50 protein-coding genes and 1 tRNA gene (2 of these 51 cut by a window edge) are annotated in these 57671 nt (G+C 53.7%); 21 read left to right on the top strand and 30 right to left on the bottom strand.

Going from position 1 to position 57671, the window contains the following annotated elements; all coding sequences use genetic code 11:
• Positions 1-500 carry the 3' portion of a diguanylate cyclase gene (locus HY913_02085; GenBank protein ID MBI4962043.1) on the top strand. It extends 445 nt beyond the left edge of the window, so the window shows 500 of its 945 coding nt (coding positions 446-945); its start codon lies beyond the left edge, outside the window; it ends in the stop codon at positions 498-500.
• Between the two features lie 85 nt (positions 501-585).
• Here the strand turns inward: HY913_02085 and HY913_02090 are convergent, their stop codons facing one another.
• The 10 genes from HY913_02090 to HY913_02135 all read right to left on the bottom strand — a co-directional run bounded on the left by HY913_02090 (position 586) and on the right by HY913_02135 (position 11853).
• Positions 586-1119, bottom strand: coding sequence for a response regulator (locus HY913_02090; GenBank protein ID MBI4962044.1), 534 nt, complete (start codon positions 1117-1119; stop codon positions 586-588).
• A gap of 26 nt (positions 1120-1145) precedes the next feature.
• Positions 1146-1889: a response regulator gene (locus HY913_02095; GenBank protein ID MBI4962045.1), complete on the bottom strand. Its 744-nt coding sequence runs from the start codon at positions 1887-1889 to the stop codon at positions 1146-1148.
• 22 nt (positions 1890-1911) lie between these two features.
• Entirely contained in the window at positions 1912-4704 is a 2793-nt protein-coding gene (locus HY913_02100) for an ATP-binding protein (GenBank protein ID MBI4962046.1), read from the bottom strand.
• 9 nt (positions 4705-4713) lie between these two features.
• Positions 4714-4947, bottom strand: a complete 234-nt coding sequence (locus HY913_02105; protein MBI4962047.1) for a hypothetical protein — start codon at positions 4945-4947, stop codon at positions 4714-4716.
• 369 nt (positions 4948-5316) lie between these two features.
• On the bottom strand, positions 5317-5775 hold the full coding sequence (locus HY913_02110; GenBank protein MBI4962048.1) for a hypothetical protein: 459 nt from the start codon (positions 5773-5775) through the stop codon (positions 5317-5319).
• A gap of 134 nt (positions 5776-5909) precedes the next feature.
• Entirely contained in the window at positions 5910-7592 is a 1683-nt protein-coding gene (locus tag HY913_02115) for a hypothetical protein (GenBank protein ID MBI4962049.1), read from the bottom strand.
• 320 nt (positions 7593-7912) lie between these two features.
• On the bottom strand, positions 7913-9340 hold the full coding sequence (locus HY913_02120; GenBank protein MBI4962050.1) for a hypothetical protein: 1428 nt from the start codon (positions 9338-9340) through the stop codon (positions 7913-7915).
• A gap of 11 nt (positions 9341-9351) precedes the next feature.
• The gene (locus tag HY913_02125) at positions 9352-10359 is read right to left on the bottom strand and encodes an MCE family protein (protein ID MBI4962051.1); all 1008 of its coding nucleotides are present in this window, start codon (positions 10357-10359) and stop codon (positions 9352-9354) included.
• Between the two features lie 19 nt (positions 10360-10378).
• Positions 10379-11125 carry an ABC transporter ATP-binding protein gene (locus HY913_02130; protein MBI4962052.1) on the bottom strand — a complete coding sequence of 249 codons (747 nt, stop codon included), beginning with the start codon at positions 11123-11125 and terminating at the stop codon, positions 10379-10381.
• Between the two features lie 29 nt (positions 11126-11154).
• Positions 11155-11853 carry an ABC transporter permease gene (locus tag HY913_02135; GenBank protein ID MBI4962053.1) on the bottom strand — a complete coding sequence of 233 codons (699 nt, stop codon included), beginning with the start codon at positions 11851-11853 and terminating at the stop codon, positions 11155-11157.
• 618 nt (positions 11854-12471) lie between these two features.
• On the opposite strand from HY913_02135, the gene dnaE reads away from it, so the two are divergent.
• Complete coding sequence (gene dnaE, locus HY913_02140) at positions 12472-15939, top strand: DNA polymerase III subunit alpha (protein ID MBI4962054.1); 3468 nt, start codon at positions 12472-12474, stop codon at positions 15937-15939.
• A gap of 66 nt (positions 15940-16005) precedes the next feature.
• On the opposite strand, the gene HY913_02145 is transcribed toward dnaE, so the two are convergent.
• The 9 genes from HY913_02145 to glgP all read right to left on the bottom strand — a co-directional run bounded on the left by HY913_02145 (position 16006) and on the right by glgP (position 26364).
• Positions 16006-16260, bottom strand: a complete 255-nt coding sequence (locus tag HY913_02145) for a hypothetical protein (GenBank protein ID MBI4962055.1) — start codon at positions 16258-16260, stop codon at positions 16006-16008.
• A 697-nt stretch (positions 16261-16957) separates the two neighbouring features.
• Entirely contained in the window at positions 16958-18577 is a 1620-nt protein-coding gene (locus tag HY913_02150) for a cytochrome b/b6 domain-containing protein (protein MBI4962056.1), read from the bottom strand.
• 195 nt (positions 18578-18772) lie between these two features.
• Positions 18773-19213, bottom strand: coding sequence for a cytochrome c3 family protein (locus HY913_02155; GenBank protein ID MBI4962057.1), 441 nt, complete (start codon positions 19211-19213; stop codon positions 18773-18775).
• A 102-nt stretch (positions 19214-19315) separates the two neighbouring features.
• The gene (locus tag HY913_02160; protein MBI4962058.1) at positions 19316-19816 is read right to left on the bottom strand and encodes a HyaD/HybD family hydrogenase maturation endopeptidase; all 501 of its coding nucleotides are present in this window, start codon (positions 19814-19816) and stop codon (positions 19316-19318) included.
• A 298-nt stretch (positions 19817-20114) separates the two neighbouring features.
• Positions 20115-21212: a molecular chaperone DnaJ gene (gene dnaJ, locus HY913_02165; GenBank protein ID MBI4962059.1), complete on the bottom strand. Its 1098-nt coding sequence runs from the start codon at positions 21210-21212 to the stop codon at positions 20115-20117.
• Positions 21213-21619: 407 nt separating this feature from the next.
• A complete protein-coding gene (locus HY913_02170) occupies positions 21620-22339 on the bottom strand; it encodes an N-acyl homoserine lactonase family protein (GenBank protein MBI4962060.1) in 720 nt (239 codons plus the stop codon).
• Positions 22340-22587: 248 nt separating this feature from the next.
• Positions 22588-22881: a hypothetical protein gene (locus tag HY913_02175; GenBank protein MBI4962061.1), complete on the bottom strand. Its 294-nt coding sequence runs from the start codon at positions 22879-22881 to the stop codon at positions 22588-22590.
• A 185-nt stretch (positions 22882-23066) separates the two neighbouring features.
• Positions 23067-23807 carry a hypothetical protein gene (locus HY913_02180; protein ID MBI4962062.1) on the bottom strand — a complete coding sequence of 247 codons (741 nt, stop codon included), beginning with the start codon at positions 23805-23807 and terminating at the stop codon, positions 23067-23069.
• A 1-nt stretch (position 23808) separates the two neighbouring features.
• Positions 23809-26364: an alpha-glucan family phosphorylase gene (gene glgP, locus HY913_02185; protein ID MBI4962063.1), complete on the bottom strand. Its 2556-nt coding sequence runs from the start codon at positions 26362-26364 to the stop codon at positions 23809-23811.
• 215 nt (positions 26365-26579) lie between these two features.
• Here glgP and HY913_02190 point away from each other — a divergent pair, with 215 nt between their 5' ends.
• A complete protein-coding gene (locus HY913_02190) occupies positions 26580-26915 on the top strand; it encodes a hypothetical protein (GenBank protein ID MBI4962064.1) in 336 nt (111 codons plus the stop codon).
• Positions 26916-27023: 108 nt separating this feature from the next.
• On the opposite strand, the gene HY913_02195 is transcribed toward HY913_02190, so the two are convergent.
• Positions 27024-27521 (bottom strand): hypothetical protein, encoded by a 498-nt coding sequence (locus tag HY913_02195; protein ID MBI4962065.1) that lies wholly within the window; start codon positions 27519-27521, stop codon positions 27024-27026.
• Between the two features lie 228 nt (positions 27522-27749).
• Between HY913_02195 and HY913_02200 the strand changes: the two genes are divergently transcribed.
• Positions 27750-29408 carry a tetratricopeptide repeat protein gene (locus HY913_02200; protein MBI4962066.1) on the top strand — a complete coding sequence of 553 codons (1659 nt, stop codon included), beginning with the start codon at positions 27750-27752 and terminating at the stop codon, positions 29406-29408.
• A 396-nt stretch (positions 29409-29804) separates the two neighbouring features.
• Here HY913_02200 and HY913_02205 read toward each other — a convergent pair whose 3' ends face one another.
• Positions 29805-31103 (bottom strand): phenylacetate--CoA ligase, encoded by a 1299-nt coding sequence (locus tag HY913_02205; protein ID MBI4962067.1) that lies wholly within the window; start codon positions 31101-31103, stop codon positions 29805-29807.
• 498 nt (positions 31104-31601) lie between these two features.
• Here HY913_02205 and HY913_02210 point away from each other — a divergent pair, with 498 nt between their 5' ends.
• The 4 genes from HY913_02210 (at position 31602) to HY913_02225 (ending at position 35988) form a co-directional block, all read left to right on the top strand.
• Positions 31602-32453 carry a 3-hydroxybutyryl-CoA dehydrogenase gene (locus HY913_02210; GenBank protein MBI4962068.1) on the top strand — a complete coding sequence of 284 codons (852 nt, stop codon included), beginning with the start codon at positions 31602-31604 and terminating at the stop codon, positions 32451-32453.
• A gap of 230 nt (positions 32454-32683) precedes the next feature.
• Positions 32684-33853, top strand: coding sequence for an acyl-CoA dehydrogenase family protein (locus tag HY913_02215; protein ID MBI4962069.1), 1170 nt, complete (start codon positions 32684-32686; stop codon positions 33851-33853).
• A gap of 99 nt (positions 33854-33952) precedes the next feature.
• Positions 33953-34621, top strand: coding sequence for a phosphate signaling complex protein PhoU (gene phoU / locus HY913_02220; GenBank protein ID MBI4962070.1), 669 nt, complete (start codon positions 33953-33955; stop codon positions 34619-34621).
• 155 nt (positions 34622-34776) lie between these two features.
• Entirely contained in the window at positions 34777-35988 is a 1212-nt protein-coding gene (locus tag HY913_02225) for a radical SAM protein (GenBank protein ID MBI4962071.1), read from the top strand.
• A gap of 514 nt (positions 35989-36502) precedes the next feature.
• Here the strand turns inward: HY913_02225 and HY913_02230 are convergent.
• Entirely contained in the window at positions 36503-37015 is a 513-nt protein-coding gene (locus tag HY913_02230; protein MBI4962072.1) for a Gx transporter family protein, read from the bottom strand.
• The gene (locus tag HY913_02235) at positions 37012-37377 is read right to left on the bottom strand and encodes a NusG domain II-containing protein (protein ID MBI4962073.1); all 366 of its coding nucleotides are present in this window, start codon (positions 37375-37377) and stop codon (positions 37012-37014) included. The genes HY913_02230 and HY913_02235 overlap by 4 nt, the downstream gene beginning before the upstream one ends.
• 241 nt (positions 37378-37618) lie before the next feature.
• Here HY913_02235 and nrdR point away from each other — a divergent pair, with 241 nt between their 5' ends.
• The 3 genes from nrdR to HY913_02250 are packed head-to-tail and all read left to right on the top strand — an operon-like array spanning position 37619 to position 39898.
• A complete protein-coding gene (gene nrdR, locus HY913_02240; protein ID MBI4962074.1) occupies positions 37619-38143 on the top strand; it encodes a transcriptional repressor NrdR in 525 nt (174 codons plus the stop codon).
• On the top strand, positions 38112-39254 hold the full coding sequence (gene ribD / locus HY913_02245) for a bifunctional diaminohydroxyphosphoribosylaminopyrimidine deaminase/5-amino-6-(5-phosphoribosylamino)uracil reductase RibD (protein MBI4962075.1): 1143 nt from the start codon (positions 38112-38114) through the stop codon (positions 39252-39254). The genes nrdR and ribD overlap by 32 nt, the downstream gene beginning before the upstream one ends.
• 35 nt (positions 39255-39289) lie before the next feature.
• Positions 39290-39898 (top strand): threonylcarbamoyl-AMP synthase, encoded by a 609-nt coding sequence (locus HY913_02250; protein ID MBI4962076.1) that lies wholly within the window; start codon positions 39290-39292, stop codon positions 39896-39898.
• Here HY913_02250 and HY913_02255 read toward each other — a convergent pair.
• The gene (locus HY913_02255; protein ID MBI4962077.1) at positions 39891-41195 is read right to left on the bottom strand and encodes a 3-deoxy-D-manno-octulosonic acid transferase; all 1305 of its coding nucleotides are present in this window, start codon (positions 41193-41195) and stop codon (positions 39891-39893) included. The two genes, HY913_02250 and HY913_02255, sit on opposite strands and share 8 nt — an antisense overlap.
• Positions 41196-41363: 168 nt before the next feature.
• Positions 41364-42128, bottom strand: coding sequence for a hypothetical protein (locus HY913_02260; protein ID MBI4962078.1), 765 nt, complete (start codon positions 42126-42128; stop codon positions 41364-41366).
• A 488-nt stretch (positions 42129-42616) separates the two neighbouring features.
• Between HY913_02260 and asnS the strand changes: the two genes are divergently transcribed.
• Positions 42617-43909, top strand: a complete 1293-nt coding sequence (gene asnS / locus HY913_02265; protein MBI4962079.1) for an asparagine--tRNA ligase — start codon at positions 42617-42619, stop codon at positions 43907-43909.
• Positions 43910-43934: 25 nt separating this feature from the next.
• On the opposite strand, the gene HY913_02270 is transcribed toward asnS, so the two are convergent.
• From HY913_02270 to HY913_02290, 5 genes are all read right to left on the bottom strand, one after another.
• Entirely contained in the window at positions 43935-44318 is a 384-nt protein-coding gene (locus tag HY913_02270) for a PilZ domain-containing protein (protein MBI4962080.1), read from the bottom strand.
• A gap of 218 nt (positions 44319-44536) precedes the next feature.
• Positions 44537-45073, bottom strand: coding sequence for a translation initiation factor IF-3 (locus HY913_02275; GenBank protein MBI4962081.1), 537 nt, complete (start codon positions 45071-45073; stop codon positions 44537-44539).
• A 52-nt stretch (positions 45074-45125) separates the two neighbouring features.
• Entirely contained in the window at positions 45126-47036 is a 1911-nt protein-coding gene (thrS, locus tag HY913_02280) for a threonine--tRNA ligase (GenBank protein ID MBI4962082.1), read from the bottom strand.
• A gap of 120 nt (positions 47037-47156) precedes the next feature.
• Positions 47157-47231 (bottom strand) — tRNA-Val (locus tag HY913_02285).
• A gap of 102 nt (positions 47232-47333) precedes the next feature.
• Positions 47334-47993 (bottom strand): TlpA family protein disulfide reductase, encoded by a 660-nt coding sequence (locus tag HY913_02290; protein MBI4962083.1) that lies wholly within the window; start codon positions 47991-47993, stop codon positions 47334-47336.
• Positions 47994-48130: 137 nt separating this feature from the next.
• On the opposite strand from HY913_02290, the gene HY913_02295 reads away from it, so the two are divergent.
• The 9 genes from HY913_02295 to HY913_02335 all read left to right on the top strand — a co-directional run.
• Positions 48131-48601, top strand: coding sequence for a hypothetical protein (locus HY913_02295; GenBank protein ID MBI4962084.1), 471 nt, complete (start codon positions 48131-48133; stop codon positions 48599-48601).
• 5 nt (positions 48602-48606) lie between these two features.
• Complete coding sequence (gene rapZ, locus HY913_02300) at positions 48607-49467, top strand: RNase adapter RapZ (GenBank protein MBI4962085.1); 861 nt, start codon at positions 48607-48609, stop codon at positions 49465-49467.
• 43 nt (positions 49468-49510) lie between these two features.
• Positions 49511-49948: a PTS sugar transporter subunit IIA gene (locus HY913_02305; protein MBI4962086.1), complete on the top strand. Its 438-nt coding sequence runs from the start codon at positions 49511-49513 to the stop codon at positions 49946-49948.
• A 204-nt stretch (positions 49949-50152) separates the two neighbouring features.
• Entirely contained in the window at positions 50153-50620 is a 468-nt protein-coding gene (rimI, locus tag HY913_02310) for a ribosomal protein S18-alanine N-acetyltransferase (GenBank protein ID MBI4962087.1), read from the top strand.
• 140 nt (positions 50621-50760) lie between these two features.
• On the top strand, positions 50761-51387 hold the full coding sequence (locus HY913_02315) for a protein-L-isoaspartate(D-aspartate) O-methyltransferase (GenBank protein ID MBI4962088.1): 627 nt from the start codon (positions 50761-50763) through the stop codon (positions 51385-51387).
• Positions 51384-54002, top strand: coding sequence for a hypothetical protein (locus HY913_02320; GenBank protein ID MBI4962089.1), 2619 nt, complete (start codon positions 51384-51386; stop codon positions 54000-54002). The genes HY913_02315 and HY913_02320 overlap by 4 nt, the downstream gene beginning before the upstream one ends.
• Before the next feature lie 190 nt (positions 54003-54192).
• A complete protein-coding gene (locus HY913_02325) occupies positions 54193-54441 on the top strand; it encodes a hypothetical protein (GenBank protein ID MBI4962090.1) in 249 nt (82 codons plus the stop codon).
• Positions 54442-54813: 372 nt separating this feature from the next.
• Complete coding sequence (gene lexA, locus HY913_02330; protein MBI4962091.1) at positions 54814-55494, top strand: transcriptional repressor LexA; 681 nt, start codon at positions 54814-54816, stop codon at positions 55492-55494.
• A 543-nt stretch (positions 55495-56037) separates the two neighbouring features.
• Positions 56038-57671: the 5' portion of a DNA polymerase III subunit alpha gene (locus HY913_02335; protein ID MBI4962092.1), read on the top strand. Its footprint extends 991 nt past the window's final position; only the first 1634 of its 2625 coding nucleotides appear in the window; the start codon lies at positions 56038-56040; its stop codon lies beyond the right edge, outside the window.

The raw sequence follows: 57671 nt of genomic DNA on the forward strand, positions 1-57671 counted from the left end.
ATGTTGATTCCCTTACGGGCATTCACAATCGTCGCTATTTCGATGAGGCCCTGGTAGCGGAAGTCATAAAGGCGAAACGCTTCGGCACAGGTCTTGTCCTGCTTCTGATCGATATAGACGATTTCAAAATCTATAATGACTGCAATGGCCACCAAAGAGGTGATGAAGCGCTGGCGAAAATGGGGGAGATTCTCAAAGCCGCCTGCCGTGGGTATGACATAGTTACCAGGTATGGCGGGGAGGAATTTGCCATCCTATTCCCAGGAGCCACGACGAAAAACGCCTATGAGCTGGCAAGCCGAATCGTGAATGAAGTGAGACAAACCCACTTTGAAGGGCAGCATCGGCTCCCTTCCGGAACATTGACCATCTCCATGGGGGTGGCATGCTACCCGGAAGATGCGACGGACGCTATCGATCTCGTCAGTCGTGCAGACGAAGCATTATATGAGGCAAAGAACAGAGGGAAGAATAGAATCACAATGCGGGGAAGCATGTGACACTAGATTCGTGCCGCGGAGCAGGCGGCATGGTCGCGTGATACCTTCTTATACCGGGCCCAAGGCCTGTGAACGCGCAGGTTGGTCAGGGTCGGACGTTCTGATCGATTATTTTTCTGAGCCGTTCCACTATTTCTTCTAATTCCTTGTTCCTCTGGCGCAACTCGTCCTCACCCTTTCTTTTTTCTTCCTTAAGGCGAATAGTTTCGAACGCCAGGTCAACCAGTTCGATCAGTTCCTCCGGGCGCACGGGTTTTTGCAGGTAATAAAACGCACCTTTCTCCAGCGCTTGCACCGCGGAATCGACGTCTGCGTACGCGGTCATCAATATGCAAACGCACTCGGGTTTTATGCTTTTCAGATCCGACAGGAGCCCCGTACCCGATCCGTCCGGCAGTTTCAGGTCCACGAGGGCCAGCCAGGGGGAGCGCTCTCGCGCCACTCTTGAAGCCTCAGTCTTTGAGGTGGCTGTGAAGACCTCGTAGCCTTCTCCCTCCAGGATATCCTTCAGATTGTCGCAAAGGCCTACGTCATCGTCCACCACGAGGATGGACCGAATCCTTTCATCCGGTTGTTGCCTGGTTCGGAAAATTTTTCGGAAGATGTTCTTGGCGTTCATGTGGCCTGACTCCAGATCTAATCGCTTCAAAGACGTTTTGCGGCACAAATACTGCCCACGAGGTCAAGCAACTGTGTTTCATCCAAAGGTTTGGTAAGACTTATCAATCCATGCTGCTTCTTCAGCTCTTGCTGAACCGACGCGTCGACGTCTAATGCGGAATCCATGATAATCGTGGCCAGCATGGCCGGTTGCCTGGTGGAAACGAGGCGATGTAACTCCAGTCCGTTGACGAACGGCAATCCCATTTCCAACAGCATGATGTCGAACGACTGGCCCTCGGCTAATCTCATGGCTTCCCGACCGTCGTGAGCTATACGAACGTGATGGCCGGCTGAGCCAAGAACTCCGCCCAGACGTGTACACAATTCTTTGTCATGGTCAGCCAGCAAAATCAACCCGCTTTTCACGTCGTGTTGCGAACTCTCGATCGTGCGCATCAAAACATCCATCTCGAACGGTTTATTCAAGACCGCGTAAGCACCTTCCTCGAGGGCCTGACGTATCAGCCCGTTCACAATGTATGCAGTGCACATGATCACCCTGATGCCCGGGCTCCGCTTCTTGAGTTCGATCAAGCTTTCCACTCCGTTCAAGCCGGGCATTTTTATGTCCATGAGCACAACATCGAAAGCTTGTTTCTCCACTTTTCGAATCGCTTCTTCGCCGCTCGAGGCTGTCACCACTTGGAAGCCTTCGTCCTCCAGGACGTCCTTGGTGCTGTCGAGAAAGTCTTCGTTGTCATCCACCAGAAGGATTCGTGGCTTCACACGGACTCCTTTGCCATTTGTACTAGTTTTCCGCTGGTTTTTGTCCCGATCGCGGCTCACCTGGTATGACCACGGTGACCATCGTCCCGACGTTAGGCAAACTTCTCAGGGAGACTGATCCGGAATGTTCTTCGACGATTTTTCTGACTATGGCAAGGCCCAATCCCGTCCCTCGCGCGCGAGTCGTGAAAAGTGGCTCAAAAGCGCGGTCCGCGGTTTCGGAATCCATGCCGATGCCGTTGTCTTCCACTTCGATCCGGACCCCGTGGCCGGCAATAGAAGTGGTAACGGTCACCTGCGGCCAATAGGCGCGCTTTTGTTCGGTCTCAGCGGCTTGTCGAGTGACCACAGCTTGAACAGCGTTCTCAACGAGATTCACCACCACGCGACGCATCTTCTCCCGGTCAAAGTGCACCGGCGGAAGTATTGGAGAGAGTTTGCGCAATAGCCTCATTCCGTCCGGCGGAGTCATCTGATCCAATATCTCTTCAAGCCAAGGATTGATTTCTCCATGCGCGACAGTGGACCGTCTTCCCCTGGTGTATTCCAGCAGTTCCCCTATGATGGCGTCGCATAGCCCTACCTGCTGCTCGATTCGCTCAAGATGCTTCTTGACCTTGTCCTCTGAATTACCGAACTTCCGCGCCAGGTAGTAACCGGAAGAACGGATCACTCCCAGGGGATTGCGCAATTCATGGCTTACTATTGCTGTGAGTTGCCCAAGGACGGAGAGCTTCTCGCGTTTGATCAGTTCAGCTTGCGCGGCCTGAAGGTCCCGGGTGCGCTCTTTGACTTTCTCCTCCAATTCGGCCGCGTGCTGGGTGAGCAAGGCTTCTCGTTCCTGATAGTAGTCTATTTTTCGCTCCAATTCCCCGGGGGTCACCCTCAAGCTTGCGAGGATCTCTGCGAACACTTCCGAGAGTTCCCTTGCTTCGTTGGCGGTAAAGATCTTGGCCTCTCTGAGTGCCTTGTGGGCCGCAGCGGCCCCTATGGAACCCGCCAGGGATTTTTCCACCTCACTATGAAGACCGGCCAGTTCCACAATCGAAATCCGGCTCGTTCCTTTGATCCCCGCGGCCTGAAGACATTTTTCCGTCATTGAAGCCGCTTCCGTTTCGCCAAAGTATTGGCCGAGCAGCCTGGCTATCAACTTGCTTTTGTCTTCCGCATCAATGTACGACTCTCGGTGGCTGGAACGACTCAGAGCCGCGCTCGTGGTGAGCGCGCCCACAAAATCCTCAGCGACGCTTTGTTCTTCCTCGCTCTGCTTGAAGTAGAGAGACCCCAGGACATAGAGGCCGATATTGAAGAACATAGACCAAAACACCGCCTGCGAGAGGTTATCCAGAGGCAAAACACCAAAGAGTTGTTCCGGGCTCAGAAGCCCTATGCCCCAGGGACCATTGCGTAACAGACCGTCAGATATCCAGCCGCTTCTCACAAATGCCGGCAGCAACAAGGTATAAAACCATATGACGAACCCCGCGCTCAAACCCATCAACGCGCCTGCCTTGTTGCCTCGGCGCCAGAAAATCCCTCCCAAAATTACAGGAGCAAACTGAAGAGAAGCCGCGAACGCGATCATGCCGATGTTGACCAGCATGTAGGATTCGCCGACTTGTCGTTCAAACCAGTACCCGATAACAATTATTCCCGCGACGGAGACCCACCGGCATTTCAGCAGGTGCCGCCTAAGGAAGCCCAGCCATTTGATCCACCCTACGATCGGCAACAACAAGTGGTTGGTTATCATGGTCGATACGGTGATGGAGCTGATCATAATCATTCCTGTGGCTGCGGAAGCACCACCGATGAAAACCGAAACGGACAGCCATTTTTGGCCTGCATGCAACGGCAGATCCAGAACAAAGGTGTCGGCCTCGGTTGCCGGATACCCCTGGAGCAGCCCCCCCATGGCAATGGGAAACACGAAGATGTTGATCAAAAGCATGTACAGGGGGAAAAGCCACATTGCCGTGCGAATGTGGTTTTCGTCGAAGTTTTCCACCACGCCCACATGGAATTGCCGGGGTAGAAATATGATCGCGGACATGGATAGTATCAAATAAGTGGCCCACGTGACCGGAGAGGCGTGGTCAGTTGACCAGATCTTCACCTGAGCGGTTGGAACGCTCTCGGATAGCCTCCCGAAAATGTCACCGAAGCCGTCGAACATGAAATACGTGACGAAAATGCCTGCCGCGAGAAAAGCCACCAGCTTCACCACGCATTCCACCGCCACCGCCATGATGAGGCCCGGGTGCCTCTCGGTGGGGTCCAGCCGCCTGATGCCCAGGATAATGGTAAACACGATCATTAGGGCCACTACCACAGGGCCCAGATGCATTCCGATCCATGAAGTCGTTTCCGGAGAGGTAATGATGGCAAACGTGGAGATGACGGCTTTGAACTGGAGTGCGATGTACGGCATCGTGCCGACGAGAGCTATCACAGTGGCAAGCGCGGCCACAGTCTCCGATTTGTTGTAACGGGCTGAAATAAAATCCGCGATGCTCGTTATGTGATGCACGGTCTTGATCCGGACGAGTTTGCGCAAGACGGTCCACCAAAGGACAATGGCAATAGTGGGACCGAGATATATGGGCAGAAAGAGCAGTCCCGACGTTGCAGCCTTACCGACACTGCCATAGTACGTCCACGCGGTGCAGTAGACCGCCAGCGATAGGCTGTAGACAAGGGAATTGTTGACGAGACTCCTTCCGGCCGCTGACCTCCGTTCCACCCATAGCGCGGTAAGGAAGAGCAACATCATGTAAAGGCAAAACACTGTGATGACAGTCAAGGAGTCAAGCATGGGAATCCTCTATTTGCTCCCACTCTCGGTGTCATCAGATCCGTTCCCCGCGTCAAGGCTTCTGCTTACCAAAAACAGGAGGAGGACAATCGCGGCCCAGGCCAAGAAAAGATACACGAACATCGTTTGCAGCCGATTTACATCCGAAAAGGAGACTAGCGGCCAACTAAGCAGAACCAGACTGCCGCAGAACAGCAACGCGTGAAACTCTCTCTGGCGGAACAGAATTCTGAGCCTTTCCATATGCTTACCTCCTGGGCCGATAGGACATGCATTGGAACGAGGCTTCCGCCTCCGGCAACAGACTTCAAAGTTATCCCCGGAGGAGGTTTCCGGACACTTTTTACGTTGCCTCAGGCGGCGGTCGTCTTTTGGTCTATTCTCAGCTTCCTATGCGGCCTAGAGTGCAGACTACGTCGTTCAGGCCTATATAAAAGAACGAGAAAGTGGTGTCTTGGAGGGTAATAATTTTATCTCGGACCCCTTACCACAAGGTTCGAGTCTTCGCTGTCATTATTGTAGAATTATGAACGGCCTGTCGTCAAGGCAAGAAAGCGCAATGGAGACACAACTGGTGGGGTGGCATTAAATCCACTGCAATCCTCGAAAGGACTAAGGGCAATCCTTCAATGAAGATTCTTGCCGTGGCCGATTTTTTTTTGGCTCGGGTTTAGGAGTTCCATTAGTTGCCGGATTCTGCAGCTGTATTCTCAGGTTCTTCAATTCCTGGCGCAAGGCATTAATCTCTTTTGTGAGGTCTGTCACCGCTTTCTGGTCGATCGGCGGTTGCGTGGGAGGTGCGAGCCTCTTCGAAGCGGGCGTGGGGGAAGGGGTTATTTCAGGGACTATGTAAATATGTTTTTCAACACCTGCGGGCGTGGGGGTAGGGGTGGCCCTGGGCTTGTTGGTGTCCAACGACTGGATACGACGATCCTCCAACGCCTCCGGCCTTAGCTGGGCCAGGGCGTCCCCGGCAAAGAGACCTGAAAAGATGAACCACGCGCACACTACAAGTGTTGCGGCAATCAAGGGAACGAATCTCAATCGTCTGAGCTTGTTGAATCCGGCCATAAGCTGACACTCCCAGTAAAAAGACGAAGGTTCGGATTGAGTCAGCACCTAAAGATATTTTAGGTCAACAGTACGCAAGCCGCAAGTTTAGGAAATCGGCCATTATGCCAAACAACCTCAAGAGGAAAAGCCGTCTAAAACGCCCCGTCAATCTGAAGGTTTACCGTAACGACCGGATCAATAGTTCGGTCCGGCTTAATGCCAAACATATTCGCGGAAGTAGGGACCTCCCAATTCGGCACAGACTTGTCAACACACCCGAAGTTGAACCATCTTCCCGGTTTCCAATAGTTTACCCCTAATCCTATAGACCAGCGCGAAAGAAGCTCCCATGCGAAACCGACACCCATCTCCCATCCCAGGTTATCGTCGGGTGCGGCAGGTGAAGGGTCCGTGAAACTACCGCGAACGGCATAATTCACCGCGCCGAATTTGGTTGGGTCAGTTTCCGGCCTAACGTATCCCCAGCCATAGTTGCCCGACACCCTCCGGGCGGTAAGAACGCGAAACCATAGATCCAGATTTGCGGCCAAAGAGTAGTTGAGCTTGGCTGCAAACGTGGATGCGCCGGGAATATCGCTAAATCCGTTGACGCCCCCGGCGTAAGTGCCGGCCACTATGGCACTATGGTTGGAAAAAAAAGATGACCCGCTTTGTTCCCTTTCCTGGATAAAAGGTTGCCGGTCTATCAATATTCCGTGACGTCGATCCGGCCCTGCCATACGAGAATATATCATGGAGAGGATCGCAGGCCCGCGGGCCGCGGTGATCTTGGTCCCCCAACGCCACGATTCGATGTACCTAGGTGCGAACAAGCTGCCGCTTCCATCCGTATTGTCAGGGATTCCCAAAAAGGTGCCATCGGCCGATCTCTGGAATCGAATGGTCCGATAATACCAGTCCAACTCCGAGGCTACACTAAGCCAGCCATTCCGCCACATGAAGTAAATCCACCCTTCACTTGTAGAGGTTTCTGAAGGCGGGAAGCTGTCACGTGCCTTGGGATTCTGGGGGGTTCGTCTTGCAATTTGCTGGGATTCCGGTCCTTCTCGGAAGCTCCAATAGATTGTTCCGGCTTGGAACTCGCAATATGTCGAGAAATAAGTCATGTACGCCGTAAAATTCATGCTTCTGACGCTGTTAAGATCCGAGGGGTCCCAATATGCCGTGCTCCCTCTTCTCAACGGGTAAATGCCCAAACCCACAGTGAGATCCGGAGAACGCGTGGCACCCCAAGCCATTTGCCAGGCCCAGGATTCCCGCGGGCTGTCTTCAAATTCATAGTCTGTCGGCGGGCCGAAGATGTTGGTTTCCAGGCCTATGAATTCTTCTGTCCTGGTTGCCCCAAACTGAAGATACAATCCGTAGCCGAATCGTCTCTTGCCATAGTAAATGAGCCCCCAGGGCGTGTCGGCGTCAATGGTCCACCACAACCAATTACCTGTGGAAATGGGGGTAAATAAGCGGGGCTGTGTCGCAACATCGTAAGGGCCGATCTGATAAGCCGCGCTTACACGGACCGCTTCAGTGAATTTGATTGTGGGCTTTATGATGGTAGTAAGAGTGGCTGTTGCGGCGCTAGCCCCGGAGAGGATTTTCTGCCCAAGCCATCCGTTTAGCGGAGCAAAATTACCGGTGGCGCTATTGTCTATATTAAACGGGCCAAAGAACCCATTATCCCCCAGCTGGGAAGCATAGTTATAATCTAGGAATGTATCCGCTTTGTGCGAAAATCGAGTCTCCCACAGCCCCCCGCGGACGGCTCCCGGCAACAACAGGGTCGCGGCCAAAAGGAACCCGATAAGCCTATGGCGCATACCCACCCCTCTTTAAATTCAACCCAACCGAAATGATCTTAAGTCTGCACGGGCCCACGACGGATTCCACCGAGATCTACCGTTTGAAGGGGCAGTCAATGATCGGGATAAAAGGTTTCTAATTAGACGAGAAATGCGAGAGATTGAGCCATTTTCTATGCATACGCTATGACGTGACACGGTGTCAAGAAAGAAATACGACTCCCGAATCTCGGGCGTCTTTCGTTAAAGCTGTGTTATTGAGCCACTCGTTTCATTGAGGATGGAGGAGAGTTTTTGATCCGGGATCTTGATTTAGAAATGAAAGGCTGTCGGCCGGGCTATCTTTTTCCGAAGGAACCGGCAATCAATTCCTGCCAGTTGTCTTCGCCGGGCCTGGGTGGGCGGGAGATGTGGGGATGATTCTTGATTTCGGTCCTGTGGCTTAATCCGAACACGAGGCTCAGCTCGCGACTAATAGGGCTCTCGCGATAATCGACGAACCGGAGCAGCCTTCCCATGTTCAGGTCCCACCAGTCATTTTTGACAGGGATGATTTCAGGGAACTTCAGGTGGGTCCCTTTCTCCAGATCCCAGATATATTCCGCAAAGGGCCAGAAGGTGTACTGTGAGTAGACGAGCAAACCTTTCCTGAAGCGCTTCTTGATCTTGCTGAGGTAGAGAAATTTCTTCTCCGTGGCCACCTCGTCGTCTGTCACCGATATATATCCATCGCCGCTGGACGAGGTCCCCCGTCTTCGATCCTTCTTGGAGTAGTAGAAATAGAAAAGACTCAACTCCTCTATCCCGCCCCCGGTCCCATAGGTAAACAGAGGCCTGAAGGAATACCGGCGGTGGCCGCTCTTATAGTGTTGATAGTAACTGAATAACGGCCAGAGGAGGTTGGTGGTAGAAGAATACCGATCGTCTTGCCGTGAATACACAGGAAAGAGCAGTGCGCGGTACGATGATGCCTGATCGGTTCCCGGGTACTTGTCCGTGGATTGAAACAACGGCCATAAGAAGTACGTGGAATGATACTCGTTGCGAACGGTATCTTTCCCGAAAAGCGGCCACACTTTGATGGCGGATCTCCCTGGACTGTTCGCGTAAGTGACGATCGGCCAGAGCATGCGAATGGTCCGTGCATCGTCGTCGGTGTTTTCGTAATAGAGCGGGAAAAGAAAAAAGAAGTTCTTGTCAACGCCGTATCTGCGGTACGTATAGCCGTAAAAGGGAAAGAAGCCCCAGTAATTCTGTCCCAGATCCGAACGTCCATGATACAGGGTCAAGCACCTGGAATATCCGTCAAAGGGCGGCAGCTTGGCCCACCGGCTCTGAAAGAAGGGGGTGAAGCGGAGCTTGCTCTGGAAGGTCGATTCTTCACGCGCGCCCAATGGGTAGAAAAAATCCACCCTGTCGTACGTGCCGGGTACCCTCGAGTGGAAGAACAACGGAGGAAGCCCCCATCCTTCTCCAAATGTCCAGATCTTATCTGACGCTCGAGGATTCATGGAACGAATGGTCAGGTCCGGGTCCACTGCAAACAGGGTACCGGGGGTCGTCACGCGCAAGAAATCATACGCGGAACCCGGCGCAGACGAGGGCTGCGCGAGAACCAGGATGGAAACAAACAGGGCCGCAACCGAAAGAAATCTGATTCCACTCGTGGGACAGGACCGGGCCAAACATCGGCAACGGGACATCGCGCTTGGCCGGCAGCCGCGATGCTGATTGGCGGCCATAATCACTATGGTTGCCGTTTTCATCACGGTTTTTCCTACTTCAAGAAAGCGCCCAGAATGACGGCCAGAGTACTTATGGGGGTGGCTTCGCCAACGTCTTCCGCTGTCTTATTCATGTTGCGGATAGCGCGACGAGCCTCGTAATACATCTCGGGATCGTTAATCAACCGCCCCATGACTCCCGGTCCGTACTGAATCCGATTGGAGAGATTTCGCACATCTTTGACAAGGCCCTGGGCATCCCGGTACAGGGATTCGTCGTTTATGAGTCTTCCAAGCGTGCCTCTTCCCTCGCGAATGTCCTTGGTGATGCCATCCAGATCCGATGCGACCTTGGAGAACTTGTTACCGGTTTTTTCCATGTCATCCATTGTGCGGTTAAGTTTGTCCCGGTTGCGCATCACAATTTCATTTAGACCTTTAGTGAGGTTATCAGTATTATCCACAGTCTGGTTTATCTTGGTCTTGTTACGGCCGAGTATTTCCTTCAAATCCTTCGTGGCGGCATCCGTGTTGTCGAGAATATTGCCGACCTTCTCGCTTCCTTTGTCGTCGACCATCTGCTTTCGCGCTTCTCGGGTCAAAGCCTGCAAATCCTGCGTGATTACCCCTAAGCTCTCAAAGACCTTTTCCGGTTCCGTCGGCTCGTACACCAGAGTTAATTCCTCGCCGGCCTTGAGCTTGCGAACATTGGGCTTCCCGGGCTCAATGACCACGTATTTGTCGCCCAGCAATCCTTTGGTTCTCAGGGCCACACGTGAATCAGCCGGAATCGTATTTTTGTACGCGTCGTTGATTTCCAAGACAGCCAGGGCCTTGCCGGTCTCCGGGTCAAACAGAACATCCTTCACCGCGCCCACTTTTATGCCGGCAATTTGAACCTGGGCTCCCTGGACCAATCCTTCCGCAGATTTGAGTCGGGTCTTGAGGATGAACCCTTCCTTTAGGCCAATGTCGAGAACCTTCACCCAGACGTAGCCGAAGATGGCCAGGGCTGCCAGAAAGAAAATCCCGACTTTAGCTTCCAGGGTGAACCGATTCATACGGGTTTGCCCTTCCTGCTCACTCAATCGCCATGGGGCCTTCCGGGGAGCCGGTCAAGAACTGGCGAACCGCCGGGTCCGCGCTGTTCCGAATCTCCTCCGGTGTGCCCTTGGCGGCAATTCTGCCGTCGAACAGCAACATTACCTCATCGGACACATCCAACACGCCCTGGATGTCGTGGCTGACCAGGACATAGGTTATGGAACTCCTGGCGTGCGTATCCTTGATGAGGCGGTAAATAACGCCCTTGGTAATCGGGTCCAGCCCGCTGGTCGGCTCGTCGAAGAACACCAGTTCCGGGTCCAAGGCCAGGGCCCTGGCCAGTCCGACGCGCTTGCGCATGCCTCCTGACAATGCCGCGGGATATTTGGCTTCGTGACCTGACATGCCTACGACTGCGAGCTTTTCGTGAACGATGTCCGCAACCTGTTTCTCCGAAAGCCGCAAGTGCTCCCTAAGGGGAAAGGCCACATTGTCCTTCACGGAAAGGGAATCAAAGAGCGCCCCGTCCTGAAACAGCACGCCCAAACGTCTCCGAATCTTGTTCAATTCTCTTGCGCCCATGCCCACGATGTCGTTGTTGTCGATAAAAATCTTGCCACTATCCGGTTGTTCCAGCCCTATCAGGTGCCTCAAGAGAACCGATTTGCCCGCACCCGACCGTCCCATAATGGTACTGACGCTGCCGGCCATGATTTCAAAGCTCACGCCGTCCAACACTTTCTGCTGACCATATCGTTTGTGGACTTCCTCCAGTCGGATCATTGAAAATCCCAAAGTGTGCTCACGCGGACCTAAAACATCAGCACAGTCATAATGTAGTCCGAAACAAGCACCATCACAGATGAGGCAACGACCGCCTTGGTCGTCGCAATGCCTACGCCACGGGCTCCTCCCGTCGCGTAGAAACCCTTGTAACAGGCTATCAACGACAATATGAGACCGAAGACCAGGGCCTTGATCAGCCCGTGCACTATGTCGTCCGCCTCTACGTAGTAACGAACCGCGGCCATAAAGGTCCCGCCGTCAATCCCGAGAAAATAGATCGAGAGCACGTAGCATCCGACCATTCCCGAGAAACTGAAAATCCCTGCCAGCGGAGGCAGCACCACTGTGGCTGCAAAAACCCGGGGCACAACGAGATAGTGAACCGGATCCACCGCCATGCTGGCAAGAGCGTCAATCTGCTGGGTGTTCCTCATGCTGCCCAATTCCGCGGTCATGGCGGAACCCACCCTGCCAACGACCATCAGCGCGGCGATCACGGGACCCAATTCACGAGCCATAGCCAGCGCCACTGTTGCGCCAACCATGGATTCTGCCCCATAGCGATGCAGGCCGTTGTAACCTTGCAAAGCCATGACCATACCGGTAAACGCCCCGGTCAAGGCAATCAGCAGCACGGATTGAGATCCGACAAAGTCCATCTGCCTGACAAATTCAAAACCCCGGAATGGGGGCCTGAAAAGCCAGACCAGGCTCCTGCAAAACATGGTCAAGATTTGTCCGACCTCTTCGACAAAGACGCGCACCAAGTCCACCAGGCCAAGCGCCAGTGATCCGAAGAATGCAAGAAGCCTCAATTGTGCCTTCCTTGGAAGATCTCAAATGCAAAGCCGGCACTTGCCGGCCCAACCCAAAACGCAATCACCAATTGTGCCGTTCCTTCCAGGGCAGAACACTGGAGCCCTCATCGAAATCAATACCCCGAATATGGGGCGCTTCTCTCGTTGTTCCTTCCCGGAACCTTTGAGAGAAACTGGACTAGACCTGGCAAGGCACAGCCAAAGGTTTGGGTTATTCTAATCCAAAGTTTTAAAAAATGTCAATATCTTTGTGATAAAGGAAATACATTCAGGACGCACATTTGAAATCGCTACCAACAACCTGACAACATTTCGGATATGAATCGCATTACACCGGCTATCCTTTTAGTGCCGTCAAAGCGTCTCGATGGTTCGGTTGCCGGGGAGGCCTATCGCTCCTGTCCAAAAAAGGATTGGATGCTTCCACGGCCCTGCACAATGCCATTGAAGTTGGATCATGCGAGTGATATGGTGATTCTCTGATTAGAATAAAGTTATGTTATTTCAGGGACATAAGGAGCAAGCATGCCTTCGGCCGACTTTGTTCACCTGCATCTTCATACTCAATACTCTCTTTTGGATGGAGCCATCCGCATCCCGGATCTTATTGCCCGGGCCAAGGATTACAAGATGCCGGCTTGCGCGGTAACAGACCACGGCAATCTTTTCGGAGCCATGGAATTCTACTCTCAAGTTAAGGCCGGAGGCATCAAGCCCATTATCGGATGCGAAGTGTATGTTGCGCCCGGGTCTCGCTTCGAGCAGTCCGCGAGGGCAGGGGAGAGCGCCTATCATCACCTGATCCTTTTGTGCGAGAGCGAGAAAGGTTACCGGAATCTTTGCCGGCTGGTGAGCCTGGGCTACCAGGAAGGCTTTTACTATAAGCCTAGAGTGGATCACGAAATATTGGAGAAGTTTAACGAGGGATTGATTTGCTTGAGCGGTTGTCTGTCAGGTGAAATACCCGCCTCCATCCTCGCCGGTGATGAGAAGCGAGCCGAAGAACAAGCCACCTGGTATCGCGATGTCTTCGATAAGGGCCGATTTTACCTCGAATTGCAGGAGAACGGGCTTCCCGAGCAGAGCAAGGCCAACGCGGGATTGATCGCCCTGGGCAAGAAGCTCGAAATAGGCGTCGTGGCGACCAATGATTGTCATTACCTCGATCGATCGGACCACAGGGCCCATGAAATCCTTCTCTGCATCCAGACCGGAAAACAATTGGACGATCCGGGTAGAATGAGCTTCGCTTCCGACCAGTTTTATTTCAAGTCTCCGGAGGAAATGGCTCATGACTTTCGTTCCATTCCCGAGGCATTGAAAGCCACTCGCCAGATAGCCGAGAAATGCTCCCTGCTCCTTGACTTTGACCGAGTGCACATGCCGCGCTTCGACCTGGGCACCGGCGAGACTTTGAGAGAGCGATTCGACAAGGACGCCCACGCCGGTTTTGAGCGACGCGTAACCAGACTAATCGAACGGGGCGAATTGAACTCGGACCTGGAAGGACAATACAGAGAGAGACTGGACCGCGAGATCCGACTGATTCAGGAGAAGGGGTTTTCAGGCTATTTTCTCATCGTTGCAGACTTCATACGATTCGCGAAGGAACACGGCATTCCGGTGGGACCCGGTCGAGGGTCGGCAGCGGGCTCCTTAGCGGCTTACTCCCTGGGAATAACGGACATTGACCCGATTCGATACAAGCTCCTCTTTGAGCGATTCCTCAACCCGGAACGCAAGAGCATGCCGGATATTGACGTTGATTTCTGCATGCAGGGTCGCGATCAGGTGATCGAGTACGTTTCTCAAAAGTACGGAAAGGATAAAGTTGCCCAAATAATCACCTTTGGAAGAATGCAGGCTAAGGCAGTGATTCGCGATGTGGCCAGAGTTATGGGATTTCCTTACGCGGAGGCGGATACGATTGCAAAGCTCATTCCGGATGCTCTTAAAATGACTCTGGACAAGGCTATTAAAGAGGAACCCAGACTGAAAGCCAAGATGCAAGAGGACAGGGGAGTGGCAGATCTCATGGACACTGCTCGTGCGCTGGAAGGGCTGACTCGCCACGCCTCGACCCATGCCGCAGGAATCGTAATTTCCGACAAACCGCTCGTGGAACACCTTCCCCTGTACGTAGGCCAAAACAAGGAGACCATCACACAGTTCGATATGACCTGGGTCGAAAGGATAGGGCTGGTAAAGTTCGATTTCCTGGGCCTCAAAACGCTGACCGTTATCGATCAGGCTGTACGCCTGATTGAGAAGTCCAGGGGAGAGAAATTGGACATGGGTTCCATACCTCTGGATGACAAGGAGACGTTTGAGCTTCTCTCCAAAGGTACGACTCTCGGGATTTTCCAGCTTGAATCTTCAGGCATGAGGGACGTGCTGACCAAATTCAAACCTTCGGTTTTCGAGGATCTTATAGCGATTTTGGCCTTGTACCGTCCCGGACCGCTGGAATCGGGAATGGTGGAGGATTTCATCAACCGCAAACATGGCAGAACCGCCATCGAATACCCATTGGCTGAACTCGAGCCCATACTCAAGGAAACCTACGGTGTCATAGTGTACCAGGAACAGGTGATGAGTATCGCGACCCTGTTGGCGAGCTATTCCTTGGGCGAAGCCGATTTGTTGCGCCGCGCCATGGGCAAGAAGAAAGCCCAGGAGATGGCAGAGCAAAAGAGTCGATTTGAAAAAGGGGCCGCGAAAAACCGTATCGATCCTGAGAGAGCCGCTTACATCTTCGACCTCATGGAAAAGTTCGCCGGTTACGGGTTCAACAAGTCTCACTCCGCTGCCTACGCGATGGTGACTTATCAGACAGCGTATCTCAAAACCCACTATCCAGCTGAGTTTATGGCCGCCCAGTTGAGCTGTGAAGCCGGAAATACGGACAAGATCACACTGTACATTTCCGAATGTCGCGACATGGGAATAGAAATACTGCCGCCCCATGTGAACGAGTCTTTTCAGGATTTCCACGTGGCCGGAGAAAAAATCATTTTTGGATTGGGCGCAGTAAAGAACGTTGGAGAAACAGCAGTGAACTCCGTCCTGGAGTCAAGGACGGAAATTGGGCCGTTCTGCACTATTCAGGATTTTGCAAGGCGGGTAGACTTGCGCAAAGTGAACAAAAAAGTCATCGAAAGTCTGATCAAATGCGGCGCCTTCGACGGACTGGGACCTTCACGGCGAGCCATGATGGAAGCCCTGGACAAGGTGTTGGAACATGCCAACAATTTCCAGAAAGAGAAGATAGAGGGCCAATTCAATCTTTTTTCAGTGGAATGCGCTCCCGGCGAACCGGAGTCTTTCATGGACGACCCCATCCCTGAACTGCCCGAATGGGACGACCAGCTCAAATTGTCTCACGAGAAGGAGTTGATGGGGTTCTACGTCACGGGGCATCCTTTGACGAAATATGAAGATGTGATCAAGAAGTACGTGAACGCCTCTTCCGGCACCCTTGGCGAAATCCCATCGGGTTCGGCGGTCAGGTTAGCCGGCCTCGTGAAGAAAACCAAAGAGATAACAACTAGGAAAGGAGAACGTATGGCCTTTGTGGCCTTGGAGGACCTTGCAGGAGTGGTGGAGATCACGGTCTTTTCGGACCTCTATCGAACCGGTCGGGCTTTGCTTGAATCGGGAGAGCCTTTGCTGATAGTCGGGACACGTGAAGGTGACACTGACTCGCCTAAAGTCCTGGCAAGTGAGATTCATCCTCTGGAAGAAGCGCCCAGGCATTTCGGCAAAGGAATAAGAATAATGATCTCGACGCTCGGAACAGGGCCTCACCAAATAAGAGACCTTAAGAAGATCTTATCCCGCCATCGTGGCCGCATACCTGTGAAACTTCACGTCGTCATACCGAACCGCACCGAAACGGTCATTAGCCTTTCATCAGTGGCCTGCGACGCTTCCGACACCATGGTCGCGGAGGTTCACGACGCATTCGGCTACCCCGCGGTGTCTTTTGAATAGGATGGATCGTTTCCAACCAGAAGGCCTTACGATTGAGCGTCTTGCATACAGGGATTGCGAGCTTGCCTAGCCCTGGATCTGGCCGCTCCCGTTCAGAATTTCCTCCTTGGCGGCAACAAGGATTCCTTTGCCGGCCAGAAGGCCCCTAGGACTTTTTTCCGCAGCGAGGTGTTTAAAATTCTGAGTGTAATAGTGCGAAGGGCCCAGTGCACTAAGAAGGGCCATAGCAGCCAATGCCTCCCATGCCATGAAGGTTTTCACGTCGAATCCCGCGCCTAGCATCCGCTGAGCCGCAGAAATAAGCTCGTTTAGAGACTCCATGGTCATTGCCTCCTTTCACTACTGGAGAACGACCTCTTTGTTCGCCAAAAGTTCCAATAAAATTTGAAGCGCGTGAGAGGAAGCGACTAATGATACGGGTTTCAAGGGGACTCGGTGTTGCTTATGGACGATGTGCTTTGCGGATCACCCATGTTGGCTGCCACAATTATACAAGTGTCCAAAATAGTGTCCGATTAGGAAGAGCGCCTCTTGGAAATCCGTAGGTGCCAGCCTCCGGAAACTGTCTCAAAATCGTGGAATCGAGGGATTCCAGGGTAGGGGCGCTTCGAGAAGCGCCCTGATTTCGGGCGGTTCACGAACCGCCCCTACAGACCGTATGATGAAATCGCCAGTTTTGAGACAGTTTCTCCGTGCCGGCACATTTTTCGGATACAAATCAATCACGCCTAGGGCGTGACCCGGAAGGGACGACGGACCGAGGGCCGTGCAAAAGGTCAAAGTTTGTGACAACCCGTATACCAACCCCCATGCCGAAAATCGCCGCAACGAATTATGAAAATGCTTCTCAGATTTGGTGCCACGGACGAGCTTCGCACATCCGTGGCACCACGTAGAACCTGCCTCTCTTTCAACAGTAGGGCATTTTCATAAGAATTCACTCTCACGGAAAAGCAGTCCCGCAAAACAAGAAAGGCGGCTCCGCACGGAACCGCCTTTTTCCCTGAACAAAGAACGATCAAACGTGATGTGTGTCGTGATCCGACTTGATGCCGTAGCCAAAAACTATGGCCTTGAAGTTTTCACCGATGGTCTCTCCAGTTGTGGCCAGGTACAAATGCGCTACCAGGAATGCTGCGAAGAGCCCTCCCAGAATGAGATGCACAACGGCCACCACCGTCATTCCGCCTATTGCGGCTATGAAGCCCTTGAAGGTCTCCGGATACATATAGATCAACCCGCTAATCAGCAGCAGAGGAAGGAAAAGCACCTGAAACTGCAAGTATGCTATTTTCTGAAGCGGGTTGAATTTGTTGTCTTCAGACGGGGCATATGGGTGCGGCTCGTGCTTGAAGATCCCGTATCCGTAGAATTTGGCCTGCTGGATCATTCCACCCGGAATTTCTCCCTTTTTCGGAAAGTAGTGGGTGATCCTTCCGGTGATCAGGTTGTACACAAGCCATACGAGAAACGCAATCACCGCGGCCCATCCAAACCAGTTGTGAATATCGACAGCCCAACTGAACCATCCAGGGAACTTCTCAGGCCAGTGAAGGATGATCCCCGTAATGATCAGCATCACAATGCACAAGGCCTGGAACCAATGCCAGATCCTCTCGATCAACGGGTGCAGCAGTATCTTTTCTTCCGGCAGATGGAGAGGCCCTTTGCGTCTGGTAAGGATTCTCAGCCCCCCATGAACAATGGGTAGACCCAGGGGAGCGATTACCGCAAGAATGATGATAGTGTCCAGAGCCGGGATTCGATTGGCGCCGATGACGTAGTTGAACTTCTTACGAATGTCGTTGTTTATGAAGCCGGTTTGTTGAATATAGGCGATGAGTCCTGCAGGCTCTTTTTTGGCCTTGGACAGGATGGTCATCTTGGTGTGGCAGGCTTCACAACCTGCGACCTGGGTCTTGACCGCCGGGATGTTGTGAACCCCCGCTTCTTTCCCTTGATGGCAGGTCATGCAATCGAGGGAGGCCAGATGCATCTGTGCCTCATAAACCTTCTTGTGCCCCTTCAGCGTGTCCATGCCGTAAGCATTATGGCAGTCCACGCATGCCTTCCGCGCGAAATCCTTTTCGTAAGCTCCCTTTCCCTTACCGTAATGCACATCATGGCATCCTATGCATTTGGGAGCCTTTGGCCCCGCCTTTTCGCCGTGTGCGCCGGCCTGAATATTCTCCACGAAATCCTCGTGGCATTCCTTGCAATCCACCGCCTTCAAGCGCTGAGGATGTGGGATTTCCACAACGTCTTTGTGGCAGGCTACGCACGTGGTGTCCGCGTGGACTCCGTCGGCAAACTTCTTTTCCTTTATGGCAAGGGTTAGCTCACCGGTGACGTAAAGGGGCTTTGTCCTCGGAGGGGCCGGTTTGTCCGCGACCACTACCTGTTCGGTCAAGTCTTCCTTTGAAAGTTTTAGAATGTCCGGGTTGTGGCATTCGATGCAAGACTGGTTGGAGAGTTCTTCCGACTCCTTTTTTTCCGCGGCCGGCGCAGAAGCGGAACTCCGGTCTTGGGCTTTGATGGGGACGGCCCCTTGGTGGATAAGCAACATCAGAGCCGCGACTCCGATCAGGCAGTAGCCTATCCACCTCCAAAGGGGGGGACTGGTAGATCTCTGGTTCATGGCAGACTCCTTCCACGAAACGGAATATCGAAATAACGTGAAACCCCAAAAAAATCTATGTTAAAGCGGGGGAAGATAGATCGGTAATTATTACACACCGAACGCTGTTCACGTCAAGAACAATCCAGGAAAAAAAAAGCCCCCTCGGGTGGAGAGGGGGCCGTTGGTGATCTTGATATTCCTAAATGAGTCTGCCTACTTGGATTCTTCCTTCTCTTCCTTCTCGCCGGGTTTTGCCGGGTGGCACTTGGTGCAGGCCGTCGGACCGGTCTTCTTCTTCTCTTTCTTGAGCGCCTTGTGGCAGTTCTGGCATTTATCGTGATATGCCTTTTCCAGTTTCAGCACTTTGCCTTCGGCTTCCAGCTTGTGGCACGCGGCGCACTTCTTTACTTCTTGGCCTTCCTGCCAGACGTTCTTGCCGTCTTTAAATTCGTGGTGGCAGTCCGTGCATTTTGCTTCTTTGTGCTTGGTGTGGGAGAAGACAACGGGGGATTTTTTCGGCTCTTTGAAAACGTCCTTGGACTCGATAGTAACGTCTTTGTCCGGCGCTTTGGTTGCTGCATAGGCCAAAGTGAAAGCGGCCAAAACCGCTACCCCTAGTAATAGTGCAAGAAAAACTTTCCCTCTGTGCCTCATAATCAGACCTCCTCAACTGAGTGGAATACACCAGGAACGCCGAGAGGAACTCGGCTGGATCTCCTTCTGTAAAGATCCGTTACATTAACATACGGCCCTGTGTCATTCAAACTTTTTTTCCGGTTCTACACCGAGCAGCCGCAGTTCTTCGAGCACCATGCCAATGAGGTCATCGATCTTAGCAGTCACTGCATTAGTCATTTCCAGTCCGAAAGGCTGTATGTTCTCCGGTTCCACGCCTACCACCACCACGCTCTTCGGCCCGGATTCCAAAAGGTTGCACAGGTTCAAGGCTTCCACCAGATCGCTGTCGTGGGCGGACTGCTTGGCCCGGAGTCCTTTGGGCAAATCGTCACGCTCCAGGCGGTACAACGTGCCAGGTTCGCCTCTTCCAAGAATAGCGTCCACTACTATCAAGCGGTCCGCCTCTTGAATAGTGGACATCAGCCACAACCCCTGAGTGCCTCCGTCGACCACCTTAACGTTTTCCGGAAAACCGTACCGGCGTTGAAGTTCTTCCACAACCCTGACGCCAACTCCTTCATCCCGGAGCAGGATGTTGCCTACTCCGAGAACGATGATTCGTTCCGTATTACCACTCAAAATTCGCGCTCCTAATGCACCGAATGCTTGGGAGATTCTGAAACGAATCTCCCGACACCGAGACCTTCATTGGTGGGCACAAGCCGCGGCGGCCGCCAAATCTCCAACAAGGCACAATTCATAACACGTTTTGGCAAGAGCTGAAAGCGCGGCAGGAGAGAATAGTAAGCATTCACTCGCGTGGGAACAGTTGACCCGGCAAAGCCATTCCGCGTTCAGCAAGGGGTTACTGCAGGGATCGCGGAGAATGGCTCTTTCGACCACTCCCCAAACTCTCTGCGTTCCCGCCCGCGGCAAGCTATTTATTTCTTGAGAAAAAGCTTTTTTTCTTGGGGGTTACTTTGGCGCCCTCGAGTTCGGCCAAACGGCGAAGAAGTTCTTCCTGCTCTTTGCTCACTTTGGTTGGGGTCTCTACGTATACGACAATTCTCAGATCTCCTCGGCCACGTCCCCGCAGGTGAGGAACACCTTTGCCCGCAATCCGGAACTCTCGGCCTGATTGGGTCGCCGGCGGGATGTCCATGGCCTCCGTGCCTTCCAAAGTCGGGATCTCGATTTGTCCGCCCAGGGTGGCTTGACTGTACGCAATCGGCACCGCGGCAAAGATGTCGTCATCTTGACGTCGAAAGATCTCGTGGGGCTCCACGTGAATAACCACGTAGAGATCACCGGGAGGCGCTCCAGGGTCGCCCGGCTCGCCTTCTCCCTGGAGCCGAAGCCGGGAACCGGTCTCAACGCCTGGAGGGATCTTTAAAGAAAGCTTCTTGCTGATAAGGACCCTGCCTACGCCACGGCACGTGTCACAAGGGTCTGTTATGACCGTCCCGCTGCCTTGGCATCTGGGGCAAGTGGTGGAGATGGAAAAGAAGCCTTGCGACCTGGTTACCTGTCCCCGGCCGCCACAGGTATTGCAGACAGCAGGCTGGGCCCCTCCCTTGGTGCCAAGGCCGTGGCAATTCGGGCAAGGCTCGTGCCGCGACAGGTCTATCTCCGTTTCTCTACCGGAAACAGCGTCCATGAAATCAACGCTAAGGTCGTACCTGAGGTCCGCGCCTCTGCGAGCCCTCTGACGATGTGCCCCTCTGGTCCCGAATCCGAAAAATTCTTCGAAAATGTCCCCGAATGACGAAAAAATGTCGTCAAAGTCTCTAAAGCCCGTGAAACCGGTCTGTTGCAGCCCCGCATGACCGAATCTGTCGTAAAGCTGCCTTTTTTCAGGATCGCTCAGGACCTCGTAGGCCTCAGCCGCTTCCTTGAACTTTTCTTCCGCCGCCTTGTCACCTCGGTTCCGATCCGGGTGATGCTGCAGGGCAAGCTTGCGATAGGACTTCTTGATTTCTTCTGCGCTGGCGGTCTTTACGACGCCAAGCACTTCGTAGTAGTCACGCTTAATCATAAGAACAATCCGAAAATTCCGGTGGTTTACGAAGAAGGAGTCTTCCCCGTTTACGACGATCTCTTTATATAAACATTCGGAGTGGTTTTGTCATCCCGTGCCCGCGTTTTTTCTTGCGTCAGTGCCGCCGCGGCGGCCCTGGGGTCAGCGATCCCGATCCGTGGCTGCGCGGTCCTTCAGTTCCTCTTCACCACATTTAGGGAGCGCTCCTTCTTTGGTCAGAAGGTGAATCACGCACGCGGTCCGGAATTGGCAATATACGCGAGGTGTATGGCAACATGCGCAATCAACGCACATGTAATTGCCGTCCTTTTGGCAATAAAAGGGGCCTTCTCTTTCAGGATGACGATAGCACGGTGTGCTCATTGATCTGTTTTGACCCCGTCTTGGAACCGCCACACGAGGCTCTATTCCTCCGGAATGATTCGTTTCTTACCGATTTCCAGTTCATGAATCGGTATGAGTATGTCAGCTGCCGCTTGGACTCGTTTCATACTCTCATAGGCCTGAATTGCATCTAAATGGACCCCCGGAGCTATTACGCCGCCGCCGGAAGGAAAATTCTGGCCGTTGCAGCACAGCCCGGTAATGACGGCTTTGCCCTTGGCTGTGTTCACGACAACCGATTGGCCGCCGGGAGTGTGCCCGGGCGTAAAGAGGACTTCAATGCCGTCAACGATAGAAGAGTCCCCTTCGACGGTTACAATGTTCACTCCGTCGAGCACGTCGGAGTAATACCGGTGATCGATGGGGTGCGGGTTGCGAAAGAAATCCAGTTCCGCTTTCTGCACGTACACCTTTGCGTTGGTGCACAGGGCATCATTTTCGCAGTGGTCGTTGTGGAGGTGAGTGTGAATAATAATGTCCACATCCTCAGGCGTCCATCCGACCGTCTCCAGTGCCTCCTCAAACGGTAGTACCGGAAATCCCAGGCGCTCTTCCAGGTCCGGCGATTCTATGAACTCCTCGATACCCGTATCGACCAGAATCTTTTGAGTCCCGCCCTTTATCGCGAACACATATATGGGCAACACGATTCTTTTGCCGTAGAAGCGCTGATAGGTCATTATCCCTTGATCGGTCTCGTTGTAACCGACCGCAAGCGGATGGATGGTGTATACGGTCATATGTCTCTCCAAGAGAACTGTGAAAACAATGCATACAAGCCAAGTTAGAAGGTTTGCAGCACGTTGTTCTTTTTCGCCACCCGGAAGTAGTATAGTGCTCCAAACTGCATTGGACAAGTCGGAAGGATTTGGGACGAATTGCGGCTAAACGCGGAGGAAGCCTTTTTCCGCATGGGAACAAGATGGCAGATCTCAAAAGGAAAACGGAGTCACCCATGTTTGGGCCTGGAGGCAAACAGCGAGAAGCCCTATCCGCGTAGTGGCGCGGGCTCTTCTCTAAGGCGATCAAGGATCTCTTTTGTCTGTCCGGGATCGACTCCGCATTCGGCGAGAACAGTTTCAAGCTTTCCGGAAGCTTCCGCCTCCCAAAGCTCTCGGAGATCTTTCCGCAATCCCTGACCAATATAGAACTTGATGAGAGCCTGGTACCCGCCCATGCCCTTCAACGGTGCAACCTGCTTAAGGTCTTCCAGCACGTCCTCGGGAATGCGGATAGAAATATGCTTCATGGGTCGATCTTTATGCAGAATTAGTTTCTTCACAGCGTTTTTTCTCCACCGAAGTGGTCAAGCAGGTCTAGGCTATCCACCGAATTCGGAGGGCACAGCCCGCCCTACAAGAAGGATCTTGCTCATTCGTAGGGTGGGCCGCGCCCGCCGAACTTGACCATTGCCCACGCCCTCGGCGGAATCGCTCCCCACCAACGGTGATCAAACCGCTTGGCTCCCTACTTCTCGCTTTCCATCTCATCCAGGTTTTGTCGCGCTGAACGCAATTCGGCCAGAATAGCTGTCATTTCTGCTCGCTGAGCTTGGAGGGTTTGTTGTTTCCGTCGCACTTCGTCCGGATCAGAGCCCCATGCGCCGGCGGTGGCGTTGATGTCGCGCTCCAGGTCCGCCATCCTGGCCCTCAAATCTTTGAGCTGTTCTTGGAGCGCTTCGATTCTATCAAGGAGGCTGTTCCGTGTCTCAGACCTTTCCGGGCCTGGTTCAGGGGCCGCGGCCTTGGTCGTAACTTCCCCGGGTTGTTTCGCAGCAGGTTTGCCTCCACGGTATAGATTCTTGTAAGAAACGAGGTACGTGACAGCTCCGAAAATCAACAATGTAGCTGCTATCCCCACCAGGACCGCCGACCATATTCTGAAACCCCATTGGTCCCTTTTGACCCGCTCCGGTACCGACTCGACACCCTCGGGGACAGGAGGCGGAGGCTCAACTTCCTCCTCTTCTTCTTCCGTGGCATCAGGCATGAGTTCCATCAGACATAGAGCGGAAATCGAGACAAGCGAGTCCGTCAACCGCTGGCCTTCGGCCTTGTTAAGCCTATCTTTGATGACCAGCGGCGCATCCATCAAGAAATCCCAGGCCTGTTCCTCCGTGATTTTCAGGACGCGGGCAAGATCACGACAGAAGGCCCTGGCGTCCTCGCTCGTAAAACCATAGAACTTGACCTGGTATCTTGCAGGCATTTTACCCCCATGAAACCAAGCTCATGGAGAGAGGATTGAAAAGATAAGGATGAAAAGGCAAAACCCTGATGCCGTAGGCGTAGATTCCTGTTTCTTCGCATGGTATCGTCCCGGTGAATCGCCACACCCCTTCGGATACCGGCCCTTCACTCACCATAGTGGTAATGTTGCGGTTCAGCATTTTCTCCGAGTCCGAGACATTGCCGTGGACCAGATCCACAACCACTTCTTCATCCCTGAGCTGACCTAGCTGAACGACGGCGGAGACGTTCAGATCCTCTCCCAGGGCCACTCGGTCGCCCTGGGGCAGCGAAACGTCGAGGACTTTCACATCCTTCCACAAGTTGCGCACCTTCTGCTTCCAATCGCGAAGTTCTCGAGCGCGTGCGAGCCGATTTTCGCCCAGGATCTGGTGCGCAAGGCCGGCCTGCGTGTAGTAATCTCCCATGTATTCTTCAATCATGCGATGCGAATTGAAGTGTACGCAGATCGTGGCCATGCTGTTCTTCATCATTTCTATCCATCCGTGGGGGAGCCCGTCGGGTCCTCGATCGAAAAAGAGAGGAATCACCTCCTCCTCCAGCAGTTCATAGATATTGGAGGCTTCCACTCGATCCTGGTACGCAGGGTCTTCGTACTCTTCCTCCCCGCCGATAGCCCAGCCGTTGGCTCCGTTATATGCTTCAGGCCACCAGCCGTCGAGGATGCTCATGTTCAGAGCGCCGTTGGCCGCGGCCTTCATACCTGAGGTGCCGCAGGCCTCGTTGGGTCTCCTCGGCGTATTGAGCCAAACGTCCACGCCCTGAACCAGATATTTCGCTATGTTAAGGTCGTAATCTTCCAGGAAGACCAAGTTGCGCCGAAAGCCCTCGGATCTGGCCTGGTGCACCACCATCTTGATTATCTCTTTGCCCAGGCGATCCTGAGGGTGTGCTTTGCCGGCAAAGATAAATTGAACTGGACGGCGCTTATCCGACATCAGGCTCAACAGGCGGTCCGGGTCGGTGAACAGCAGTCCCGCGCGTTTGTACGGTGCGAACCTGCGGGCAAATCCTATGGTGAGCGCTTCAGGATTCAGCAATTCCCTGGAACGCCGCACGTTAAGCATGGTGGAGCCGCTGCCGGACTTGAAAAGGCTCGCAAGGCGCCTCCGAGAAAAGGCCACAAGCCGCTCTCGCCTCGTCTCGTGGACTCTCCACAACTGGTCGTGCGGTATGTTGTGAACACGCGACCATATCTTCGTGTTGTCAGGTTCTTCTACCCATCCCTCGCCCAAGTATCGCGCGAAGAGGTCTCCCATCTCTTTAGACACGTACGAAGGGATGTGAACGCCGTTGGTGACATAACCGATGGGGATGTCTTCCTCATCCACGTGCGGCCACAGACTCCTCCACATTTTCTTGGCAACTGTGCCGTGAAGGCGGCTCACCGCGTTTACTCCCCGGGACAAGCGTAGCGCCAAAACGGCCATTGAAAGAGGCGAAGTCCGATCCTCGGGATTTTCACGGCCCAGATCCAGCAGGTCCTTGACGCTCATTCCCAGCGATTCCACGTAGGTCTTGAAATAACGTTCCACCAGTTCGGGAGGGAACAAGTCGATTCCTGCGGGGACCGGCGTGTGAGTCGTGAACACGGTGGAGGCTGCAACCGACTCCACGGCCACATCAAAGGGAACGCGGTAAGTGAGCATGGTCTGGCGGATACGTTCCAGGGCCGCAAAAGCCGCGTGGCCTTCGTTCAAATGGTATACAAACGGCCACAGGCCCAGTAGATGAATGGCTTTCGCTCCGCCGATCCCGAGGACTATTTCCTGCTGGATCCGCATTTCCACATCTCCGCCATACAGTTCAGCGGTAATTCGGCGCGAGCTGTCAGAATTTGAGGGATGGCTGGAGTCCAGCAAATAAAGGGAGATGCGACCCACCTGTATCTTCCACACGAGGATTTTGACCACGCGCTCGTCCAGCCCGAGGTCAAAAGAAACCTGATTGCCCGTACCGTCCAGGACCGGCGATACAGGCAGGTTGTAGAAGTCGTTATCGGGATAGGACTCTTGCTGCCAGCCGTCAATATTCAAGTATTGTTTGAAATAGCCCTTCTGATAGAGGAGCCCCATTCCTATGAGGGGGAAGCAGAGGTTCGAAGCGCTCTTGAGGTGATCGCCCGACAAGACGCCAAGCCCCCCGGAATAAATCGGAAGCCCCTCGGCAAGCCCATATTCCATGCTGAAGTAGGCGATCCGATAATCAATGGGTCTTTCCAGGTTGAAAGAATAATTTTTAGTAATGCTCACATAGTTATCGAAGGCCGTCTCAGCCTCACGGATCCTCTCCATGAGGGAAACGTCCTCGAGGATCTCCTGTTTCCTTTCCGTGGAAAGATTGGCCAACAGCAGCATGGCGTTGTGGCCCGAATCTTCCCACAGATCCGGGTCCAGTGCCTGGAAAAGGCGGCTCACATCGGGATTCCAACTGAACCATAGGTTCATTCCGATATTACGCAGAGCTTGCAGCGGATCAGGAAGATCCGGCTTTACCAGCAAATAACGGGGCCTCATTCGTAACCTCGTTTCCGATCTGACGAAATGGCTGTCAAACGAGTAGATCTTAACCGTCCGACCAACCTGGGGGCCTTCATGGCCGCGCGGCCCGACCGACCGTCCGAGTGATCGGACAAATGTGAACCCGCGATCCCGGCCACCTCGCAGGTTAGCTTATCTGTGGACAGGTTTTTGTGCAACTCCTAAAGGCATCGACGGGAAATCCTTCAGTGATGTCAACATCGGCATCACTCATGGCCATGTCGGAGAGCGGTGGAGCAGGCCTTCCAGCCTGCTTGTCCCAAAATGCCAATGATGGCAGGCCGACAGGACTGGTCCACAAAGAAGACCACCCCCTTGAAAGGCTGAATGTTCACAGTCCTCGCACAGGCGCGCTTAATCGCTTTGCGCTCGTCTCGCTTATCACTGTCGTGCCCGCGTACAGCATAGACCGAATGATCAGCCGTACATCGGACTGGAAGGACCTACACGGTCGGGGCGGCGCGGTGAGGATGTTTTACCTTGCCAATGGAGCGATCCTTTTTTTAAGTGTGATGCTCTTCGGGTAAAGTGAGCGTGGGGCAGGGGTGTATCGGGGGAGGAAAAAGGGGAGTGGACTGCAAAATCTTCAAAGCAGACTGTCCGCACCCGCGTGGCCCGATGAACGCTCAAGACGCTCAGGAAACCCTAACGGGCGAGTTTATGACAGGTCCCATGACGTTCTCCGGAGGGATTGAGGACCGAGCAGCATCGCTGCGAGGATCTTCGGATCTTGTTCGGAGGCTGTTAACCAATACTATGGCTTGGTCCACCCCGTACTTCCATAGAACCACAAAGAGCCCGCAGGCCGCCAATAGGCCCAAGATAGAGGTAATCAGAAGAATGTACCCGAGAGATCGCGCACCCAGGCTCTCCGGTGACAATGGAATCACCAGTAGCAACAGCAAAAAGAAGGACTTTGGGAGGTGGACCACACTCCCCAACAGAGCCTGAATGCAATCAATCAATTTAATTATTATTTTGAATACAGCCCACAGCAGACCGCATCCGAAAAGGAGGAAAACGGCCATTCGAGCTGCAAAAAGCTCCGTGGAAGAAACTTCCAACCCGCTAAAAAGGAAGTCCAGGCGGATGAAGTTCTGAACGTGAGCAAGGCCGTCCCAGGGAATATTCATGGAAATCCTCCGTGTGGTTTGCGGAAAAGGGGCCGCGTCGTCTTAGATTTCAGTTAAATAATTACATTCAATACACTGAAATCTTGTTACTATTAATACATATAATGGTCCATTAATCAACCAAAAATGATGCTCGTCCGCATCCACGGGGACACGCCGTTAGACTGCCCTTATTGACAAAGCCCTTCCAAGATCTTAGGCTTGCAAGAAAATAAGCCGGAAGTGCTGATGGCCGTTCTCCGAAAAGGCTTTCTTTCATTAATTTCCATGTGTTTCAGCTCAAGCCGCGCCCTGAATAGCTCCTTATCCGCAATTGTGTTGGCGGCGCTATGGAGCCTAAGCGGATGCGGTGTTGCTCCGTCATCTCCTCTGGATAAGGCCAAACAACTCGTCAACGGAGGCGAGTGCGCGAAAGCCGTCGAGCTTTTGGACCAGGCTATCCAAAAGAGCCCGACCGATATTTCGTTGGTCATTATGAGGGGGAGAGCAAGGGAACGTTGTGACGAAATAGATCCGGCCTTGGGAGACTACCAGGCGGCCATCGACCTCAATCCCAGTTCGGCCGAGGCCTGGGAAGCAAAAGGCAGGCTGCTTGAAAGACTAAGAAATTACGGCGCAGCCGTCCACTGTCTGGAGCAGGCAGCCAAACTTGCTGAAAAGCCCGCGGCCATCATCTCTGCCATTGGACTGATTCATTTCTACCAAGATGATTACAAAGAGGCCCTGCGATCCTTCGACAGATGCACGGAACTGGACCCGAGACAAGAGAGCGCATACTTTGGAAGAGCCGCGATCAGGATCGAAGAAAAGGACTACTCGGCCGCTATCCAAGAAATGGATAGGCTTTTGAAAATCCAGCCCAAGAATGCGCAGGCCTTTTTTCGGAGAGGGTTCGCGCACCTCAAAGCCGCACAGCCCGCGCAGGCGGTGTTGGATTTCAACAAGGCCCTGGAACTTGATTCCGATATGTCGGAGATATACTGGTATCGGGCGGACGCTCACAGAGCCATGAACGACCTGGAGCAAGCGCTCAAGGACTATGACAGGGCGGCCACGGTGGATCCCAATGATTCCATTCTATTCCTGAATCAGGGGACCCTACTCATGATGATGAACAGGTATCCGGAGGCCCTTGAAAAGCTGAGGAGGTCAATAGTTCTCGATCCGGAGAACCCGCTCCCGTACATAAATCGGGCCACGCTGCACCTCGGGACCGCAAATTATCTGGGCGCCTTGAGGGACTTGAACAAAGCCTTGGACATTCGAGGCGACGACCCCTGGCTCCTGGTGAAGCGAGCCTCGATCTTCAAGGTCATCGCACGGGGAGATTGGGCACTCTCCGATCTTGATAAGGCCTTGGCCCTGGACTCCACCAACCATGAAGCCTGGCTGCTACGCGGCAGTCTGTACTTCAACGAGAGACAACTCGATCGTGCGGTCGATGACCTGCACGAGGCAATCCGTCTGGCGCCGGACGATCCGGTGGCTTACCAGTTGTTGGCTGAGGCGCTACTCAGGAAGGGAGATATAAGGGACGCTCTGGAGATGGTTAGCCAGGCTCTAAAGAAGGAATCTTCATTCGCTCCGGCCTATGTCACCCAGGGGGACATCCATATGGCGGATTCCCACATAGACCGGGCCGTGGAAGCCTATTCATATGCCCTGACCACTGACCCCAACAACTTCGAGGCCCGACTCAAAAGGGGAAAACTTTATATGGAATTGGGCAACTATCCCCAAGCCATAACGGACTTTGACCAAGCGGCCAAAGCTAACCCGTACACCGGAGAAGTGTATCGGCTCCGCGGCCAATGCTATGAGACCCTGGGTCAATCTGAGGAAGCAACCCAGGATATGTGGAAGGCCCGGGTGTTCGCAAATCGCTGACGCGGAGTTGCGCTCACAGGAAGAGGATGGAGAGGTCCCGCACTCCTCGGGATTTCGCAAACGGAATTATTTCTTTGGGGGTGAGCCTAGGTGTCATTGCGAGGGCGTAGCCCGAAGCAATCTCCTGAAGAGCATGAACAGATTGCTTCGTCGTTTCACTCCTCGCAATGACACTGGTGTCGCGAAATTGAACCTCGTTCCCAGGCGGAGCCAGGGAACCAGATGGAAAGTGACTTAGCTCTCCAACTTGTCCGGCACTGACCTGGTTCCCAGTTCAGTGGCACCCAATAATTTCAACTTTACAGCGGCGCTGGGTGCCACGGACCTGCCCGGGCAGGTCCGTGCTCCTTCGCTGCGATGTTCCAAACCTCAAAGAAATACTATAATTACGGGCTTCTATCGCTCGTCGATGATACGTTTAGCCTTGCCGATGCTGCGCTCTATTGAGTCATGAGCCAAGACGATCACCGGAACGTTTATGCCGATGACCTGCTGTATCCTGGCTGAAATCCTCTTGGAGAGTTCGGCGATCTTTTCCTGACCTGCTTCGTACACCGCAGGCTTGACCTCGGTCTCTACGGTAATGTGATCGATGTAACCTTTCTTGCTCAAGCGAATCTGGTACAGGGGCTCGACTTCCTCGAATTCCATCAAAACCGTTTCAACCTGCGACGGGAAAACGTTCACACCGCTGATAATCATCATGTCGTCGGTGCGGCCCAGGATCTTGTCCATTGTAACCAGCGTGCGTCCACACTCACATTTTTCACGGCGTAGCGTGCAGATGTCTCGCGTCCGATAGCGAATCATCGGCATGGCCCTACGTTGAAGCGAGGTGAAGACCAGCTCGCCCTCCTGCCCCAATGGAACCGGTTCGAGTGTTCCCGGGTCCACTATCTCCGGGTAGACGTGATCTTCGTTCACGTGAATCCCGTAATATTCGCATGTAAAGGAAACACCCGGTCCCATAAGCTCGGTAAGCCCGTAGTGCTCGTACGCGTGAATGCCGCCTCGGGATTCGATGTCGCTTCGCATTTCGGTGCTCCACGGTTCCGCGCCGAAATGACCTGTCCTCAACGCGGTCTTCTTCAGGTCTACACCCATTTTTTCCGCTCTTTCAATTATTGTGAGGCAATATGAGGGTGTACAACATAGAGCAGAGGTCCCAAAGTCCTGAATGAGCATGATCTGCCTTTCGGTCATCCCCGCTCCTGAAGGAACGACAGCACAACCGATTCTCATCGCCCCCTGGAGAAACCCTAGCCCTCCTGTGAAAAGGCCCATTCCATATGCATTCTGGAGCACGCTATCCGGTCTGACCTCTTGGGCCCACAGGCCTCGTGCCATGCAATCCGTCCACTGATCAAGGTCCTCGGCCGTGTATGGCCCGGTGATGGGTTTACCCGTAGTTCCTGAAGAAGCATGAACGCGGACCACTTCAGACATCGGGACAGCGCACAGGCCGAACGGATAGTTGTCTCGCAACGCGGTCTTGATCGTGAAAGGGAATTTTGCAAGATCTGCCAGCTTTTGGAAATCGGACGGTTTCACGCCCGTTTCATCAAAGGCCTTCTTGTAGTATGGGACCTTGTCGTAGACCCACTCTAGAGTCTGCTTAAGTTTTTCCGTCTGAAACGCGGCCATTGCGGATTCGTTCATAGTTTCGAACTTTTCGTCCCAATACTTCTTTGACATGGGTTCCTCCTCGGCGATAACTATGTCTGTTTTACGATGGCGGGTAACTCAGGAAGGCCTTTATCACTGTACAAATACGGAATGATAGAAATTCTGTCAAGTGAAAAGGATATATGGTACGATTTGGGTCTGACAGCCACATTTGTTGTGCGGAACTTCAGTGTAGTGAAAGTCGGCCGAGTATTTATACTACCTCCGGGCCGCGGTCGCCTTGGGTACCAGTAGGCGGACTGGGGCCTCTTGGCCGCGGAAAGTTCGTGCGCTGGAATAGCTTGCTCAATGGGCGTTACTCTGGTAATCGTTGAGGGTGAAAAACGTCAAATGTGTTGGTTCATTTTGCAATAAGGGAGGGGCCATTTTCGCGTCCAGCGCGGCTGTCGGTCCGGCGCGGCTGACTGTAGGCCACGACCGCTGAGCAGCCGGGGCTGTTCATGGCTGGATAAAGATACCGCGGACAGAGCCTTCTTTCTGACATCGAAGGGAGAATATGAGATGGAAATCAGCAAGATAGGGGTTATCGGGGCCGGCCTGATGGGCTCTGGTATAGCTCAAGTGGCGGCCCAGACGGGTTTTCAGGTAAGCCTGATGGACGTGGAACAGCGTTTCGTGGACAAAGGGCTTGCTACCATTGACAAGAACCTCAAGCGCATGATTGATAAAGGCAAGATGGAAGCTTCCGAGGCGGACGCTGTCCGTTCGAGGATAAAGGGCACCTTGTCTTTGGGTGAAGCAGCTTCCGATGTGGACGTGACCATAGAAGCGGTCATCGAGAAGATGGACCTCAAGAGATCCGTTTATAAGGAACTGGACGGCATTGCCAAGCCATCCACAATCTTCGCCACAAACACGTCGGGCCTGAGCATAACTGCAATGGCTGCCGTTACATCCAGGCCGGACCGCTTTATCGGAATGCACTTCTTCAACCCTGTCCCCGCCATGAAGCTTGTGGAAGTAATCCGCGGCTATGGCACGTCCGACGAGACTGTGAAGGTCATAAAGACCCTGGCGCAGAAAATGGGTAAGACTGCCATCGAGGTTGTAGAAGCCCCGGGATTTGTCGTGAATCGCATTCTTGTTCCCATGATCAATGAAGCGATTTTCGCGCTGCAAGAGGGGCTTGCCAGCGCTGCTGAAATCGATGAAGGGATGAAACTGGGTGCCAACCATCCGATGGGCCCATTAGCTCTGGCCGATCTTGTAGGACTGGACACGCTGCTCAACGTCCAGCAGCATCTGTACGAAGAATTCGCGGACCCCAAATACAGGCCGCCCACGTTGCTGAGGAAGATGGTGAGGGCAGGCCATCTGGGCCGGAAGTCAGGGAAAGGGTTCTATGACTACGGTTCGTAACGGCAGGTAATGATGGGGCGCAGTAGATTTGGCGCTCCCAGCCTAATTATGGTCCGCTCGGTCCCACATTGCCGCGAGAAGGCCTTGGGTTTGAAGGGGACTTCGATGCCTGTAGTGTAGTGGCATCCCGCGATTTTCCGGGACCGTGCCCGTAGCTTTCAAGGAGCGGCCGCAAGCCGGCATACCGGCCCGACGCTTTCTTATATATGACCTGACCATCGGAGGATAACATGGAGGAAATGGAACGATTCGGTCTGACCGAAGAAGAGAAAATGCTTCAGGACATGGTGCGGCGCCTGGCCAAGGAAAAAGTGGCGGAGGGCGCGGAAGTGAGAGACAAAAAGGGCGAATACCCTTATGACATGCTCGAACTCATGAAAGAGAACGGGCTGATGGGCGTGGACTTTCCGGAGGCCTACGGCGGTATGGCCGCGGGTATGATAGCGCATTGCGTGGTGGTTGAGGAGCTGGCAAAGGTGGACGCTTCGGTAGCTTTAATCCCATCCTGCCAGGAACTTGGGTGCCTGCCGATAATTCTGGCAGGCAACCACGAACAGAAAGAGAAATACCTTACACCGTTGTCGTCGGGCGAGAAACTGGCTGCCTTCGGGCTGACCGAGGCCAGGGGAGGGTCTGATGTTGCGGCTTTGAAGACTCGGGCCGTACGCAAAGGTGACAAGTACATCCTGAACGGCTCAAAGATGTTTATCACCAACGGCGGAGTTGCCGACACGCTCGCCATCTACGCCGTGACCAATCCGGACAAGCCGTCCCACCAGAACGCCAGCGTGTTCATCCTTGAAAAAGGCACGCCCGGTTTCAGTGTGGGCAAGCCGGAGAGCAAGCTCGGCATCAAGTGCTCTGACACAAGGGAATTGGTTTTCGAAGACGTTGAGATCCCTGTGGAAAACAGGTTGGGTGAAGAGGGCGACGGTTTCCACATCATGATGAAGACCTTGGATTTCAGCCGCCCATCAGTTGCGGCTCAGGCCCTCGGTATCGCCGCGGGAGCTTTCGAATTTGCGACTGAATACGCCAAGGAGCGTGAGTCTTTTGGCAAACCGATCATCAGGCACCAGGCCATCGCTTTCAAGTTGGCTGAAATGTCCATGAGGACCAACGCGGCTCGCCAGCTTTTGTGGAGGACATGCTCGCTTCTCGACAAAATCTCCAAAGATCTTTCCAGAGTGCCGGCCGAGACTGTTCGATTCTCGTCCATGTCCAAGGCGTATTGTTCCGACGTGGCAATGTGGACCACCATCGAAGCGGTTCAGGTCCTGGGCGGGTACGGATACATGAGCGAGTACCCTGTGGAACGCATGATGCGGGATGCCAAGATCACGCAAATCTACGAAGGAACCAACGAAATTCAAAGGCTCGTCATAGCGTCCACTTTGTAAAACCTCCGCGGAGTGGGGCTTTTCAGCTCCACTCCGATGACGCGGGTGGGCCGGATTCGATCCACTCGCCGCCGCAACACTTCCCCTTTCAGAGGTCCAATGAGCCTAACCGTACGCTTGAGACTTCAACGTAAGATCGAAAAGCTGAAGAGGCTTGTCCTCTCCTTGGGCGCTCGCGTGGAGGAGAGCGTCAAACTGGCTGTCAAGGCCATCAAAATGCGAGATGCTGAGCTGGCCCGGAAGGTCGTGGACGGTGATATGGAAATCGACAGCATGGAAATGGACCTTGACGAAGAGTGCCTTGAGATCCTCGCTCTGCATCAGCCCGTGGCAACGGATTTGCGGTTCATAGTAGGCATCCTGAAAATGAACCAAGACCTGGAACGCATCGGAGACATGGCCGCGAACATCGCCAGAATAGCCATAGATCTGCAAGCCAATGATCCCATACATATACCCGATGATTACTTCACCATGGCAGAGGAAACCGCGAGCATGTTGCGCAAGACCTTGGATGCATTTGTGAGCATGGACAGCAACCAGGCGTTTGAGGTCCTCGCGGAGGACGACCGGATCGACCTCAAGAAGCATCAATTACACAGGGATTTTGAGTCCAGAGTGCAAGCCGATCCTGAAAACCGCCGTGCGCTGATCCACTTGTTCCTGGTGTCCCGCCACCTGGAACGAATTGGAGACCACGCCACCAACATCGCCGAAGACATCATTTACATGGTTACCGGTGAAATTGTCCGCCACGGTCAAAAATGACGACCTGCCGGACGTTACTGCCGCGAACCGGCGCCCGCGCACCGGACCTTCATTTCCACTGTTGCCGATAGCGCTCCCTGTTTTGGGCCGGGCCTTCCTTTATGAACTCCGATTGTGTATGATGCTCGATCATTTTGATGGAGAGCGAACGACGAATGAGCCAAAGCTGGGTTCCTATTTCCACTATATTGAAGACTGCTCCGAAGCTACTCGAGAAGCCCAAGTACGCCAAAAACGTGGCGATGATTCAGGTCGACAAGTTCCTCAGGAACCTGTCTCAAAGGGCCGATGAAGGCAAAGCGAATCGGATCAGGCAGTGCAGCATCCGCATAACCGATGTCTGTAACCTCCGGTGCCACACCTGCGGCCAATGGGGCGACCGCGGCTTTCTGCGGTCATGCTCTTTGAAGGAACTCAAAAACCAGGAAGTAACCCCTGAACGTTATTTAGAACTCCTGCGCGACCTCAGCGAGCACGGCCACACACCTTCCGTGTACTTGTGGGGCGGCGAGCCCATGCTGTACAAGGGCTCGGTGGAGATAATCGAAGAGGCCGCCCGGCTGGGCATGCCCCCGAGCATCGCAACCAACGGAACGGGCCTCACGGAAAACGCCGAGCGACTGGTCGCCGCTCCAATGTTCGTGGTTCAGATATCAATAGACGGCCCCGACGAAGCGGTCCATAATGCCAGCCGCCCTGGAGCGAGCCCGAGCGTAAACAACTTCGCGACCATCACCAAGGCCATCGACCGTATTACCGCTCTGCGAACGGAAAGAAAGCAGCGACTCCCCCTGATCGCGGCCCTCACCACCATAAATAACGTGAATTACAATCGTCTGGTGGACATCTACGACGTGTTCAAAGACAAGGTGGATGTCTGCGTGTTCTACCTCGCGTGGTGGATCGACGAAGAGTCAGCGGAGAGACACGCCAAGGACTTCGAGGAACGCTTCGGGTTCAGGCCTCAAAAACACTTCGGCTGGATCGGAAGCTGGAGGCCGCCGGATTACCAAGTGCTCTCCAATCAGCTAAAAACGTTGAACGATCGTGCAGGGAGCCTCTCCGGCCCAGCGGTTATCATCATGCCGCCCCTGACCGATCCCAAGGATCTGGAAACCTACTATTCCGACCACGACTGCCGCTTCGGCTTTGACCGCTGCGTGTCCATATTCAGTGCGGTGGAGATCAATTCCAACGGCGACATGTCTCCATGCCGCGACTACCACGACTTCGTTGTCGGCACCGTCAAAGAAAAAACCATCACCGAACTCTGGAATTCCAAGCTCTACCGCAAATTCCGAAAGAGCCTCTCCGAAAAAGGACTCATGCCCGTCTGCACCCGCTGCTGCGGCTTGATGGGGTATTGATGGGAAGTGCGGGGGGAAACTTTTTTGTAAAAAAGTTTCCCCCCGCACCCCCCTTCCAAAAACTTTCGTATCTTGGCTTCGTTTGGAGCACCGAGGCTTTGTCAAGGCACCGCCATTAAGCCAGCCAATTATAGGAGTTTTTGGGGGAGGGGTCCGGGGAACCCCTTTTCTGCTAAATGGATCATACCTTTAGCTCCGCTTAAGGTTGTGGAATACCATAATCCTGTCATTGCGAGGAGTGAAACGACGAAGCAATCTCTGTTGGTGGGACAGGCTTCCAGCCTGTCTATTTGAATGACCGGCAAGATGCCGGTCCTACCCAAAATGAGATCGCTTTCCCGGCGACCGCGGGATCTCACTCCCCACAATACCAATGGTCAGAACCATCATGAGACGATGCCTCGAAATCATAATGCCACGGCATTGGCCGAATCTGCGGAATAAAATATACCAGCCGTTGCAAAAAAGGGGTTCCCCGGCAATCTTCCACTCTTCTCCGTTCCTTCCCCTCCTCTCACACTTCCCCTAAGCCTTTGAAATGATTTATGAGGAAGCGTGCGGCGAGGCCGTTGAGGATGCCGGTGCCGACTGCGGCAAGGAGCATCAATGGGAACAGGAGGAAGATCCCTTCGCTGCGAACCAGCAGGAAATAGGCGACCAGGAGTTGCGCTAGGTTGTGTGCCACCGCACCCACGAGGCTAACTCCGACCTCGGAAAAGATACGACCGAACAGTCTGTGGACTAAGGCCATGGCCAGAATTGCGCAGGTCGCACCCGCGAGAGACAGAGCAAAGGCAGGAGAGCCGAAGAGCCCAGAAGCCAGTGAACCTAGAAAGACGCGTCCAAGAGTAATGAACAACGCGGCCTTGAAGCCGAAAAGATACAGTGTGGCTAGCCCGATGATGTTGGCGAACCCGAACCTGAACCAGAGTACGGTTATCGGGAGCAACCCCTCCGCTGTGTGAATGACGGTCGCCAAGGCCAGAAGAAGAGCCAATCGAGCCAACTTCCGCACGCGGCCGGTCATCGGGTCACCGCGTCGACGCTTTGGCCCCTATCGTTTCCAACCCGGACGGCGATCTCATTGGGAACGCAGACCAGGATTCCTCCTTCGGTACCAAACTCTCCCATGTGTATGCAGATTTTGTTCGGACAGGGAGAAGAATCTATGCGCGCTCTGCCGTCCTTTATCCGCAATACGGTTTTGCCCAGCGGTCCCGGCACTTCGATCATGCGGTCTTGGCTCAGCGGGTAGCGGCCCACTATTCTGTTGCCGGAATAGACCTCCACATTTGTTCCCCCGGAAATGACCCAGCGCGGGATCGTGAAAAACATCGCGGCCGCCAGCGCCAAGGTCACAGCAACCAGGGTCCAGTCAGCTAAAGTCATGTAACCAGTTGTCTTCATTGCTGTTATACTATGAATGCCTTTTTCTGCGAGGCCATGCGAAGAGTTCAGCCGAGCGCGCGGGCCTTGGACTCAGCGATTCGATGCTGAAATGATGCGGACCCTTCACAAACGGCCAATACAAAAAGAAGATTCTTTATTTTTCTTGCATCATGCCGGGATTCGTTATAAATATCCGTAGTGACATTCCGCGCATTCCAGACAAGCTAAAAGGCGGTCAAACATGAAATGCCCGGCCTGCGGCGCCATCGATGACAAGGTAATCGACTCCCGCCTCGGGAAGGATAATACAGTAATTCGTCGGCGACGTCAGTGCCTACGGTGCAAGAAACGTTTTACGACTTACGAAAAGATTGAAGAGACTCTGCCCTACGTGATCAAGAAAGACGGGCGTCGGGAAGCCTTCGACCGCAGGAAGATCGTAGAAGGAATGCGTCGAGCCTGTGAGAAACGCCCCGTCAGCATCGACAGAATAGAGGCGGTCGCGGATTCGATAGAACAGGAACTCTTGGAAAGGCCGGAAAAAGAGATTAGCGTTGCTTACATTGGTGAGCGCGTGATGGAAGAACTGCAACGGATGGATGACGTTGCTTACGTGAGATTTGCCTCGGTGTATCGCTCCTTCCGGGACATTGAAGAATTCGTGAGAGAAATAAAGGAATTGTATGAACTCAAGGAGGCCCGAGAGCAGCGCGGAAGTCAAGACGGACCCCCGGATGAAAGAGAAGGAATTCAAGAATCGCCGTGACGCTGAAAAGTTCATGGCCCTTGCCCTCAGACTTGCACGCCGCCGTTTAGGTCGAACTTCCCCCAACCCGGTTGTCGGCGCGGTACTGGTCAAAGACGGAAGGGTCGTAGGAGAAGGGTACCATCGCGCCGCGGGCGAACCTCACGCGGAGGTCGAAGCGATCCGAGCGGCAGGTTCAGAGGCTAAGGGCTCCGAGCTTTTCGTAACTCTGGAACCTTGCAACCACCATGGGCGGACCCCACCCTGCACGGAAGCCATCCTGGAGGCCGGGATCAAGAAGGTGTGGTACGGCATGGACGATCCTAATCCGGGAGTTCGCGGAGGAGGTGCTAAGACGCTCCGAACAGCGGGTGTGGAGGTCGTCGGCCATGTTTTGGAAAATCGGTGCCACCGCGCCAACGAGGTTTACGTCACCAACGTGACCCAGCGCCGGCCGTTTGTGTTCCTCAAGCTTGCCATGAGCTTGGACGGACGAATTGCAACAAGAACAGGCCACTCACGGTGGATAACCTCTGCGGCTTCCCGTGAGAAGGTCCATCGCCTGAGGGACCGAGTATCCGCCATAATGGTCGGTGTTCAGACGGTGCTCGCTGACAACCCTATGCTGACCACGCGTCTCCCGCGAGGCGGCGGACACGATCCCATCCGAGTCATAGCGGATTCGAGTTTGCGTACCCCGCTGGATGCGGCGATTTTCAATCCTGATTCCACCTCGGGAGTCATTATTGCCACGCGAAAGGACCCTCCACCGGGGCCGAAGTCCAACTTGGAGAAACATGGAGCCAGGGTTCTGCCGACTTCGGGCTCGAAACAGGTTGATCTGTCCGATCTACTCTTGCGGCTCTACAGAATCGGGATTACTTCGGTACTCATCGAAGGTGGGGCTCAGTTGGCTTGGGGCGCCCTTAGCGCCCGTGTTGTCGACCGGTGCCTTTTCTTTTATGCACCTATAATAATAGGCGGAGAAACTGCTCCGTCAGGCGTAGGCGGGGCCGGGATCAAGACGCTGAACGAAGCTCCCAGACTCTCGGACGTTGAATTCAGACGCATCGGACCTGACATGCTACTGAACGGACGAGTATCCTATCCGGAGGTTGGCGAATCTGGTTAGCCTGGCCGTCGGCATTTTAGCATGAGGCGTATCGGATGATTCTTCAAATAAATCCTACTCATCCTCAGCCCAGACGTATCGCGCGCGTTGCAGAGATTCTGGAGGCGGACGGCGTAATAGTGTACCCCACGGATACGGTGTACGGACTGGGATGCAGCATACATAGCAAAAAAGCGCTGGATAAAGTGCGTCGAATCAAACGCATGGACAACAAGCGTCATCTGTCCTTTGTTTTTTCGGACCTTAAGACCATCTCCCTGTACGCCCAAGTGAGCGATAATACCTACAAGATACTGCGCCGGCATCTGCCAGGGCCGTACACTTTTGTGTTACCGGCCACTCGTCTTGTTCCTCGAATCGTGCTGACCAAGAAAAACGAAGTAGGTATCCGAATTCCGGACAACACGATATGTCAGGCGCTTTTAGCCGAGCTGGGGCACCCTATTTTGAGTTCATCGGTGCGCCTGCCCGACGATCAGCTTCTGGACGATCCCAAGGAAATAGAACGGATGTACAAAGGGCAGGTTGATCTTGTGGTTGATGGCGGGGTTTTCTTGCCTGAGCCGTCTTCGGTCATTGGTCTGATGGACGACATGCCTGTAGTGATTCGGGAAGGGAAGGGAGACGTGATGCCTTTTATTTAGCCCCAATAAGCCTTGTCAATAATTCCGCGTTCTTCTTTGCGCTTCCCACTTGCCTCAAGATTTCTTCCCGGCCTTTCTTTCCTAACCGTTCTGCTTCTTGAGGGTTAGACAGCACTTCGGTGGCCTTTTTCACCAGGTCTGACGTGCCGGCAACCTCCCGCCCTGCGCCGGCGCGCACCAATATGTCTCTCGCGTCCCGGAAATCTTCCATGGATGGCCCGAACATTACCACTTTGCCCCATGCAGCCGGTTCCAGAATGTTTTGCCCGCCCTTAGGAACAAGCGACCCTCCCATGAACACCAAGGACGCGACTGAGAACACTTGAAACAGTTCGCCTGTGCAGTCCACTATGATCACAGGCTCATCTCGGCGCCTTGTGCCCTGATCGACTGAACTTCGTAGAAACGGCGCGGCCATATTACGATCTTTCATGGCTGCGATTATGGAGGGTGTTCTCTCAATGTGCCGGGGAACCAAGATTAGGACGAGATCCGGGAATTCCTCGCGCAGGCTCAAGTACGCATCAAGCACCATCTCGTGTTCACCCGGATGGGTGCTCCCTGCAACAAAAACCTTGGCGTTTGGTGCCAGGCTAAACATATCCCGTATTCGTTCCTCAGCCTCCACGGGAATTTCAGTCAAGGCTGCGTCAAACTTCGTGTTGCCCGTGATTTGAATTCTGCTTGCAGGCGCGGCCATCTCGGAAATTCGCCGGGCATCGGAGTCAGAGGACATGAGAAAGAGGTCAATCTGTTCGAGGACCGGGGAAAACAGCGCACGGAGTCTCTTGTACCTGGGGAAGGACCTATCCGAAATTCTTCCGTTGGCCAGAGCAACCTTGGCTCCGGTCTTCTTGAGGCTGTGTATGAGGTTGGGCCACAGCTCAGTTTCCATCAAAACGAATAAATCGGGCTGAATTCGCTGTACAACGGGGTCTACAAAAGCGGGAAAATCCAGCGGCAGGTAAATCAGCCCATCAGCCTCGGGGATCATCTCCGCGGCCTGGTCCTGGCCGGTCTCTGTTCCGGTGGAGACGATTACGGATGCGGAGGGAGTCAGCTCTTTGACAGCGGCCACCAAGGGACTGAGCGCCACGACCTCTCCGACTGATACCGCGTGGAACCATATTCTCGGTCGGGCAAGCGTCTCCGGGACGAAGCTCTCGGGAAGCCTGCCCAGCTTGCCGCTCAACGACCGTCGATATTTGCTGCGGAGAGCAATCTTGGGAAGATAGTAGGCCGCGAGAAACGGCGCCACCAGTGTATGAAGGAACACGTTATACAGGAAGCGGTTCATGAGGAGTGTGACCGGTGTACGATCATAGAATTAACACCCGAAGTCATGCTGTTTCAACCAATCCAGCCGGCCCCGATTTTCGAGAGAAGATAAATGCGGTGAATTCTCGTCCCCTTTTTAAACGGGATCGTTCGTTGCGGCGCTTTCCACCTTGGAAGTCGGCATGACTCAATTGCAGTTTTCAGTCTTTGTGGAGAAGGTGGGCTCCAGCTTGAAATTCTTTTCCACCAGAAAGGGATTCGGTTCGATTTTGCTGATCTGCACCGTGGTGCGCCACCCTCCTTTGGGCGACTGAATGTCAAAACGTCTCGGCAGCCATCCGTCTTCTCCTGTCTTGAATTCCCCAAAATTTGCGGTGAGATCAACCTCACCACGTGGGCCGAGTCTTACCAAGCGCTTAATAAACAGGTTCTTGGCTTCCAGGGTTGCTTCCCAGGTCCTTCCCTGACACAGCACGTTGATGACTATGGTCTCCGCATCCTGTTTCATGACTTTCTGGAAGGTCACATTCTTCCACTGAAGAAGTATTATGGGGATAAGCCCCTCTATTTCTGCTACATCCGGGAACCGCTTGCCAAAACAGTCCTTCCCGCCTTTGAGGATCTTGCCGTCGGACGGTATGTACAGCTCGAATAACCCGTCTTTGATAACCAGTTCAAACAAAGGGTTTCCACCTGTTGCAAGGCCTTGGAATCGGAAATCGGCAGGACGTCTGTACAGAAGGAACCCCTTAACATCCTGCCGTGATTTATCCGCTTCGTATAAGCTGGTAACGTTCATGACGACTTTCATCGCGCTCAGCTTCTTTCCCTTTTCCGCAAGCAACTCAGGGATCTGTTGAGGTTTGAGGCTTGGTTCCGCATGAAGACCGGTAGGGAGCAGCACGGCCCAAGCCGTGAAAAAGGTCGTCAGAAAGGCTGTCCATCTTTTCATTGCAACCGCAATACGCTAAACGAGATAGAAATGGGAACGCCCAGTGCGCCCCTTGGATGAACTTAATAGCAGACCCGCGGTCCGTATGCAATGGACCAGCGCACATGGGACCGCATCGAGTCCTTCATGAATGAGCCCGCAGAGTTATGTGGCAATTCCCCCTTGGATTAGTCGCATGGTGGCACGGTAGTAGGGGCACCAAATTCCGTATTGGACAAATCAAGGGGAAAGCATATTACTGATCCATTGTTTTTCAGTGGTTTCTTGACCGCCGGTGGGATGTGTTGCAAAATCTTCTCCGTCGGATGGCCATGCCGATGCACTTTGAAAATGGCCCTTCCCGAATGGTTTCTTGGTTATACAAGGGCAGGGCGTGCAGCGCCACTGCTGCTACCTTGCAGACCACCGGTTAGTATCAATCTCAATGTGCCGGCATATATTTGTTGGAAGTCCTTAATTCAACATGGATCATTGACCAGGGGGCCGGAATGGACTGGATTACGATCGACCAGATTTCTCGGTACGAAGGCAAACAGGTGGAGCTGCGCGGATGGATCGCCAACCGGCGGTCATCCGGAAAGATCCGGTTTCTTCAATTTCGGGACGGCCACGGGACAATCCAATGCGTGGTCCTTGTGGACCAGGTCTCGTCCGATGTGTTTGAACTCGCTGACCGAGTTCCTTACGAATCTTCAGTAATCGTACGCGGTGAAGTGAGGAAGGATCCGCGCTCTCCGCTCGGCTTCGAGCTGACGGTCCACGACATGACCTTGGTTCATGAAGCAGAGCCTTACCCTATTGCAAAGAAAGAGCACGGAGTCGGCTTCCTTATGGATCAGCGTCACCTTTGGCTGAGATCTTCTCGACAGGTGGCGCTCCTGAAAATTCGTTCCGTGTTGTCCCGGACGGCGAGGGCTTTTTTTGACGATCTCGGATTCGTTTCCGTGGAAGCGCCCGTACTTACGCCAACGGCCTGTGAAGGCACCACGTCGCTTTTTGAGGTAGCCTACTTCGACCGTTCAGCATACCTGACCCAGTCCGGGCAGTTGTACGGCGAAGCCGCGGCCATGGCCCTGGGACAGATTTACGTTCATGGTCCGACTTTTCGCGCGGAAAAATCCAAGACGCGGCGCCACCTAACCGAATTCTGGATGATTGAGCCCGAGATGGCTTTCTGGGAGCTGCCTCAAGCGATTGATCTTGCGGAACAACTTGTTTGCAGGATCGTGGAGAACATTCTCGACGAGTGTTCCAGACATCTGGAGATCCTGGAACGAGATCGCGGTCCCCTGGAGAAAGTGAGCCCACCATTCCCCCGAATTACTTATTCCGACGCGGTTGAAATCCTCAAGCAGCACGACACCCCATTCAACTGGGGCGATGACTTTGGAGCGGAAGAAGAGGCGGTGCTCTCGGGAGCCTTTGAAAAGCCTGTCTTTGTAACGCACTATCCCGCGGGCGTTAAAGCGTTCTATATGAAAAGAGATCAGTCAGACCCCCGGCTGGCCCTTGCCGTGGATTTGCTGGCACCGGAAGGCTACGGTGAAATCATTGGCGGCGGCCAACGAGAAGATTCCCTGGAGAAGCTTGAAGCCAGGATAGCGGACCACAACCTCGACCGAGCACCCCTGGAATGGTACCTGGACCTGCGCAGGTACGGTTCGGTTCCTCATTCGGGATTCGGCTTGGGAATTGAGCGCACGCTAGCCTGGATCGCGGGCATACACCACGTCAGGGAGGCCATTGCCTTCCCGAGACTGATGGACCGACTGTACCCTTAGATAGACGGTGCGAGCGGGCCGCTAATCAACTCGGTTGTTTAATTTCCAAAAGGTTTTCTGCGAATTCGTTGTCCACAACATCAGGGTCCAAGGAGTGAACTTTGATCAAGTGGCGGAGATGAATTAGGCTGTCCAGGTCGATTCTGCTAAATCTCACGGCAATACCCGCATCTTCCACACGAACAATAAATCCGTCCACTTGTATCCTCAAAAGGCTTGCCGGGCCAATCAGGTCTACATTCAGCACGCAAGGTTCACCTTCCGGAAGGTATTCAGCGACCTCCACAAAAGCTCCCCCGAGGCTTATATTTCGCAATTTGTTGGACGATATGACTTTGTTGCTCGTGGATATCTTCGCTTCGGTCCGGAACGGTATTCGTGTGAACTGTCTTTTTTCTTTGTCCGACATCATAGAATCCTGAGATCCGGTGGCGGCTAATCAGACTCTAATTTAGGGTTCAGCCGTGGCACACTCCCTAACATCCGGATCGAACCGGTGGGACCGCGTGCCAAGATCGCTCCATCGGACGATCCTCATTGAAGCCCCCATTCAATCAATGGAGGCTATCAGACGGTAATAACTCAGCCACTCCGGCGGCATACCCACAGGACGGCCCAGGATAATTGTTATTTGGGGCCGAGAATCAGCGTCATGTTGCGGCCCTCAAATTTGGCCGGTTGTTCCACTTGCGCGTCTTCCCCCACCAACTGAATCACCTTGTCAATGATAGCATGAGCTTGCTCGGGATGAGTAATCTCTCTCCCCCTGAACATGACGGTGACCTTAACTTTGAACTTATCTGCAATAAATTCTTTAAGCCTCTTTACCTTGTAGTCAAGGTCATGTTCTTCCGTTTTGGGCCTGAGTTTAATCTCCTTCACCACTACGATGGCTTGTTTCTTTTTTCTTTCATGCTCTTTCTTGCTTTCCTCGTAGCGGTAGCGTCCGTAGTCCATAATTCGGCACACGGGCGGATCCACGTTTGGAGCAACCTCGACAAGATCCAGTCCGTGTTCCTCCGCCTTCTGCAAGGCGGTCGGCACATCCAGTATCCCAAGTTGCTCTCCATCGGGTGAAATGACCCGCACCTTCAGTGCACGTATCTTCTGGTTCACCCTGACCTTAGGTTCCACGGGAACTGGAACTCTTGGCCTTCCTTTCATGAACAAAGCCCCCTTGAATATGACAGGTGGATTTTTGCGGTTCCGCCGTTACTCATGACCGTCCGGCGACCTCTTCACGGAACATGGACAAGAATTCATCGAGGGACAGCATTGATGTCTGCTCCTCTCCTCTTTTGCGAACCGCGAGAGTCCGGTTGGCCACTTCCTTGTCCCCAACAATTAACATATAAGGGATTTTCTGGCCGCGAGCTTCCCGGATTTTGAACCCGATCTTCTCGTTTCGAAGGTCCGTTTCCAGTCTAACCCCTTCTTTCGTCAGCAAATCGGCCATCTCCTGAGCGTACTGCTGTTGCCTATCCGTAATAGTCATGATCACAGCCTGTATGGGTGATAGCCACAGCGGGAAAAGCCCCGAATAGTGCTCGATCAAGACCCCGATGAAACGCTCAATTGCGCCCAGGACGACGCGATGAATCATCACCGGCCGCTTGCGCTGGCCGTCGGAGTCCACGTAGGTCAAATCGAATCGGTCCGGAAGAGTAAAGTCGCATTGAATGGTGGCGCATTGCCAGGAGCGAGACAGAGCGTCCTTTAGTTTTATGTCAATTTTCGGCCCATAGAAAGCTCCATCACCCTCATTGACCTCGTAATCGGCGTTCAGGCCTTTCAAAGCCCTTTCAAGAGCATTGGTCGCCCTTTCCCAGTCCTCGTCCGTGCCGATTGACTTTTCGGGGCGAGTGCTCAGTTCCATAGTATAATCGAATCCGAAAATTCCCATGACTTCTTGAACAAACCTGACAATTCCCACTATTTCATCGTTCAGTTGTTCCGGCGTACACAGGATGTGCGCATCGTCCTGGGTGAATTGTCGGACTCGCAAGAGCCCGTGGAGCACGCCGCTTTTCTCGTGGCGGTGAACGGTCCCCAGTTCAAAGTACCTCAACGGCAGGTCACGGTACGAACGTATCCTGGATTTGTAGATCAGCATGTGAGCGAGACAGTTCATGGGCTTAATCCCATAGTCGATCTCGTCCACAGTCGTAAAATACATGTTGTCGCGGTAGTTGTCGAAATGCCCGGACCTTTCCCAAAGCTCGCGTTTGAGGATCTGTGGGCCGACAACCATCTGATAGCCACGCTTCAGGTGTTCGGTTCTCTCGAATTCTTCTACGAGGTACCGGAGCATAGCGCCCTTGGGGTGCCATATGACCAAGCCGGGGCCGGCCTCATCAACGATGGAGAAAAGGTCCAGTTCCTTTCCCAGCTTCCGGTGATCGCGCTTCTTGGCCTCTTCGATAAGGTGCAGGTGCCTCTCCAAATCCTCCCTGGAAGGAAAAGCGGTCCCGTATATCCGCTGCAGCATGGGGTTACGTTCGTCCCCTCGCCAGTAAGCCCCTGCAACCTTCATCAGCTTGAAAGCTTTTATAAACCCGGAGTGCGGAATGTGCGGCCCACGGCACAGGTCAGTGAACTCACCTTGCGAGTATAGGCTTACGGATTCGTCTTCCACACCTTGAATTAACTCGACCTTGTAGATTTCGCCTTTTTCCTCGAAGAAACGCGTGGCTTCCTCCTTGGACAATACCATTCGTCTAAAAGGAAGCTTGCTCTTCACAATTTCGTGCATGCGGCTTTCGATCTTCTCAAGATCTTCAGGAGTGAAGGGTCTGGAAACGTCAAAATCGTAGTAGAAGCCGTCTTCGATAGAAGGACCAATAGCAACCCTGACGTCAGGGAAGAGTTCCTTGACCGCCTGAGCCATGACGTGGGCCGCGGAATGGCGTAGTATGTCAAGTCCTTTCGGAGAGTAAGCGCTGACGAATTCAAGCACACCGGGGTCTGTCAGCGGCGCGGCAAGGTCCACGGACTTGCCGTTCAACTCTGCCGCAAGAATGTCGCGACCGTTCTGTATACTGATGTCCCTGAGAATCTCTGCGGGAGTAATACCAGGCGGATAAGACTTGTTTCCACCTTGGATCTGAATTTCTATGGAAGACTTCATGCTCTGGGAGAATTCGCAGCAAAAGCAAGGGCTGCGACCCACAACGGGTTAACTATCATCTATTAGGCACCACTCCTTTTCCTCGTAATATTGGGTGGAGGAACCTTCCTATCCTATAACTGGTAGGCGCGTGGGGATTTGAACCCCAGACCCTCACCGCGTCAAGGTGATGCTCTCCCCCTGAGCTACGCGCCTACAACATAACAATCAGAATTAGCAACCGTCCAATAGATTGTCAAGGGAAAACAAAAAGGCTCTGCTTCTGTTAATGCGTATTATTGGCCCTCGAACCTCAGCTTACCATAGAGACCAGGTCCCGGGAACATTCATCGAGATGCGCGGGCGGCATGTCTTGACCTCTGAAATCAGGCTCTTTATGAGGGTAAGCGCGGCCCCATCATTCCAGCGGGCGGCACCGAAGCTGTATCCCACCGCACTGCCACGGCAATCGAGGATGTAGGTAGTGGGGAAACCCGGGACCTCCAGGACGGCTTCTCGCCCCGGAGTTACCACGAAGGCCGTATTCTTGCCCGCCATGTTTACCACTTGCAGCTTGAATCCCTGGCCGCCATCAAACAGGACCGGAAAGGGCATCTGGTTGGCAACGGCGTATCCGGTGATGGCCTGCGGCGAGTCCACCAAATTGACTCCCAGGACTTCGAGGCCTTGGGGACCAAAGGTCTTCTTCAGATGATGCAGGTCAGGTTCCTCCATTCGGCAGGCCGGACATTGGATTGACCAAAAATGCAATAAGACCACTTTCCCTTGATAATCGCTCAAAGAAACCCTCTGCCCCGATGGGTTCCTTAAGACAAGATCTGCAATTTTGAACGGTTTCGGATAAACAAAAATATTGGCGTCGGATGCGCCGGCTGCATATGTAAGCTGTGCGTAAGCTAGGATGATCGCGGACAGGGTTAGAGCGAGAAGAGCAGCTTTGCCGAAGGTGAATTTCATTAGGCCTCCCGAGGGGTCGTTTAAATATAAATATATCAATTATGATATAATGGCCCGATTGTCAACCCTTTTTTCTCGCGGCCACTTTTACGGCCTTACATTTGATCAACCGGGTGAGCCGTGGTATGGAATGAAAAATGAAAACTGTCAAGATCCAGGGAGTGCTCGTTTCGGTCCACGATGTCGGCGTTCTTATACGCGGTCCGGCAGGGTCCGGGAAATCCTTTGCGGCGTTGAATCTTCTGCGCCGGGGACATTACTTCGTAGCCGACGACCTCGTGGAGGTGTTTCATGATCCCCAAGGAAATGCCCTGGTCGGAAGGGCTGTGGAACAAGACGTTCGAATCGAGGTCAGGGGCCTGGGTATCTTTGCGGCCAAATCCCTGTTCCCCCGCGGCATACTGACGTCAGCCCCGATAGATTTCGTGGTGGAGCTTGACGAGTACAACCCGGCCATAGACCTCGGTAGGACCTCTCCGGACACAGGAAGACTGCAACTCATGGATATCGACCTCCTGACCGTGCGAGTCCCGGTAGCCTCGGGCATGGACCCCGCCCTTCTCATAGAACTGTTGGCTCGATTCTTTAAGACCAACAGAACGGTGTAAAACGTATGAAGCGAAAAGTTGTAATCATCACAGGCCTTTCGGGGTCAGGGAAATCTACTGTGGCTCGCACGCTTGAGGATGCCGGTTTCTTCTGCGTGGACAACTTGCCTGTGGATCTTCTCCCCAAACTGCTGGAACTCAGTGACGCCCTGGCGGAAGAACTGACGCGTCTGGCGCTGGTGATAGATCTTCGCCAACGCAAGTTTTTCCCTCGATATCCGACCATCCTGGACGCCCTGGACTTTAAGGAGACCTCCCTGGAAATCCTTTTCGTGGACGCGAGAGACGAGGTGCTCATCCGCCGGTACAGCGAAACTCGACGCCAACATCCGTTGGCCCCCGCGGGAAACGTCATGGAGGGGATTAGACGCGAACGACAGGAACTGAAAGAGATTCGAGAGCGCGCGGACTGGGTCATAGACACGTCCGACATGACGGTTCACCAGTTGCGTGAAGAGATCAAAAGGGTCTTTGCGACATCCCCGGGCGATGCTTTGAAGATTACCGTGGAGTCCTTCAGTTTTGGCAAAGGCCTCCCGATGGAGTCCGATTTGGTGCTGGATGTTCGCTTCTTGCCCAACCCGTATTTTGTGGAGGAATTGAAGGCCAAGGACGGCCGTGACACCGAAGTGGCCGAGTGGGTCTTTTCGCATGAGACCACACGGAAGTTTCTGGAAAAACTCACCGGCCTGCTACTTTTTCTTTTGCCTCTTTACATGAAGGAGGGTAAGCAGTACCTTACGATCGCGGTGGGATGCACGGGAGGACGCCATCGATCGGTAGTCGTCGCTGAACATGTCTCTCGGTTCCTTGTGGAGAATGGCTACAAAGGCGTCGAGTTGAGACACAGAGAGTTGTCCCGCTGACTCTTGGACTTGAAAACGGCTGTAAGTCAGGAAGCGCCAAATCATGATCGGTATACTTGTTTTGACTCACGGCGAGCTTGGTACACAATTTATCAACACGGCTCGCTTGATAGGGTTGAGTTCGGAAGAGGCGGTCGTCGCACTGTCCATAGATCCCACGGAATCCCCGGATGTCCTCAGAGAGCAGATGTCGCGAACCATTAACAAGGTGGACACCGGAGAAGGTGTGCTCATCCTGACCGACCTGTTCGGCGGAACTCCGTGCAATCTTTCGCTTTCGTTTCTCGAGGACGGGAGGGTGGAGGTAGTGACCGGACTGAACCTTCCCATGATGATCAAAGCAATAAACTCCAGGTCGGACCACAATCTGGGCTCACTGGCAAAGCTGGCTTCCGAGGCCGGCAGAGACAATATCTTTTTGGCAGGAGATGTCCTGCGACAAAGGATTTCCCGAAAAGGACCCGGAGAGAAAACCGGCTGACGGCCAAGTCATGCGATTCCCCGGCGTAGAGCGCTAGCGATCGCTTTTGTAGCCCATCTCAAAAAAAGAATATCCGATTGTATGGTCGTTGCTTCGCGGCGAAAGCTGGGTTGGTGCAAATAAACAATCGGACATTACTTTCGGCAATCACCACAATCAGACCGCACACCAATGGTTAGCCAACAAACTCTCAGTAGCGAACCGATGCAAGTATCGGATCTTGACGCAGTAGTGGCTATTGAAAAGGTCTCCTTTGCCGCGCCGTGGTCAAGGAACATGTTCCTCGAGGAAATAGCCAACCGGGCCGCAAGGCTCATGGTTTTCAAGTCGGAAGATACTCTTGTAGGCTATATATGCTTCTGGGAGGTCCTTGATGAGGCTCATTTGATGAACGTCGCTGTTCATCCCGACTACCGCGGTCACGGATATGGGAAATTCATAATGGACCAACTGGAGGCCATGTGCTTGCGGGACGACCTCAAGAGAATTATCTTGGAAGTTGGGAGGCGAAACCTTCCCGCGAGGCGGCTCTACAGAAAATGTGGTTTTAGCGCCATTGGATTTCGGAAAAAATATTACAGCGAATTGCAGGATGATGCGCTGGTCATGGAAAAGTGGTTGGGGGTGCACCCGAATGAAGAGCATGATCCCAATAGGACGGACGCGCAGTGACCGATAATCTTGCGATAAAATTGGCTCCGATATTGTTTCTGCTGGCTGCCACACTGCAAGTCGGGCCGACCCCGAACTGTCTTGCCGGGACTCGCCCCGATCCGGCAGCGTTTGCGGAAAGGCAGAATGAAAGAGACCATATGGTACAGGTCGGGCTGAAAGGATTTGGCCGGACCGCAATCAGCGACCCTGCTGTAATAAAATCCATGACTCGCGTCCCGCGTCATTTTTTTGTGCCCGGAGCGGCAAAACTGCTCGCTTACCAGGACAGCGCTCTTCCAATCGGTCACGGCCAGACTGTTTCCCAGCCCTACATTGTAGCCCTCATGACTCAGGCGCTGGAGCTGAAACCTGGGATGAAAGTGCTTGAAATAGGGACGGGTTCCGGTTATCAGGCTGCGATACTTGCCGAGATAACCCCTGACGTCTTCACCATAGAGATCGTAAAGCCCTTATACGAAGCTGCCAGGGACAGGATAGGGCAGCTTGGTTATGAGTCAGTGAAAGTAAGCCTCGGAGACGGATACTATGGCCTGAAAGAGGCTGCGCCCTTTGATCGTATCATTGTGACCTGTGCCGCACTCCACATCCCACCGCCCCTGTTCGACCAGTTGAAGCCCGGAGGCAAGATGGTCATTCCGGTGGGCGGAAATTTTGAGACCCAGCGACTTCTGCTGGTCACGAAGGATGAATCGGGCGGCCGCAGTTCGCAAACCCTGGAACTGGTGCGATTCGTACCCCTCATTCGAGGTGCTCCGGACAAGTGATTGGGGAAACGACCTGTGCACGACGCTTGGGGCCGGTTGTCTTTTTCCTGTCATTCGCTACGATAGGCTGGCAACTGGCTCTGATGCGTTGCCTGCTAATCGCTCGGTATCATCACTTTTCCTTTCTCGTCATTAGTTGCGCACTGCTGGGCTTCGGAGCAGGCGGTACCATCCTGTCCCTCGGCAGATCCTGGTTTACGGAACATCGGGAGTCCGTGTTCCGCTGGGGTATCCTGTCGTTCGCTTTGTCCTTGCCGGTTTGCTTTCGCCTGGGCGAACTCCTTCCTCTCAGTGTGTATTTTCCACCCGTAGAGGTCCTGCCGACTCTGAAGTGGTGGTTCCTCTTTTGGCTCATTCACGTCATTCCTTTTCTGCTGGCAGGGATTCTTATAGGCCTCGCGCTCATGACGGCCGGCCTCGAAACCCACAAGGTCTACGCGTCGAACCTGACCGGCAGCGCGGCCGGAGCGCTGGGCGGCATCTGGCTGCTGGAACACTTCCCTGCCAACGGCGTTGTTGTCCCGCTCGCAGCGTGCGCACTCGTCTCGGGGGTTTTCCTGCTTCGCCGGTCGGGCCTTGTCCATAATTCAGCGAAGTCAAAAGAAGGTGTGTACAACGGTAACAATCGGCATACACCGTCCGCCGTACAAGGAAGCCCTCAGCCAACAAGCGTAAAGCGGACAGCGCAGGCCGGCTGTGCATCCCGCGGCAGAGTGCAATGGACCTACGGATTGTCTCTGCTGATTGCAGGGGTTCTATTAGGTAGCAGCCAACTTGTCCCTGCGGACAGGATTTTCCCGCTCAACGTAGATCAATACAAGTCCCTCGCCTTTATCCAGAGGCTGGTGGAACAGGGAAGCGCTGAAAAAAAGGCATCATTCAGCGGCCTGCGCGGCAGAATAGACCTTTTTGCAAGCCCGTCTTTTCACACCCTGATGTCCCTGAATTCCTCGGAAGCACCTCCCCCTATGGATGTGTTGCTCCAGGACGGCTTTCAAGTCGGATCGATTCCTTCCATTTCAAGTGCCGATCAAGCGCGTTTTCTCCAATCCACCTTGTCGGCACTCCCTTACAAGCTGGTACGACCGGAGAGCGTGCTCATTCTTGGCGATGCAGGCGGGATCTACATATGGTTGGCTCGGCTCAGCCCGGCCCAATCTATCGTAACGGTTCAGCCTGACAAAAACATAGTTCGAGTCCTGCAAGACCATCCCAGCCGGGTTCTCGACGACCCGCGCGTAACCGTGGTAGTGGCTGACCCGCGCGCGTTTCTGGATCAGACAACGACCACCTTCGACATCATTCATCTGGCCGCATTGGAAGGGTTCGCTCCGGGCTCCGGAGGAATAGGAGGTCTGCGCGAAGACTACCTTGCCACGGTAGAGGGATTCGAGCGGTGCCTCGCATTGCTGAGCTCAAGAGGGATCGCCAACGTGGTCAGGGGAATCCAAGACCCACCTCGGGACAACTTGAAGATAGCCGCCACATGGGTCGAAGCCCTGGAAGGAGGGGATGTCAAAGATCCGGGCCGGCACCTTCTCATTGCCCGCGATGAGTTAAACCTTGCCACTCTGGCTGCAAAGAACCCCGTGAGTCCCGAGACGTCGCTGAAGTTTCAAGAGACATGCCGTTCCATGTCGTGGGACACAGAGTGGTTTCCGGGAGTTAGACCTGAACAGACAAATCGGATCCATTCGATTCCAGGCCCTGAGGGCAGCCGGGTCTCCTGGTACTACGATTCGATGAAAAAGTTGGTTGGCGACAAAAGAGCTGAGCTTTACGAGGACTGGATAGCCCGGATTAAACCTGCCACAGACAACCAGCCGTTCTTCCACGATTTTTTTCGATGGAAATCGCTCGCGAAGCTTCGTCGAGTCTTCGGTCCCCTGTGGCCGACGCGAGCCGAGATGGGATTCCTGGTTCTCATCATTTCCGTGATATGGACAGCCGGAGTCGCTGCCTTTCTCCTCCCACCCGCGGCGGTGCTCCTGCGACGCGCGAGGAATGCTCCTTCGGGGAACCTGCTGGTGTGGGTGGGGTTCTATTTCGCCTTGCTCGGGACCGGATTCATGTTCCTGGAAATGGCCTTTATCCAGATGTTCACGCGATTTCTCGGAGATCCGGTTCTGGCCGCCGCGACGGTTTTTGGAGGTTTCCTGTTCTTTGCAGGCTCAGGGAGTATGGTTCAGCCGAGTGTCACCGGAAAGGTGCCGGGGGGGATTCTCCTTGTTGCTGTCTTCATCGCTCTCATTACCGTAGTGGATTTTGCCCTTTTCCCCGTGGTTTTCGAAGCCGGGGCCGGCCTCAATTTTTTTTGGAAGACGTTGGTCAGCCTTGGTCTTATGGCTCCTCTGGCATTCCTCATGGGCATGCCGTTTCCGTGGGCGCTCTCGGCGCTCCAAAAAGCGGCCCAGGCATCCATCCCACTTGCTTGGGCTGTGAACGGCTTCGCTTCTGTCGTCTCCGCCTCCGCCGCGGTGCTAGTATCAATGGCGTACGGATTCAGCTTTTTGCTTGCCCTGTCAGCCACAATCTATGCTCTTGCCGGAGGGCTGGCCGTTTTCCTCGGGAAGGTTGCCCCCGGGGATGCGTCTCCCGAGACTACGTCCAAATAATCTATATGGAATCGGAGTATTTGCACTGGCACTTTATTAGTAATTGAGGGCTTACCAATTGCCGAATGTAATCAGGGAACTTTTTTTATTTAATCGTATAAAAATACTTGTGGTCACAGGCGATAACGGGTATAAGCTCGCACCTGATCGGTTGACTTGCATCAACCCATTGTGACCAGGGGTATTTTTCATGAAACTTCCCTCCGCACTTCTCTTCTTGATCATCGCTACCTTGCCCTTCATGACCTCCTGCTCGGCCCTGCGTTCCGGCAATCCGGTTCCGGCCGGGTACGATGCAGACAAACAAGGATGGGTATCCAAGTACATTCCAGGCGCCAAGTCGGTCTCCAACTTCATCCCCCCACCCTCGGAGGCGAGGACTAATTGGGACCGATGGTATGACAAAAGAAACGACTCCTGGAAGACGCGGGGTGAGTAGAACACCCCCCTCTATCTGACACAGGCCTGCTTTCCACAACTTTTCTCACAGACATATCCCGTGGGCACAGCCCGCCCAAAGATGTTGTTCTGCGTTTATACCGATCGCCAAAATTCTTGTCCGAATGCGGTTAGCCTGGGTAGGGGCAGGCGCCCGAAAACTGTCTCAGAATGGAGGATTCTGCGATGGCACCGGTACGGCGCGGTTCGTGAACCGCCCTTACTGCCTGATCCCACCGAGATGTTTGTCTCAATTTCAATGCACCTCCGTATAGAAACTCACGCATGAAGTCGTCGGCCATCTTCAGGCCTCTTGTGAGCAACGCGAAGTTTCTGAGTCCTTTCCAGCACTGGGGCAATATCACAAGCGGCATTGAAAAGTCTGGTGTATGTTCTTTTTTTTCTTGCCAAGAGAACATTTGTTCTCTATATTAATTACGTGGAAATTACCACCCGACAAAAGGAGATCCTCAGCTTCATCGGGTCTTTTCAGGACCGCGAGGGATTCTCTCCATCATTGAGGGAAATATGCAAGGGGTTAGGTCTCGCTTCTGCAGGAAGTCTGCTCAAACACATGCGAGTCCTGGAAAAAGGGGGTTATCTTACCGGTGTCCCCGGCAAGAAACGGGCCTGGAAACTCACGTCTCGCTCGTCGACCGTCTTTATCCCCCTTATCGGCCAGATCGCAGCGGGCACCCCGATCTTGGCCCAGGAGAACAGGGAAGAAGATCTGCCGGTAGATCCCAGACTTTTCGGCTCAGACAGCGTCTTTGCTCTTCGAGTGCGAGGGGACTCCATGATAGATGCACAGATCCGAGACGGGGATCTTGCAATCATTCGACCGCAGGCGGTGGTCCAAAACGGGGAGATAGTGGCCGTCCAGGTGGAAGGGTTGGAACCGGAGGCAACACTCAAGGTTTTTCGACGTAGCCCCGCGGATATAGAGCTGCACGCAGCCAACCCCTCATATCAGCCGTTAGTTTTCATTGGCGATGAACAGGCGAGAGTGAAGATCCTCGGCAGGCTCGTGGGAGTCATCCGGGCGGGTGTGTGAGCAGGGAGAGTAGCAGAAGGAAGGCGTTTGCCGGGGAACCCCTCCCCAAAAACTCCTATACCATGCTCGCTGTGTGTGTTCCGCCAGCGACGGAACACACACAGCGAGTAATATAGAGCTTTTTGTTGGTGGCACGGGGGAAAACTCTTTACACAATGGATTGTTTACTTAAGTCCACAGATTTTGCCGATGCTGTGGAGATATGGCTCCCAGGCTTTGCCTCGGAATGCGGCCCAATGTTGTCATTGCTGTAGATGTTAGATAATTCGAGGACAAGATATCCCACGTTCCGCTGGACCGGCATCTTGCCGGTCATTCTAATAGACATGCTGGAAACCTGTCCCACCAATGGAGATTGCTTCGGGCTGCGCCCTCGCAATGACATATTCATGGTAATCCGCATTATCAGGCGTAGCTAAGTGAATAATCCATTACACAAAGAGGTTCCCGTTAGATTCCCTACCGGTGCGGCCGGTCCCGATGCGTGATGAAGCAGGTAAGCGGTCTGCACATGAGTATCTTATGTTTAGAGGAACCGTCTGAATGGATAATTTTGTGCATCTTGAAGTCCAAAGCGCTTACTCTTTCCTGTGGGGAACTTTTAACCCGGAGGAATTGGTCGAGGGAGTCCGCGGCCTTGGTCAGAAGGCGGTCGCTCTCACCGACTATGGACTTCACGGAGCGGTTCGCTTTTATAAGGCGGCTTTAGCAGCGGGTATTCAACCCATACTGGGTGCGCGGCTCTCTCTGTGGGACGGCTCACCGGTGAGCATGCTGGTTTCCGATTCCGAAGGGTACCGAAATTTATGTCGCCTTTTATCCATAGCCTTTGAAGGTGGAACCACCGCGAAAAATCTTATTACCAAACAGGATTTGACACACTGGTCCGGGGGGTTGATCTGTCTGGCAGGTGGATTCGGCTCCCGTGTAAAAACTTTGCTGGAGAAGGAGAGAATTGATCAAGCAAGACAAAGCCTGCTGGAACTGCGGGAAGTCCTGCGTCACCCGGATCGACTCTTTGTAGTTCTGCAGAATCACCGACAATCCGAAGACACAAAGCGACAGGCTGTCAGACTGATGGAGCAGACAGTGGCCTTGGCTCGAAGCCTGGATATTCCTCCGGTGGCCACAAATTTGGTTACTTATCTAAGGCCGGAGGATTATGTCCTGCATCGGACCCTTACCGGCATACAGCGCCACCATCATCATAGAAAGGTTTCTCCTTTACCGAATGACCAATTCTTTCTGACCGGCAGCCGCGAGATGGAGCGCCGAATCCCTTATCCTGTTGCTCTTGAAAATACCCGCGTGATCGCTTCGATGTGTCGTCACTTTTCCTTGCCTGTCGGCAAGCTTCATCCTCCTGTGTCGGAAAATCCGGAGGGATCGTCTCGCAAGCTTACTACTTTAACGCTCACGGAAGCGGCTCGGATGTTTCGACCGGTCTCCCTGCATTATCTTCGGCGACTCGACCGAGAACTGGCCGTTATCAACCAATTAAAACTGGCCGACTTCTTTCTGCTGGTGAGAGAAGTGGTCGATTTTGCACGAAAGACCGGTATTCGCCACAGCGTGCGAGGATCGGCCGCAGGAAGTCTTGTGGTTTACCTTCTGTTGGGCGGCGTGGACCCGGTAGCCCATAACCTCCTCTTTGAGCGTTTTGTCAACGAGGGTCGCATTGACATGGCGGACATCGATCTGGACTTTGATTCCGATCGCCGTGACGAAGTCATCCATCATCTGATGGAACTCCTCCCTCGTCAAACGACAATGGTATCGACTATTCTCAGTTTTCGGACTCGTAGCGCGGTCCGTCTGGTGGCACGAGCTTTGGGCTATCCTCTTGAGGAAATCAGTCGTCTTTCAACCTGTCTACCGTGGTCGCTTCAGGGGCGGGACCTGGCAGAGGCCTTGGAAAATCTGCCGGAACTGAGATCTGCCCCTATTCAAAATGAAACACTTCTGGTCAGTTTGGCTGCAAAGTTGGCCGGCCTTCCGTTTCAGAGTTCGGTCCATCTAGGTGGTGTAATTATAGCGCCGGACGACATCAAGGCCTGGACTCCTATAGGGACTTCCCTCAAGGGCTTTCCCGTGGGACAGTTGGACAAGGATGATGTGGAAGCGCTGGGGCTCCTTAAACTGGACCTACTTGGCCTGCGAATGCATACGGCTATTCG

The sequence above is a fragment of the Desulfomonile tiedjei genome (assembly GCA_016212925.1).
Classification (GTDB): domain Bacteria; phylum Desulfobacterota; class Desulfomonilia; order Desulfomonilales; family Desulfomonilaceae; genus JACRDF01.

What these genes read in the sequence shown, in the direction of transcription:
- phoU (MBI4962070.1), top strand. Translation starts at nt 33,953, where the DNA reads ATGAGCCTAACCGTACGCTTGAGACTTCAACGTAAGATCGAAAAGCTG.
- HY913_02250 (MBI4962076.1), top strand. Translation starts at nt 39,290, where the DNA reads ATGATTCTTCAAATAAATCCTACTCATCCTCAGCCCAGACGTATCGCG.
- HY913_02180 (MBI4962062.1), bottom strand. Translation starts at nt 23,807, where the DNA reads ATGCCTGCAAGATACCAGGTCAAGTTCTATGGTTTTACGAGCGAGGAC.
- HY913_02125 (MBI4962051.1), bottom strand. Translation starts at nt 10,359, where the DNA reads ATGAATCGGTTCACCCTGGAAGCTAAAGTCGGGATTTTCTTTCTGGCA.
- asnS (MBI4962079.1), top strand. Translation starts at nt 42,617, where the DNA reads ATGGACTGGATTACGATCGACCAGATTTCTCGGTACGAAGGCAAACAG.
- HY913_02315 (MBI4962088.1), top strand. Translation starts at nt 50,761, where the DNA reads ATGGTACAGGTCGGGCTGAAAGGATTTGGCCGGACCGCAATCAGCGAC.
- glgP (MBI4962063.1), bottom strand. Translation starts at nt 26,364, where the DNA reads ATGAGGCCCCGTTATTTGCTGGTAAAGCCGGATCTTCCTGATCCGCTG.
- HY913_02130 (MBI4962052.1), bottom strand. Translation starts at nt 11,125, where the DNA reads ATGATCCGACTGGAGGAAGTCCACAAACGATATGGTCAGCAGAAAGTG.
- nrdR (MBI4962074.1), top strand. Translation starts at nt 37,619, where the DNA reads ATGAAATGCCCGGCCTGCGGCGCCATCGATGACAAGGTAATCGACTCC.
- HY913_02105 (MBI4962047.1), bottom strand. Translation starts at nt 4,947, where the DNA reads ATGGAAAGGCTCAGAATTCTGTTCCGCCAGAGAGAGTTTCACGCGTTG.
- HY913_02100 (MBI4962046.1), bottom strand. Translation starts at nt 4,704, where the DNA reads ATGCTTGACTCCTTGACTGTCATCACAGTGTTTTGCCTTTACATGATG.
- dnaE (MBI4962054.1), top strand. Translation starts at nt 12,472, where the DNA reads ATGCCTTCGGCCGACTTTGTTCACCTGCATCTTCATACTCAATACTCT.
- ribD (MBI4962075.1), top strand. Translation starts at nt 38,112, where the DNA reads ATGAAAGAGAAGGAATTCAAGAATCGCCGTGACGCTGAAAAGTTCATG.
- HY913_02230 (MBI4962072.1), bottom strand. Translation starts at nt 37,015, where the DNA reads ATGACCGGCCGCGTGCGGAAGTTGGCTCGATTGGCTCTTCTTCTGGCC.
- HY913_02270 (MBI4962080.1), bottom strand. Translation starts at nt 44,318, where the DNA reads ATGTCGGACAAAGAAAAAAGACAGTTCACACGAATACCGTTCCGGACC.
- HY913_02150 (MBI4962056.1), bottom strand. Translation starts at nt 18,577, where the DNA reads ATGAACCAGAGATCTACCAGTCCCCCCCTTTGGAGGTGGATAGGCTAC.
- HY913_02195 (MBI4962065.1), bottom strand. Translation starts at nt 27,521, where the DNA reads ATGAATATTCCCTGGGACGGCCTTGCTCACGTTCAGAACTTCATCCGC.
- rimI (MBI4962087.1), top strand. Translation starts at nt 50,153, where the DNA reads ATGCAAGTATCGGATCTTGACGCAGTAGTGGCTATTGAAAAGGTCTCC.
- HY913_02215 (MBI4962069.1), top strand. Translation starts at nt 32,684, where the DNA reads ATGGAGGAAATGGAACGATTCGGTCTGACCGAAGAAGAGAAAATGCTT.
- HY913_02155 (MBI4962057.1), bottom strand. Translation starts at nt 19,213, where the DNA reads ATGAGGCACAGAGGGAAAGTTTTTCTTGCACTATTACTAGGGGTAGCG.
- HY913_02170 (MBI4962060.1), bottom strand. Translation starts at nt 22,339, where the DNA reads ATGACCGTATACACCATCCATCCGCTTGCGGTCGGTTACAACGAGACC.
- HY913_02235 (MBI4962073.1), bottom strand. Translation starts at nt 37,377, where the DNA reads ATGACTTTAGCTGACTGGACCCTGGTTGCTGTGACCTTGGCGCTGGCG.
- HY913_02120 (MBI4962050.1), bottom strand. Translation starts at nt 9,340, where the DNA reads ATGAAAACGGCAACCATAGTGATTATGGCCGCCAATCAGCATCGCGGC.
- HY913_02275 (MBI4962081.1), bottom strand. Translation starts at nt 45,073, where the DNA reads ATGAAAGGAAGGCCAAGAGTTCCAGTTCCCGTGGAACCTAAGGTCAGG.
- HY913_02110 (MBI4962048.1), bottom strand. Translation starts at nt 5,775, where the DNA reads ATGGCCGGATTCAACAAGCTCAGACGATTGAGATTCGTTCCCTTGATT.
- HY913_02260 (MBI4962078.1), bottom strand. Translation starts at nt 42,128, where the DNA reads ATGAAAAGATGGACAGCCTTTCTGACGACCTTTTTCACGGCTTGGGCC.
- HY913_02225 (MBI4962071.1), top strand. Translation starts at nt 34,777, where the DNA reads ATGAGCCAAAGCTGGGTTCCTATTTCCACTATATTGAAGACTGCTCCG.
- HY913_02135 (MBI4962053.1), bottom strand. Translation starts at nt 11,853, where the DNA reads ATGTTTTGCAGGAGCCTGGTCTGGCTTTTCAGGCCCCCATTCCGGGGT.
- HY913_02305 (MBI4962086.1), top strand. Translation starts at nt 49,511, where the DNA reads ATGATCGGTATACTTGTTTTGACTCACGGCGAGCTTGGTACACAATTT.
- dnaJ (MBI4962059.1), bottom strand. Translation starts at nt 21,212, where the DNA reads ATGATTAAGCGTGACTACTACGAAGTGCTTGGCGTCGTAAAGACCGCC.
- rapZ (MBI4962085.1), top strand. Translation starts at nt 48,607, where the DNA reads ATGAAGCGAAAAGTTGTAATCATCACAGGCCTTTCGGGGTCAGGGAAA.
- HY913_02145 (MBI4962055.1), bottom strand. Translation starts at nt 16,260, where the DNA reads ATGGAGTCTCTAAACGAGCTTATTTCTGCGGCTCAGCGGATGCTAGGC.
- HY913_02200 (MBI4962066.1), top strand. Translation starts at nt 27,750, where the DNA reads ATGGCCGTTCTCCGAAAAGGCTTTCTTTCATTAATTTCCATGTGTTTC.
- HY913_02325 (MBI4962090.1), top strand. Translation starts at nt 54,193, where the DNA reads ATGAAACTTCCCTCCGCACTTCTCTTCTTGATCATCGCTACCTTGCCC.
- HY913_02295 (MBI4962084.1), top strand. Translation starts at nt 48,131, where the DNA reads ATGAAAACTGTCAAGATCCAGGGAGTGCTCGTTTCGGTCCACGATGTC.
- HY913_02190 (MBI4962064.1), top strand. Translation starts at nt 26,580, where the DNA reads ATGTCAACATCGGCATCACTCATGGCCATGTCGGAGAGCGGTGGAGCA.
- HY913_02205 (MBI4962067.1), bottom strand. Translation starts at nt 31,103, where the DNA reads ATGTCAAAGAAGTATTGGGACGAAAAGTTCGAAACTATGAACGAATCC.
- HY913_02255 (MBI4962077.1), bottom strand. Translation starts at nt 41,195, where the DNA reads ATGAACCGCTTCCTGTATAACGTGTTCCTTCATACACTGGTGGCGCCG.
- HY913_02115 (MBI4962049.1), bottom strand. Translation starts at nt 7,592, where the DNA reads ATGCGCCATAGGCTTATCGGGTTCCTTTTGGCCGCGACCCTGTTGTTG.
- HY913_02290 (MBI4962083.1), bottom strand. Translation starts at nt 47,993, where the DNA reads ATGAAATTCACCTTCGGCAAAGCTGCTCTTCTCGCTCTAACCCTGTCC.
- thrS (MBI4962082.1), bottom strand. Translation starts at nt 47,036, where the DNA reads ATGAAGTCTTCCATAGAAATTCAGATCCAAGGTGGAAACAAGTCTTAT.
- HY913_02090 (MBI4962044.1), bottom strand. Translation starts at nt 1,119, where the DNA reads ATGAACGCCAAGAACATCTTCCGAAAAATTTTCCGAACCAGGCAACAA.